The 55,210-nt window shown below is 59.3% G+C and carries 56 protein-coding genes (2 of these 56 only partly in view); 28 read left to right on the top strand and 28 right to left on the bottom strand.

The features are described 5' to 3' along the window. The 3 genes from AC13RE_RS02845 to AC13RE_RS02835 all read right to left on the bottom strand — a co-directional run. Positions 1–1,042: the 5' portion of an SEL1-like repeat protein gene (locus tag AC13RE_RS02845; RefSeq protein WP_488561876.1), read on the bottom strand. The gene continues 551 nt to the left of window position 1, outside the view; the window shows 1,042 of its 1,593 coding nt (coding positions 1–1,042); it begins with the start codon at positions 1,040–1,042; its stop codon lies off the left edge, out of view. 121 nt (positions 1,043–1,163) lie between these two features. Continuing rightward, complete coding sequence (locus AC13RE_RS02840; protein WP_132716858.1) at positions 1,164–1,754, bottom strand: hypothetical protein; 591 nt, start codon at positions 1,752–1,754, stop codon at positions 1,164–1,166. 4 nt (positions 1,755–1,758) lie between these two features. Further along, entirely contained in the window at positions 1,759–2,148 is a 390-nt protein-coding gene (locus AC13RE_RS02835; RefSeq protein WP_112334649.1) for an acyl-CoA thioesterase, read from the bottom strand. A gap of 238 nt (positions 2,149–2,386) precedes the next feature. On the opposite strand from AC13RE_RS02835, the gene AC13RE_RS02830 reads away from it, so the two are divergent. The 6 genes from AC13RE_RS02830 to AC13RE_RS02805 all read left to right on the top strand — a co-directional run bounded on the left by AC13RE_RS02830 (position 2,387) and on the right by AC13RE_RS02805 (position 7,944). After that, complete coding sequence (locus AC13RE_RS02830; RefSeq protein WP_488561875.1) at positions 2,387–3,580, top strand: extensin-like domain-containing protein; 1,194 nt, start codon at positions 2,387–2,389, stop codon at positions 3,578–3,580. Positions 3,581–3,686: 106 nt separating this feature from the next. Beyond that, positions 3,687–3,941 (top strand): hypothetical protein, encoded by a 255-nt coding sequence (locus tag AC13RE_RS02825; RefSeq protein WP_113230666.1) that lies wholly within the window; start codon positions 3,687–3,689, stop codon positions 3,939–3,941. Between the two features lie 382 nt (positions 3,942–4,323). Next, the gene (locus tag AC13RE_RS02820) at positions 4,324–5,250 is read left to right on the top strand and encodes an ABC transporter ATP-binding protein (protein ID WP_488561874.1); all 927 of its coding nucleotides are present in this window, start codon (positions 4,324–4,326) and stop codon (positions 5,248–5,250) included. Next, positions 5,247–6,008, top strand: coding sequence for an ABC transporter permease (locus tag AC13RE_RS02815; protein WP_132716854.1), 762 nt, complete (start codon positions 5,247–5,249; stop codon positions 6,006–6,008). Before AC13RE_RS02820 ends, AC13RE_RS02815 begins: the two co-directional genes overlap by 4 nt. Before the next feature lie 77 nt (positions 6,009–6,085). Continuing rightward, complete coding sequence (locus AC13RE_RS02810) at positions 6,086–7,417, top strand: bifunctional folylpolyglutamate synthase/dihydrofolate synthase (protein WP_488561873.1); 1,332 nt, start codon at positions 6,086–6,088, stop codon at positions 7,415–7,417. Next, positions 7,414–7,944: a GNAT family N-acetyltransferase gene (locus AC13RE_RS02805; RefSeq protein ID WP_488561872.1), complete on the top strand. Its 531-nt coding sequence runs from the start codon at positions 7,414–7,416 to the stop codon at positions 7,942–7,944. Before AC13RE_RS02810 ends, AC13RE_RS02805 begins: the two co-directional genes overlap by 4 nt. Before the next feature lie 34 nt (positions 7,945–7,978). Here AC13RE_RS02805 and AC13RE_RS02800 read toward each other — a convergent pair whose 3' ends face one another. From AC13RE_RS02800 to AC13RE_RS02785, 4 genes are all read right to left on the bottom strand, one after another. Next, positions 7,979–8,881: a DMT family transporter gene (locus tag AC13RE_RS02800; protein WP_488561871.1), complete on the bottom strand. Its 903-nt coding sequence runs from the start codon at positions 8,879–8,881 to the stop codon at positions 7,979–7,981. A 98-nt stretch (positions 8,882–8,979) separates the two neighbouring features. Then, positions 8,980–9,681 (bottom strand): retropepsin-like aspartic protease family protein, encoded by a 702-nt coding sequence (locus tag AC13RE_RS02795; protein WP_488561870.1) that lies wholly within the window; start codon positions 9,679–9,681, stop codon positions 8,980–8,982. Then, a complete protein-coding gene (locus AC13RE_RS02790) occupies positions 9,678–9,899 on the bottom strand; it encodes a DUF1289 domain-containing protein (protein WP_112398367.1) in 222 nt (73 codons plus the stop codon). The genes AC13RE_RS02795 and AC13RE_RS02790 overlap by 4 nt, the downstream gene beginning before the upstream one ends. Before the next feature lie 19 nt (positions 9,900–9,918). Next, positions 9,919–10,695, bottom strand: coding sequence for an adenosylcobinamide-GDP ribazoletransferase (locus AC13RE_RS02785; RefSeq protein ID WP_488561869.1), 777 nt, complete (start codon positions 10,693–10,695; stop codon positions 9,919–9,921). Positions 10,696–10,822: 127 nt separating this feature from the next. Between AC13RE_RS02785 and cobT the strand changes: the two genes are divergently transcribed. Together cobT and AC13RE_RS02775 are read left to right on the top strand one after the other, a co-directional pair. Further along, the gene (gene cobT, locus AC13RE_RS02780) at positions 10,823–11,839 is read left to right on the top strand and encodes a nicotinate-nucleotide--dimethylbenzimidazole phosphoribosyltransferase (protein WP_488561868.1); all 1,017 of its coding nucleotides are present in this window, start codon (positions 10,823–10,825) and stop codon (positions 11,837–11,839) included. Positions 11,840–12,024: 185 nt separating this feature from the next. Then, a complete protein-coding gene (locus tag AC13RE_RS02775) occupies positions 12,025–12,417 on the top strand; it encodes a diacylglycerol kinase (protein WP_015340155.1) in 393 nt (130 codons plus the stop codon). Between the two features lie 120 nt (positions 12,418–12,537). Here AC13RE_RS02775 and AC13RE_RS02770 read toward each other — a convergent pair whose 3' ends face one another. Continuing rightward, on the bottom strand, positions 12,538–14,067 hold the full coding sequence (locus AC13RE_RS02770) for a sensor histidine kinase (protein WP_132716848.1): 1,530 nt from the start codon (positions 14,065–14,067) through the stop codon (positions 12,538–12,540). 123 nt (positions 14,068–14,190) lie between these two features. Here AC13RE_RS02770 and AC13RE_RS02765 point away from each other — a divergent pair, with 123 nt between their 5' ends. The 3 genes from AC13RE_RS02765 to AC13RE_RS02755 all read left to right on the top strand — a co-directional run bounded on the left by AC13RE_RS02765 (position 14,191) and on the right by AC13RE_RS02755 (position 15,945). Continuing rightward, complete coding sequence (locus AC13RE_RS02765) at positions 14,191–14,760, top strand: thermonuclease family protein (protein ID WP_488561867.1); 570 nt, start codon at positions 14,191–14,193, stop codon at positions 14,758–14,760. After that, positions 14,757–15,389, top strand: a complete 633-nt coding sequence (locus AC13RE_RS02760; protein ID WP_488561866.1) for a uracil-DNA glycosylase family protein — start codon at positions 14,757–14,759, stop codon at positions 15,387–15,389. The genes AC13RE_RS02765 and AC13RE_RS02760 overlap by 4 nt, the downstream gene beginning before the upstream one ends. Positions 15,390–15,456: 67 nt before the next feature. Continuing rightward, complete coding sequence (locus AC13RE_RS02755) at positions 15,457–15,945, top strand: Lrp/AsnC family transcriptional regulator (protein WP_069613098.1); 489 nt, start codon at positions 15,457–15,459, stop codon at positions 15,943–15,945. 61 nt (positions 15,946–16,006) lie between these two features. Here the strand turns inward: AC13RE_RS02755 and AC13RE_RS02750 are convergent, their stop codons facing one another. After that, a complete protein-coding gene (locus tag AC13RE_RS02750) occupies positions 16,007–16,900 on the bottom strand; it encodes an NAD(P)-dependent oxidoreductase (protein ID WP_488562531.1) in 894 nt (297 codons plus the stop codon). A 245-nt stretch (positions 16,901–17,145) separates the two neighbouring features. On the opposite strand from AC13RE_RS02750, the gene AC13RE_RS02745 reads away from it, so the two are divergent. From AC13RE_RS02745 to AC13RE_RS02730, 4 genes are all read left to right on the top strand, one after another. After that, positions 17,146–18,114, top strand: a complete 969-nt coding sequence (locus AC13RE_RS02745) for an aliphatic sulfonate ABC transporter substrate-binding protein (RefSeq protein ID WP_488561865.1) — start codon at positions 17,146–17,148, stop codon at positions 18,112–18,114. A 193-nt stretch (positions 18,115–18,307) separates the two neighbouring features. After that, entirely contained in the window at positions 18,308–19,483 is a 1,176-nt protein-coding gene (gene ssuD / locus AC13RE_RS02740) for an FMNH2-dependent alkanesulfonate monooxygenase (protein WP_132716843.1), read from the top strand. 23 nt (positions 19,484–19,506) lie between these two features. Next, the gene (gene ssuC / locus AC13RE_RS02735; protein WP_488561864.1) at positions 19,507–20,343 is read left to right on the top strand and encodes an aliphatic sulfonate ABC transporter permease SsuC; all 837 of its coding nucleotides are present in this window, start codon (positions 19,507–19,509) and stop codon (positions 20,341–20,343) included. 10 nt (positions 20,344–20,353) lie between these two features. Continuing rightward, positions 20,354–21,154, top strand: coding sequence for an ABC transporter ATP-binding protein (locus tag AC13RE_RS02730; RefSeq protein WP_488561863.1), 801 nt, complete (start codon positions 20,354–20,356; stop codon positions 21,152–21,154). A gap of 98 nt (positions 21,155–21,252) precedes the next feature. Here the strand turns inward: AC13RE_RS02730 and AC13RE_RS02725 are convergent, their stop codons facing one another. The 4 genes from AC13RE_RS02725 to AC13RE_RS02710 form a co-directional block, all read right to left on the bottom strand. Then, positions 21,253–21,729 carry an SRPBCC family protein gene (locus tag AC13RE_RS02725; protein ID WP_132716840.1) on the bottom strand — a complete coding sequence of 159 codons (477 nt, stop codon included), beginning with the start codon at positions 21,727–21,729 and terminating at the stop codon, positions 21,253–21,255. After that, entirely contained in the window at positions 21,726–22,070 is a 345-nt protein-coding gene (locus tag AC13RE_RS02720) for an ArsR/SmtB family transcription factor (RefSeq protein ID WP_488561862.1), read from the bottom strand. The genes AC13RE_RS02725 and AC13RE_RS02720 overlap by 4 nt, the downstream gene beginning before the upstream one ends. After that, entirely contained in the window at positions 22,063–22,755 is a 693-nt protein-coding gene (locus AC13RE_RS02715; protein ID WP_488561861.1) for a glutathione S-transferase family protein, read from the bottom strand. Before AC13RE_RS02715 ends, AC13RE_RS02720 begins: the two co-directional genes overlap by 8 nt. A gap of 129 nt (positions 22,756–22,884) precedes the next feature. Then, on the bottom strand, positions 22,885–23,709 hold the full coding sequence (locus AC13RE_RS02710; protein ID WP_488561860.1) for a methyltransferase domain-containing protein: 825 nt from the start codon (positions 23,707–23,709) through the stop codon (positions 22,885–22,887). Positions 23,710–23,854: 145 nt separating this feature from the next. Between AC13RE_RS02710 and AC13RE_RS02705 the strand changes: the two genes are divergently transcribed. Next, positions 23,855–24,580: a DUF2270 domain-containing protein gene (locus AC13RE_RS02705; RefSeq protein ID WP_488561859.1), complete on the top strand. Its 726-nt coding sequence runs from the start codon at positions 23,855–23,857 to the stop codon at positions 24,578–24,580. 54 nt (positions 24,581–24,634) lie between these two features. Here the strand turns inward: AC13RE_RS02705 and AC13RE_RS02700 are convergent, their stop codons facing one another. From AC13RE_RS02700 to AC13RE_RS02685, 4 genes are all read right to left on the bottom strand, one after another. Continuing rightward, positions 24,635–24,901 (bottom strand): usg protein, encoded by a 267-nt coding sequence (locus tag AC13RE_RS02700; RefSeq protein WP_015340141.1) that lies wholly within the window; start codon positions 24,899–24,901, stop codon positions 24,635–24,637. Between the two features lie 186 nt (positions 24,902–25,087). Further along, positions 25,088–25,918: an ABC transporter permease gene (locus AC13RE_RS02695; RefSeq protein ID WP_488561858.1), complete on the bottom strand. Its 831-nt coding sequence runs from the start codon at positions 25,916–25,918 to the stop codon at positions 25,088–25,090. Continuing rightward, entirely contained in the window at positions 25,915–26,718 is an 804-nt protein-coding gene (locus tag AC13RE_RS02690; RefSeq protein ID WP_015340139.1) for an ABC transporter permease, read from the bottom strand. Before AC13RE_RS02690 ends, AC13RE_RS02695 begins: the two co-directional genes overlap by 4 nt. Positions 26,719–26,836: 118 nt before the next feature. Continuing rightward, complete coding sequence (locus AC13RE_RS02685; protein ID WP_015340138.1) at positions 26,837–27,619, bottom strand: lysine/arginine/ornithine ABC transporter substrate-binding protein; 783 nt, start codon at positions 27,617–27,619, stop codon at positions 26,837–26,839. Positions 27,620–27,987: 368 nt separating this feature from the next. Here AC13RE_RS02685 and AC13RE_RS02680 point away from each other — a divergent pair, with 368 nt between their 5' ends. After that, positions 27,988–30,495 (top strand): OmpA family protein, encoded by a 2,508-nt coding sequence (locus AC13RE_RS02680; protein WP_488561857.1) that lies wholly within the window; start codon positions 27,988–27,990, stop codon positions 30,493–30,495. A 51-nt stretch (positions 30,496–30,546) separates the two neighbouring features. Here AC13RE_RS02680 and mobB read toward each other — a convergent pair whose 3' ends face one another. Genes mobB through AC13RE_RS02665 form a run of 3 tightly spaced genes read right to left on the bottom strand, consistent with a single transcriptional unit; the run spans position 30,547 to position 32,646 of the window. Next, a complete protein-coding gene (gene mobB / locus AC13RE_RS02675; RefSeq protein WP_488561856.1) occupies positions 30,547–31,077 on the bottom strand; it encodes a molybdopterin-guanine dinucleotide biosynthesis protein B in 531 nt (176 codons plus the stop codon). Next, positions 31,074–31,724 carry a molybdenum cofactor guanylyltransferase MobA gene (mobA, locus tag AC13RE_RS02670; RefSeq protein ID WP_488561855.1) on the bottom strand — a complete coding sequence of 217 codons (651 nt, stop codon included), beginning with the start codon at positions 31,722–31,724 and terminating at the stop codon, positions 31,074–31,076. Before mobA ends, mobB begins: the two co-directional genes overlap by 4 nt. Before the next feature lie 10 nt (positions 31,725–31,734). Beyond that, positions 31,735–32,646 (bottom strand): DMT family transporter, encoded by a 912-nt coding sequence (locus AC13RE_RS02665; protein ID WP_132716832.1) that lies wholly within the window; start codon positions 32,644–32,646, stop codon positions 31,735–31,737. Between the two features lie 356 nt (positions 32,647–33,002). On the opposite strand from AC13RE_RS02665, the gene AC13RE_RS02660 reads away from it, so the two are divergent. After that, positions 33,003–35,552 carry a methyl-accepting chemotaxis protein gene (locus AC13RE_RS02660; protein ID WP_132716831.1) on the top strand — a complete coding sequence of 850 codons (2,550 nt, stop codon included), beginning with the start codon at positions 33,003–33,005 and terminating at the stop codon, positions 35,550–35,552. Positions 35,553–35,655: 103 nt separating this feature from the next. Here the strand turns inward: AC13RE_RS02660 and AC13RE_RS02655 are convergent, their stop codons facing one another. Next, the gene (locus AC13RE_RS02655; RefSeq protein WP_488561854.1) at positions 35,656–36,408 is read right to left on the bottom strand and encodes an MBL fold metallo-hydrolase; all 753 of its coding nucleotides are present in this window, start codon (positions 36,406–36,408) and stop codon (positions 35,656–35,658) included. A 21-nt stretch (positions 36,409–36,429) separates the two neighbouring features. Continuing rightward, the gene (moaA, locus tag AC13RE_RS02650; RefSeq protein ID WP_488561853.1) at positions 36,430–37,479 is read right to left on the bottom strand and encodes a GTP 3',8-cyclase MoaA; all 1,050 of its coding nucleotides are present in this window, start codon (positions 37,477–37,479) and stop codon (positions 36,430–36,432) included. Positions 37,480–37,612: 133 nt separating this feature from the next. Here moaA and AC13RE_RS02645 point away from each other — a divergent pair, with 133 nt between their 5' ends. Together AC13RE_RS02645 and AC13RE_RS02640 are read left to right on the top strand one after the other, a co-directional pair. Continuing rightward, positions 37,613–37,987 carry a gamma-butyrobetaine hydroxylase family protein gene (locus tag AC13RE_RS02645; RefSeq protein WP_488561852.1) on the top strand — a complete coding sequence of 125 codons (375 nt, stop codon included), beginning with the start codon at positions 37,613–37,615 and terminating at the stop codon, positions 37,985–37,987. Positions 37,988–38,019: 32 nt separating this feature from the next. Beyond that, a complete protein-coding gene (locus AC13RE_RS02640; RefSeq protein ID WP_488561851.1) occupies positions 38,020–39,219 on the top strand; it encodes a low temperature requirement protein A in 1,200 nt (399 codons plus the stop codon). Here the strand turns inward: AC13RE_RS02640 and AC13RE_RS02635 are convergent. Continuing rightward, entirely contained in the window at positions 39,213–39,698 is a 486-nt protein-coding gene (locus AC13RE_RS02635; RefSeq protein ID WP_488561850.1) for a MarR family winged helix-turn-helix transcriptional regulator, read from the bottom strand. The genes AC13RE_RS02640 and AC13RE_RS02635 overlap by 7 nt on opposite strands. A 45-nt stretch (positions 39,699–39,743) precedes the next feature. On the opposite strand from AC13RE_RS02635, the gene AC13RE_RS02630 reads away from it, so the two are divergent. Together AC13RE_RS02630 and AC13RE_RS02625 are read left to right on the top strand one after the other, a co-directional pair. Further along, the gene (locus AC13RE_RS02630; RefSeq protein ID WP_488561849.1) at positions 39,744–40,709 is read left to right on the top strand and encodes an alpha/beta hydrolase; all 966 of its coding nucleotides are present in this window, start codon (positions 39,744–39,746) and stop codon (positions 40,707–40,709) included. Positions 40,710–40,763: 54 nt separating this feature from the next. Then, entirely contained in the window at positions 40,764–41,372 is a 609-nt protein-coding gene (locus AC13RE_RS02625) for a pyridoxamine 5'-phosphate oxidase family protein (RefSeq protein ID WP_488561848.1), read from the top strand. 54 nt (positions 41,373–41,426) lie between these two features. Here the strand turns inward: AC13RE_RS02625 and AC13RE_RS02620 are convergent, their stop codons facing one another. The 3 genes from AC13RE_RS02620 to fumC all read right to left on the bottom strand — a co-directional run bounded on the left by AC13RE_RS02620 (position 41,427) and on the right by fumC (position 46,034). Continuing rightward, positions 41,427–42,494: a GGDEF domain-containing protein gene (locus AC13RE_RS02620; protein WP_488561847.1), complete on the bottom strand. Its 1,068-nt coding sequence runs from the start codon at positions 42,492–42,494 to the stop codon at positions 41,427–41,429. Positions 42,495–42,690: 196 nt separating this feature from the next. Then, positions 42,691–44,298, bottom strand: coding sequence for a fumarate hydratase (locus AC13RE_RS02615; RefSeq protein WP_488561846.1), 1,608 nt, complete (start codon positions 44,296–44,298; stop codon positions 42,691–42,693). Positions 44,299–44,642: 344 nt separating this feature from the next. Then, positions 44,643–46,034 carry a class II fumarate hydratase gene (gene fumC, locus AC13RE_RS02610; protein ID WP_488561845.1) on the bottom strand — a complete coding sequence of 464 codons (1,392 nt, stop codon included), beginning with the start codon at positions 46,032–46,034 and terminating at the stop codon, positions 44,643–44,645. 402 nt (positions 46,035–46,436) lie between these two features. On the opposite strand from fumC, the gene AC13RE_RS02605 reads away from it, so the two are divergent. After that, the gene (locus tag AC13RE_RS02605) at positions 46,437–48,335 is read left to right on the top strand and encodes a L,D-transpeptidase family protein (RefSeq protein ID WP_488561844.1); all 1,899 of its coding nucleotides are present in this window, start codon (positions 46,437–46,439) and stop codon (positions 48,333–48,335) included. 100 nt (positions 48,336–48,435) lie between these two features. On the opposite strand, the gene AC13RE_RS02600 is transcribed toward AC13RE_RS02605, so the two are convergent. Both AC13RE_RS02600 and AC13RE_RS02595 read right to left on the bottom strand, forming a co-directional pair. Further along, positions 48,436–49,353, bottom strand: coding sequence for a TIGR02281 family clan AA aspartic protease (locus tag AC13RE_RS02600; RefSeq protein WP_488561843.1), 918 nt, complete (start codon positions 49,351–49,353; stop codon positions 48,436–48,438). 430 nt (positions 49,354–49,783) lie between these two features. Continuing rightward, positions 49,784–50,458: an HAD family hydrolase gene (locus AC13RE_RS02595; protein WP_112334690.1), complete on the bottom strand. Its 675-nt coding sequence runs from the start codon at positions 50,456–50,458 to the stop codon at positions 49,784–49,786. 195 nt (positions 50,459–50,653) lie between these two features. Here AC13RE_RS02595 and rpiA point away from each other — a divergent pair, with 195 nt between their 5' ends. The 5 genes from rpiA to AC13RE_RS02570 form a co-directional block, all read left to right on the top strand. After that, positions 50,654–51,355: a ribose-5-phosphate isomerase RpiA gene (gene rpiA, locus AC13RE_RS02590; protein ID WP_488561842.1), complete on the top strand. Its 702-nt coding sequence runs from the start codon at positions 50,654–50,656 to the stop codon at positions 51,353–51,355. 13 nt (positions 51,356–51,368) lie between these two features. After that, positions 51,369–51,923: a DUF2059 domain-containing protein gene (locus tag AC13RE_RS02585; RefSeq protein ID WP_112606318.1), complete on the top strand. Its 555-nt coding sequence runs from the start codon at positions 51,369–51,371 to the stop codon at positions 51,921–51,923. A gap of 181 nt (positions 51,924–52,104) precedes the next feature. Further along, positions 52,105–53,490: a glutathione-disulfide reductase gene (gene gor, locus AC13RE_RS02580; RefSeq protein ID WP_488561841.1), complete on the top strand. Its 1,386-nt coding sequence runs from the start codon at positions 52,105–52,107 to the stop codon at positions 53,488–53,490. Positions 53,491–53,644: 154 nt separating this feature from the next. Then, positions 53,645–55,018, top strand: coding sequence for a class II 3-deoxy-7-phosphoheptulonate synthase (locus AC13RE_RS02575; protein WP_112334694.1), 1,374 nt, complete (start codon positions 53,645–53,647; stop codon positions 55,016–55,018). A 157-nt stretch (positions 55,019–55,175) separates the two neighbouring features. After that, positions 55,176–55,210: the beginning of a GFA family protein gene (locus AC13RE_RS02570; protein ID WP_488561840.1), read on the top strand. Its footprint extends 391 nt past the window's final position; the window shows 35 of its 426 coding nt (coding positions 1–35); its start codon is at positions 55,176–55,178; its stop codon lies beyond the right edge, outside the window.

Raw genomic sequence — 55,210 nt, 5'->3', positions numbered from 1 at the left:
CGGCATACATGTAGGCGAGGGCATATTGACCCTGTGCGTCGCCTTGTTCGGCGGCCTTGCGATACCATCTCACCGCGCTGTCATCGTCAGTCTTCACGCCCTGGCCGTTGGCGTAGAGGTAGCCGATAGCATATTGCGCATCGGGGCGGCCCTGATCGGCAGCTTTGCGATACCATTGCAGCGCCTGCCTGTAGTCTCGGGCGACGCCTATCCCGTTTGCAAGACTGTAACCAACGGCGTATTGGGCGTCGGCGCGGCCTTTTATCGCCGCCTTCATATACCAGGAATAGGCTTCGGCATCGTTCCGTGTGACACCCTTGCCGTTGGCATAGGCATAGCCGACTGCATACAGACCCTGCGCAACTCCTCGATTGCCGGCCTTTTTGTACCAGGCGACAGCCTGTTCCTGGTCTTCTTCGGCGCCTTGACCGTTGTCGTACATGTAGCCGATTGCGTATTCGGCGTCGGCCCGACCTTGCTCAGCCGCCTTGCGATACCAGCCGAGTGCGATCGCCTCGTCCTGATGCACGCCGAGACCATTGGCATACATGTAGCCGAGCGCATATTGCGCCTGCGCCTGTCCCTGGGCGGCGGATTTCTGATACCAGGTGACGGCGTCTTCATCACTGACGGCCATGCCGCGGCCATTGGCATAGGAATAGCCGATGGCATATTGGGCATCGGCATTGCCGGCCTGTGCCGCCTTCAAATACCAGTCGTTTGCCTGTTTCAGATCGGTGTCGACGCCGCGGCCGCTGGCATACATGTAGGCGAGTGCATATAGGGCCTGCGCATTGCCCTGCTCAGCCGATTTCCGATACCAATCGACGGCCTGAGCGTCATCCTGTTCCACGCCCTGACCGTTGGCGTAGCGATAGCCGAGACCATATTGAGCGGCCGAATTGCCCTGTTTTGCGAATTCCACCCAGTATTTCAGGTCGATCGTCGTATTGGCGGGTCCTGGGGCTGGGTCCTCGGCATGAGCAAGCCAGGGCAGCGAAAGAGCGAGCGCCAATCCCAATGCATAGCTCTTTGTCCTCAAGGCTTCAGTCTCCACCTGCGTCCCAGACCGTAATCGATCTGAACAATATGGCGATGTCTTGGTCAAGGATCGCAGAAACCCAAATGGCGGTGGATTTAATGCCCGCTGGCGGATGCGATCGCTATACCGGAAGTACGTCGTAGAGGCGGAAGATCCATGTGATCTGATAGATCAGCCCGACGATCACGAATGCCGCCTGGAAGCGCCGGTTCGCGGTGATCGAGGCGATGATGCAAAGGATGACATAGACGACATTGCGTATTGGATATTCCCAGCCGAGCGACCGGAAATAGGCTTCCCCCTTCAACAATGTGTCGATGAGGTCGACGGCGTAGGTGACGGCGAGCAGGCCGAAGAACCAATGGCGGCGGGAGATGAAATATTCCTCGAAGCCGCCATAATCCTCGACCGACGGCGGATTGAGCAATACGCAGAGGAAATAGAAGAGGCAGCAGAAGCAGATGAGAAAGAGGTAGACGCCGAAATTGATCTGCGCAACCGATTGTAGCCGGTACTCCCACCACCAGAAATGGATGATGAACAGGAACATGGACAATACCCAGCCGATATGGACGGGGTAGATCTTGTTCTTGCCCGGCGCCTGTACGAAACCGGCAAGCCGAGTCAGAAGCTGAGCCAGCGAAAGGCCGATCACCATGCTCATGACCGTCCTGATATAGACGTAGACTTCCGGTGTGTGCGCGGAATCCATCGCGTCAGCTCTCCTCCGGTACGGCCTTCGGCAAGCCGTTTTCATCGAGCGCGACCATGATGAAGGTCGCAGCCGTCACTTTCTCCAGGCTGTTATAACGGGCGCGGTGCGCCCATGCTTCGACGCTCAGGGTGATCGAGGTGCGGCCGACGCGTTCGACATCGGTGAAGACGCTCAGCGTGTCGCCGATCTTGACCGGTAGTTCGAAGGCCATCTCCTTGACCGCGGCCGTGACCACGCGCCCGCGCGCCCGCTCGGCGGCGCGGATGCCGCTTGCCAAGTCCATCTGTGCCATGACCCAGCCGCCAAAGATATCGCCGGCAGGATTGGCGTCGGCGGGCATGGCAAGCGTGCGCAATGTCAGTTCGCCTCTCGGTTTGACGCTGTCATTCATTCATCTGCTCCTGTTCACGGTCGATTCCGACAAGCAGCCTATGCAATCCGGCCGCGATGGAAAAGCCATACCCGCATTTCCATGGGGGACTCCTGTGGGTGTTTTGCCTCAAGCCACTATGCGGTGACGTGGTGCCTGTGTGAAACACCGAGATCACCCTGCGGTAAGCTTTCGTTCACCCTTCCCATTTAGGATTTGTAATCATTACCGACCGTGGCTGGGGCAGCGGATCAGGATTATGGCCATTTTACCCATTCTACGGCGGGTCGCGCTGCCATTGCTATTGTCGTCGGCGCTGGTCGCCTGTACGGCCGACAGCCTCGTGCCGCCGTCCGGCATCGACAGCTCCTCGCGTGTCGGATCCATCAAGCCGCATCGCAGTGTGCCGCAACGCCAATTTGCTTATCAAGGGGTACAAGATCCCGTCGTTTCCGCATCGAGCAGTTACAAGAGCGGCGGTCCCGTTCGTTCCAACGGCACTGGCGAGGCTGTGACCACCACGGATGTCGAAGCCGGCTTAGCACAGCAGTCGGATATCCCCTCTCAGGGCGTCAATATGGATGCCGAGCTTGGCGTCGGGCCGAGCGAAGAGGCGCAATCCGCCTCGGTGGTGGGATTGGCGCAGGAAGAGCAGCAGAACATTGCGGAAGGTCAGTCCGACCAGCCCGTGGTCGATGGCATCGGCACCGATGCGCCGGTACAGACCAACCGGTCGATTATTCAGCGACCGGCGGCGCAGGTCGAACTCAACCAGTCGCGGATACCGAGGCAGCTGCCGGGAACGCAGGTTGCGATGCTGCCGCGTGTCGAAAATCCGATACCGCGCCTCGATCAGCAGTTCGAAGCGCCGCAATCGACGCCGGGCATGATGCCGCCTTCTGAAATCGCCTGCCGTCGGGAATTGCAGCGCATGGGCGTGGTTTATACCGACAAGCCCGCGATCTCGAACGGTCCGGCATGTCAGGTTCCCTATCCGGTTTCGCTCAGCGGTCTCTCAGGCAATATCGCGGTGCGGCCCGCCGTCACGTTGAATTGCCAGGTGACGCTCGCCTTCGCAAAATGGGTGAAGAACGAACTGGCCCCGGCGGCGCGCACCCGCTACTGGACGGGTATCGGCACGATCGTACCGCTTGGCGGCTATTCCTGCCGGCGGATGAACAATAGCCGGCAACGCTATAATCCTATGTCGGAACATGCGCATGGCAACGCGATCGATGTCGGTACCTTCGTCCTGAAGAATGGCCATGTGATCGACGTGCGGAAGAAGGGCTTGTTCTCCTTCCGGGAAGGACGGTTGCTCAAGGCGGTGCGCAGCGACAGCTGCCGTTATTTCGATACAGTGCTCGGCCCGGGCAGCAATCCGGAGCACTGGAACCACTTCCATTTCGACCTCAGGGACCGTCAAGGCGGCCGGCGCTATTGCAGCCTTTGATTGGCCCTTTGCCGGAGCAGCATCCACCCTTGCCAAACGGGAAAGCTGATTTACCTTTCGGCGGAATCGCGCTCAACTGCGCGAGCTAAATGGCAGGGAGGGGTTCATGGAAGACGTACCGAGACGAAAGAGAAGCCTGGGAAGGGCGCTCCTTGCCGCACTGATTGCCATCATTATCGTCATCGGCGGCCGCTGGTATGCTTATGTCGCCTATGCCGATGATCCCTTCGATGAAGTCGGCATCGGTCTCAACTCCATGATGCCTGGACCCATTCGCGACAAGGGTTGCGCGATGCTGAAAGCCCGCTTCGAACACAAGACGCTGCCGCCGGCGGGCTGCGGCGTAAACGGCAATTGGTAAGTTCTTCCCGATCGTAAGCTGGCAAAAAAGAAAAAAGCCGGCGGAGCCGGCTTGAGCGGAGCATGGCAACGACGGGGGATCCTTGCCAGCTCCAGAAAAGAACTTCATGTTGCAATGATGCTGCACGCAATATGAATGCAAAGCAATAAATCGGCCAATACAGCAGGCGCTGACGGTGTCGCCAAGAGGCGTTGGGCGGAGTTGCGACAAACGTTGCTCACCTAAGGAGCTATATGCCCGACGAAGGTCACGATTTGATGACAGCTTATTTACCCTGGGCGAACGCTGTGTTCCGCTACCGTGGGGTGGTCAAAGGTTAGAACCGGTTATATAGCGGGCAAACGCCGCGAAATTCATCACAAAAGCCGGACTTTGCCTCGCTATGGCTCCGATCATTTCCATAAGTAATCTGACCAAAACCTACTCCAACGGGTTTCAGGCGCTGAAAGGTGTCAGTCTCGATATCGAGCGAGGGGAAATCCTGGCGCTGCTGGGGCCGAACGGTGCCGGCAAGACAACACTGATTTCCATCGTCTGCGGGATTGCCAACCCGAGCGGTGGGTCTGTGACCGTCGGCGGTTATGACGTCGTGCGCGATTTTCGCGCTACGCGCAGCCTGATCGGCCTTGTGCCGCAGGAATTGACGACCGATCAGTTCGAAACCGTCTGGAATACAGTCAGCTTTTCGCGCGGGCTTCACGGCAAAAGGCCGAACCCCGAATATATCGAGAAGATATTGCGCGATCTTTCGCTCTGGGAGAAGAAAGACAACATGCTTCGCCAGCTTTCCGGCGGCATGAAGCGACGCGTGCTCATTGCCAAGGCGCTCTCGCATGAACCGGAGATCCTGTTTCTCGACGAGCCCACGGCCGGTGTCGACGTGACGCTGCGCAAGGACATGTGGCATGTGGTCGAGCGCCTGCGCGCGTCCGGCGTCACGATCATTCTCACAACGCATTACATCGAAGAGGCCGAAGAAGCGGCCGATCGCGTTGGCGTCATCAATGGTGGCGAGCTGCTGCTGGTGGAGGAGAAGAGGGCGCTCATGGCCAAGCTCGGCCGCAAGCAGCTGATCCTCGATTTGAACGAGCCGATCGACGCCATACCGGAGTCTCTCAACGGGAACGGGCTTTCGCTAGGCCCGAGCGGACTGACGCTGATCTATGATTTCGACGCCCAGGACGAGCAGTCGAGCATTGCGGCTCTGCTGTCGAAACTCGGTGCCGAGGGAATTCATTTCAAGGACCTCTCGACGCGCCAGAGCTCGCTCGAGGATATTTTCGTATCGCTGGTGGAGGCAGGTAAATGAACTTCGAAGCGATCAAGTCCATCTATTCGTTCGAAATGGCCCGCACGCGCCGCACTCTGCTGCAGAGCGTCGTTTCGCCTGTGATTTCCACATCGCTCTATTTCATCGTCTTCGGTGCCGCGATCGGTTCGCGCATCAACCTGGTCGAGGGCGTTTCCTATGGGGCGTTCATCACGCCCGGCCTGATCATGCTGACCTTGCTCGGCCAGTGCATCAGCAACGGCTCCTTCGGTATCTATTTCCCGAAATTCACCGGTACGATCTACGAGGTGCTGTCGGCGCCTGTCGCCATGACGGAAATCGTGCTCGGCTATGTCGGTGCGGCTGCCACCAAGGGGATGCTAATCGGCCTGATCATCCTCGCGACCGCGAGTTTCTTCGTCGATATCAGGATCGAGCATCCTTTCATGATGATCCTGTTCTTCGTGCTGACGGCCGTCACCTTCAGCCTGTTCGGTTTCATGATCGGCATATGGGCCGGGAATTTCGAGCAGCTGAACCTGATCCCGATGCTGGTCGTGCCGCCGCTGACCTTCCTTGGCGGCAGCTTCTATTCGATCAACATGCTGCCGCCGTTCTGGCAGGCGGTCAGCCACCTCAATCCGGTCCTCTATCTGGTCAGCGGCTTCCGCTGGAGCTTCTATGGCATTGCCGACGTCAATCCGGTGCTGAGCCTTGCCATGATCACACTCTTCCTTGTCGTCTGTCTGATCATCCTTGGATGGATTTTCCGGACGGGATATCGCTTGAGAAATTGATGGCGATGCCAGGCTGGCGGGCTTAAGAAGGCCTGCGGCTTTTGCAGCCGCAATAAAATAGTCCAGGAAAGCATTCAATGTCGCAGGCTCATCTCAATCCTTCGCTGCCTCAGGCGCTTTCCCGGCTCGATCAACTGACCAATTGGGAGCGCAAGCCGCGTGGAGAGATGCGGGTCGGTCTCGAGCCGATGGTCGATCTCATGCAGCGCTTGGGCAACCCGCATCGGAGCTTCCGCGCCATCCACGTCGCCGGCACCAAGGGTAAGGGATCGGTATCGGCGCTCCTCGAGGCTGGATTGCTGCGGGCTGGCTGGCGGATCGGACGCTATGGGTCGCCACATGTGGACCGCGTGAACGAGCGTGTCAGCATTCTCGGCCAGGAGGTCGAGGACGATGCACTGGCAACCGCGATTATGCTGGTTCTCGACAGCTATGAGAGTGCGAAGCTGGCGGCAACCGCCGGCGAGGACGCCACCTGGTTCGACGTGATAACGGCGGCCGCTTTCGTCGCCTTCAGGGACGCCGGTTTGAACTGGGTCGTGGTCGAGGTCGGGCTGGGCGGCAGGCTGGATTCGACGAATGTTGTCTTCGGCGAAGTCGCGATCGTCACGAATATCGGCCTTGAGCACACGGAGATTCTGGGAAGCACGCGCGAGGCGATCGCGCGGGAGAAAGTCGGCATATTGAAGCCCGGTGCGACGCTTGTGACGACGCTTGCCGCCGACGATGTCGCAGGACAGGTGTTGCAGCAGCGCGCCGATGAGCTGGGCTGCAAGGTGCTTCGGACCGTTCTTCCTGAGGACGCAACGATTGCGGAGACGAATATCGCTCTGGTCGGAGTGGTGTTCGATCATCTGGGGCGGCAGGGTGAGAGTGTGCGAGAGGGAGGCGAAAAGGGTCAGCCGATCGGTGCATGGTTGCTCGAAAAAGCTGTTATCGACAAGGCGCGTCTGCCGGGGCGGATGGAGCGTTTCGACGTCTCTCTGTCGCCTGCATTGGCAAAGGGGCGGCAAAGCCTGCCGATCATCATGGATGGTGCACATGTGCCGTTCAATATCGAGGCTGTGTTGCGCGATATTACGCGCTCTTCCTCGGTCAGCGGCGAATGTGTTGCCATCGTCGCACTGGCATCCGACAAGGATGCGCCCGGCTTTCTGGACGTGTTATCGCGATACGCGGCGTATGTTGTCTTTACGGAAGCGTCCGGATCGGGGCGTACCCATCCAGCAATCGAGCTGGAAGCGTTGGGGAAGTCCATGGGTATGAATTGCGAAGCCGAGCCGGACCCGCGCAGGGCGCTGGATCGGGCGATGGTGAAAGCCGCCGAGCGCGGCGGCTGGATGCTTGTTACCGGTTCGCTCTATCTCGTCGGCGCGCTGCGTAGCACCGTCCTCAGAAATCCCCAATGACGACGGACATAGAGATCAGGCCCGCGCTCGCCGGTGATGTTGCTGACATCGCCAGGCTGCATCGCGCGATCTGGTGCGATACCTATCGCGATCTGGCGCCTGCCGAAGTCTATCGGGTCCTTGATGAAGATTACCGTCGCGCGCGATGGGCCGATATGCTGGCCACTCCGCGTCGGGATCAGCGTGTGTTCCTGGCTGAACAAGGTGCGCGACTTGTCGGCATCGGCGCGATTGCAGCTGCGTCCGAGCCAGCATTCGAGGGGCGCGGTGAGATAAAATCGCTCTATATCGATCCCTCCGTCAAGCGTCAGGGACTTGGCCGCCGGCTCATGCGGACAATGATGGAAGAGTTTGCTGCTATGGGATATTCGGGCGCCGCGCTTGGCGTTGTCGTCGGCAACGGGCCGGCAATCTCTTTCTACCGTGCGCTTGGGGGGCAATTGATCGGTCGTTACACCGATCCGGGACCTATCTGGCGCTCCGACAATCTCATTTTCGCATGGGACGATCTGTCTCTGCTAAGCTAAACGTCCCATGCAAGCGCTGAACGTGATTGCCTTTTCACGCCAGGGCCTTCCTGCGTGGTGCGATGGTCATGGCCATGACACCTGCCACGACACAGACAAGACCGATGGCTGCCGTCGGGGATAGAGGCTCGCCGAGAAAGATAACGCCGATGCCAACGCCGATCGGGACGCGAAGATAGGCCTGCGCCGTCGTGCCGACCGAGCCCAGGGTCTGGATAAGTCGGAAATAGATGCTGAAGGCGAGCGCCGTGGAGACGACCGACAGGCCGACCAGTGCCAGGATCGAGGCTGTCGATGGCGCAATCTGCCAGGGATGTTCGACAATCAGGCTCGCGGGGATCAGGAGGGCGGCACCGCAAAGCAACGAGCCGGCTGCCGGCATCATCGGGTCCAGTCCCTTGAAATTGCGGCCGAACAAGGCAGCACAGGCATAGCAGATCGATGCCGCGACAACGGAAAGCTGCGGCAGCAATTGGCGGCCCATGCCATGTAGCGCATCGAGGCCGATGATCAGGCAGATGCCCGCCATGCCGGCAATCACGCCAAATAGCTTGCGTCCCGTCAACGGCTCGCTGCGTAGCAGGAAAGCGGAAATCAGGAAGGCGAAAATCGGTGTCGTGGAATTCAATATGGTCGCCAGACCGGCATCGACGGTCTGTTCCGCCCAGGCGATCAACGTGAAGGGAATGGCGCTGTTGAGGCAGGACTGAATGAGGAAACGCTTCCATGTGGCGGCGTCTCTTGGCAGGCTCAGCCCGCGCCAGCGTATGATGGCGAGCAGGACAAGACCGGCGATCAGGGTTCGCGCAGCAATCAGCGTGATCGGCGGAATGGTTGCCACGCCAATGCGGATGAAGGTGTAAGAGGCGCCCCAGCAGGTCGCGAGTGCAAGAAGAAGCAGCAGTTCGGTCGTCAGGTTCGGTCTTGCCGGCGTCATCGTTTTTCACTCTTATAAGGTTTGGACATGCCATCTTTTAGAGTGAAGAGGTCGGCGAATGCTTCGCTCCCAACCGAACTATCACATGCGGTGGTTCATTAGTCTCGCAGCCGAAGCTCGTCCGTCTGCATCTGCATGGACCCCAGGGTTTCGAGAAAGCTCATGCCGAGCAGGCTCTGATCGAGCCTGCCCGCTTCGGCCACGCTCGCTTGGACATCCCTGCGCTTGATCGGGCCGATTGCTACGGAGCCGAGTTCTACGGGAGCCGCTCTGGCGCGGCCGTTGGCGGTCAGTACCGTCTGCGAATAGGTGAGGTTTTCCGGAATGATACCAACGCGCTCGGCGTCTTCCTGCGACAGGGCGATGGTGCTGGCGCCGGTGTCGATCAGCATGTCGATCGGTTGGCCGTTGATGATGACCTTCGCTTCGAAATGCCCGTTCGAACGCTTGTGTAGGATGACTTCCTGACCGCCTTCGCTCGTCGTGACGACGACTGCATGGCCGGGCATCAGGCCGGCGAAGAGGCGGTTGCCGACCTGTTCTGCATCGCGGCGATAGATGTAGGCGGTCGCAAGCGCCATGATGATGACGAACCAGATGAGAAGATTACGGATCGACTGGCTGACCGTATGCCGGCTAGCCCAGACCGCGGCGCTCATCATCAGGGCGATCGGCACGAGATAGACGACACGCGCGAAGTCGTCATTGCGCATGCCGAAGGTGGAGCCGGTATTATTGTTGAAGACGAGCAGTGCGAGGCCGATGCCGAGAATGACGAGAACGATGTTCAGGCGGTTCATACGGCGCTGCGCTCCCGTGCCATCCTTTGGCGGCGGGTCTCCCGGCGGGGCTTGCGCTCGACCTTGGTCAGGCGCTCCGGAAGCATTTCCATGATCTGACGGCGTTCGTCATCGCTATAGTTCATCCACGCGCCGATTTCAGCGGATGTGCGGCCGCACCCGAAGCAATAGCCGGTGTTCTGATCGATGGAGCAGACGAGGATGCAGGGTGTCAGCATGGGATCATATATCGATGCTTCAAACGCACATGGCAAGGGTGCAGAGCGACGCGATCTCGCAAATCTGCTGGGTCGCGCCGATCGTATCGCCCGTATGGCCAGTCAATTTCTGACGGATATATCGCGTGGCCAGAAATGCCGCGGCGCTTGTCGCAAGAAGGCAGCCAACCAGCGCCGGAACGCCCATGGCAGGACCGACGAGCAGTACCGCAAGGCCAAGTGTCGCAAGCAGCGCCAGCTGCATGGCGTCGCCATCCGGCTTGCCCGCTGATGCCGCGATCCCATCTGGTTTAGCTGGTGGCAGGGCGTACCAATGCCAGACCATGGCACCGCGGCTCAAGGTGGCCGCGGCGAGGATTGCGACTGCGGCGTCCTCAGGCGGGAGATGCCGGGCGATGGCGGCAAGTGCTGCCGCCCGCAATCCGAAGGACAGTATCAACGCTGCCGCCCCGTACGTTCCGATACGGCTATCCTTCATGATTTCGAGTGCGCGCTCGCGGTCCTTACCGCCACCCAATCCGTCTGTCGTGTCGCTGAGCCCATCTTCATGAAGGGCGCCGGTCAGGAGCGTGTGCACGGCAAGCGCCAGCAATACGGCCATCAACGGATCGGCGTTGAGGGCAAGCAGCACGCTGAAGGTCAGTGCAGAGGGCAGGGCGATCAGCAGGCCGGCGACAGGAAAAGCGCGTGAAACACGCGAGAGCTTGCCGTCATCGCCTTCGAAGAAGGACGACGGCACGGGAATACGGCTCAAGAAAGCGACGGAGCGCGCGATGTCACGCATATATTCCCGCATTTCTTCCTCTCCCCGCCATACGCGCGACAGCATCGGGCGCTTTTGGAGTTGTTCACGCCGATTCCCAGGACTAATAGAGTCGCACGCAAAGAACCCGATTTGAGACTAAAAGACAAGGAACGCATTCATGAGCGTCAGCGGCCTCCCATTCGACGATTTCCGCGCATTGCTGCGCGACCTTCCAGGCCCGGATGCCCGGGCGCTTGTGACCGCGCGCGAACGTGATGCACAGCTCACCAAGCCGCCGGGCGCGCTTGGAAGACTAGAGGAAATCGCTTTCTGGCTGGCGGCCTGGACCGGTCGTCCGCCGGCCGTGACCCGGCCTCTGGTGGCGATCTTTGCCGGAAATCACGGTGTCACCAAGCAGGGGATCACCCCGTTTCCGCCTTCTGTCACGCAGCAGATGGTGGAAAATTTCGCGGCCGGCGGTGCAGCCATCAACCAGATCTGCGTTGCCTACGATCTCGGCCTCAAGGTCTTCGATCTCGCGCTCGAGTTCCCGACCGGGGATATCACCGAAGAACCGGCATTGAGCGAACGCGACTGCGCGGCCACCATGGCCTTCGGCATGGAGGCGATTGCCGGCGGTACAGATCTGCTCTGCATTGGCGAGATGGGCATCGGCAATACCACGATCGCCGCGGCCATTCATTACGCGCTCTATGGCGGCAAGGCCGAAGACTGGGTTGGCCCAGGCACCGGCTCGGAAGGTGAGATGCTGAAGCGCAAGATCGCTGCCGTCGAGAAGGCGGTCGCGCTTCATCGCGATCATCTCAACGATCCGCTGGAAATCCTGCGCCGCCTTGGCGGCCGCGAGATCGCCGCCATGGCCGGCGCCATCCTCGCCGCGCGCATGGAGCGTATCCCTGTTATCATCGACGGCTATGTCGCGACGGCCGCTGCCTCTGTTCTCAAGGCTGCCAATCCCTCTGCTCTCGATCATTGCCTGATCGGGCATGTCTCGGCCGAGCCGGGTCATCTCCGTTCGATCGAAAAGCTCGGCAAGACGCCGCTTCTGGCGCTCGGCATGCGGCTTGGTGAAGGTACGGGGGCGGCATTGGCCGCGGGTATCGTCAAGGCTGCGGCAGCCTGCCATTCGGGCATGGCGACGTTCGAAAGCGCCGGGGTTACGAACAAGCACTGAAAAACCGAGCGACGAAACGTTGAAATAAACGTTTCGTCGCTCAATTTCCTGTAGATGATCGGTTTTCCGTCATAAAACTGCAATGAATTTCGAGGCGACGAGAGCTGTTGCCTTGCTTCGCCCACGGTGAGGCGGTATTCGCAAGGTATCCAGATTGCAACCGGGACAATACGGGCGGAGCGCGAATGGCTGAGTTTTCAAAATCAGCGGTCAATAAGGAGACCGGGATTCGGCACTTTTTCGCCGCTGCCGGCTATTCCTGGGGCGGATTTCAGCGGCTGTTGCAGGAATCGGCCTTTCGCCAGGAACTCCTTTTTGCCGGAGTGGGACTGATCTTATTGATTGCCGTCGGCGCGACCATCGGTGAGATCGTCATCGCGATGGTCTTGTTCCTTGCCGTCTTCGCAGTCGAAGCCATGAATACGGCGGTGGAAGAGGTGATCGACCGGATTTCGCCGGAGATTTCCAACGTCGGCAAACACGCCAAGGATCTCGGCTCCTTTGCCGTTCTCTGCATGCTGGTCGCGTCCGGTATCTACATGCTTTATGTCATCGGCAGCCATCTGCTGTTTCGCTAAAGCAATTCCAGGAAAAGTGTGGAGCGGTTTTCCGTCCGGAATTGCGAGACAAAGAGATAGAGCGATTCAGAGATTCCGTGAAAAGCTGAAGCGCTCTAACGAGCGACGTCCGCGCTTTGTTTAAGCAAAGCTCTTCTTGCGCCGTTCGGCGAGCGGGGCATCTTCGACCGCCGGCAGGCTTTGCAGCACGCGCTTGGGCGGTAGGATGGCGATGACTTCCGTGCCTTCCCGCAGCTTGGATTTCAGCATGAACTGACCGTCATGCTTGGCAAGAATGGCCTGTACGATCGGCAGGCCGAGGCCCGTGCCCTGTTCGGCGCTCTTGATGGCGATGGAGCCCTGGCCGAAGGCCGACAGCACAATCGGGATCTCCTCTTCGGGGATGCCCGGACCGTTGTCCTTGATCGCAACATATTCGCCGCCACCGGCGGTCCATCCGACCTTGACGCTGATCTCGCCGCCCTGCGGCGTGAATTTCACCGCATTCGACAGGAGGTTGAGGATCACCTGGCGCATCGATTTCTCATCGGCCCAGACGGAGGGCAGCTGCGCCTCGAATTGCGATGAGATCGAAATGTTCTTGGCGCGGGCACGCAACTGCACCATGCCGATGCAATCCTCGGCAATATCGAGGAGAGAAATCGCTTCTTCGTTCAGCTCGTATTTCCCGGCCTCGATACGAGAGAGGTCGAGGATTTCGTTGATCAGGTTGAGCAGGTGCTGGCCGGATCGATGGATATCACTGGTGTATTCGCGATAGGTCGGATTGTTGAGCGGCCCCATGACCTCGGCGGACATGACCTCGGAAAAGCCAAGGATCGCATTCAGCGGTGTTCTAAGCTCATGCGACATGGAAGCAAGAAAGCGCGATTTGGCGAGGTTTGCTTCTTCGGCACGCCTCCGGGCCTCGTCGGACATCGATTTCGCGACTTCGAGTTCCGCGATCAAATCGTCCTTCTCCGATTGGAAAGAGAGGATCTTCAGGTTCGACTGATACATGCGGTTGGTGATGAAGCTGAAGAATATCACGGCAACCGAAATGGCTGCGGCGAGGGCGATATCGGAAGGCCTTCGCGTCAGGATGGCTGCCACGGTCAGCGCTACGGTCGCCGGTGCGAAGGAAAACGGAACAGCTCGCGGCAGCATGAAGCTGGACATGGCCGCAATGCAGATTGCCGCTAGCAGGGTCGTGCCCTTGTAGAAGGCGAAGCTGTCGCCGCCGCAGGTCGCACAATTTTGCATCGCAAAGAGCGCCCAACAGAAGCCGACGAGCAATTGCCCCAGCAAAAGCAGCTGTCGCCACTTTCTGGCGCTTTCAGCTGACATTTCCTGCTTCTTGGCGCGTCGTCCGATCAGCATGTTGATGGCATGCGCCGTGAGGATCGGAATGGTCCAGAAGAGAATGCCGGCATCACGCGTCAGGTAGACGCCGAGAACGGCAACCACGATGACGAAGATCGGCACGACGGCGGCACTCTGCCGCAAGGTGTCGATATGCATCATCATCAGTTCGCGGTCGAAGTTGCGGCTGTGGCCGCTTTGCAGGCGCTCGCGCGTTTGCCGCACGGCCTTCGACACAGCCCGGTTACGGTGACTGCGCGATCGGTCGACAATGTTTTTATCTGTCGATGTGCTGACGCCGGTGCTCATGGTTACATTGAAACTTAGCCTGCCTGAGGCTACACCCTAGCGTTTAAATCTTAAGAAGATGCTGCGCCGAAATGATTTGTTTGCCATCTTCGCCAAGGATTTGTTCTTAAAGGAGGCAACAACGTGATGCGGTCGGGCCGCCTGTTTCGTGACGGCGTGGTCACTTTCGCGCTGCTTGCCATTCTTGCATTATTCGCGTTGAAGATGAACAATCGACCGGAAATCGTTCAAAATGGAAGCTTTTATGTCATTGACGGCGACACGCTTTCCACCAGTGGCGAGCGCTTGAGATTGAGAGGGATCGATGCTCCCGAATATCGGCAGCGCTGCCAACGCAATGGCGCGGATTGGGCCTGCGGCGAAGAAGCACGCAAGGCGCTTGCCACAATGATTAAGACCGGAGCGCCCGAATGTCGGGGGCGGGAGAGGGATCGCTATGGTCGCCTGTTGGTGACATGCGTCGCTGGCGATGCCGATATCAACGCAGCGATGGTGCGCAACGGCATGGCGGTTTCTTATGGCGGCTACGCAAGCGAGGAGCGGAGCGCACGGCAGGCGAAGGCTGGGCTTTGGGCCAGTGATTTCGAGAGGCCGAGCGACTATCGGCGCGAGGAGCGTATGGCCCATGACAATGATCCGATTGCCGGATGGCTCGGCTATTTGCGCCAGCTTGTCGGGTGGAGCGCCCCATGAAGCAGGAGGGCGAATTGCAAATCCTGCGTTCGGCGATTGCGGCCTGCCGTCTCTGTCGGGACGCACCGGCCAAGGGCGAGGCGGATCGCCTGCCGCATGAGCCGCGTCCGGTTGCGACACTATCATCGACTGCACGGATACTCATCGCAGGGCAGGCGCCAGGATTGCGCGTTCACGAGAGCGGTATGCCGTTCAACGATGCCTCCGGTGATCGTTTGCGTCAGTGGCTCGCCGTAGATCGCGAGAGTTTCTACAATCCGGATCATTTCGCCATAATGGGCATGGGCTTCTGCTTTCCAGGCTATGACAAGACTGGAAGCGATCTGCCGCCGCGCAAGGAGTGCGCACCATTATGGCGGCAACGGGCAATGGATGCGATGCCGCAGATCGAATTGATCCTGACGATCGGTCAATATGCGCAGGCTTGGCATCTCGGAGCGAAGCGCATGGGTTCGATGACCGAGACTGTCGCGCAGTGGCGGCGTTATCTTCTAACCAACCGGTCGCCGTCCGTCCTGCCGTTGCCGCATCCGAGCTGGCGCAACAGCGGCTGGCTGAAACGTAACCCCTGGTTCGAGGCCGAACTGCTTCCCATTTTGCAACAACGTGTGAAAAGCCTGCTTCCTTGAGAAAAAGTTTCTTTTCTGTCGCTAAAAATAAGCTATAGAGAGAATATAATTCGAAGGGATGCTTTAAATGGACCGTCTTGACCGCAAAATCCTGCGCCTGCTGCAGGAGGATTCCACTCTGGCCGTAGCCGATCTTGCCAAGAAGGTCGGTCTCTCGACGACGCCCTGCTGGCGTCGTATTCAGAAGATGGAAGAAGATGGCGTCATTCGCCGCCGCGTGGCCTTGCTCGATCCGGAAAAGGTCAACACGAAGGTCACGGTTTTCGTGTCCATCCGCACCAACAGCCACTCGATCGAATGGCTGAAGCGCTTTTCCGAAGTGATCGCCGATTTCCCGGAAGTGGTCGAATTCTATCGCATGAGCGGTGATGTGGACTATCTGCTGCGTGTCGTCGTCCCGGATATCGCCGCTTACGATGCCTTCTATAAGCGCATGATCGCCAAGATCGAAATCCGCGATGTCTCTTCGGCTTTTGCGATGGAGCAGATCAAGTATTCGACGGAGCTGCCGCTCGATTACATGCTGCTGGAAAATGCCAAGTCCAACGAGGACTGACATAGACTGAGCGCCGCTCTGATGAGGCGCTCAGGAGAAGCCATTGATTTCCCGGCAGCCTTTACTTCTTGTCCAGGCGCGCGAGCAGTGAGGAGGTATCCCAGCGATTGCCTCCCATCGCCTGGACGTCGCCGTAGAACTGGTCGACGAGGGCCGTGAGCGGCAGCTTGGCCTGGTTGCGGCGCGCTTCCTCAAGCACGATGCCGAGATCCTTGCGCATCCAGTCCACTGCAAAGCCGAAATCATATTTGCCTGAATTCATGGTTTTGTGGCGGTTTTCCATCTGCCAGGAACCGGCGGCGCCCTTGGAAATAACCTCCACGACCTTTTCGATATCGAGCCCGGCCTGCTTGCCGAAATGGATGCCTTCGGCGAGTCCCTGGACGATGCCGGCAATGCAGATCTGGTTGATCATCTTGGTCAGCTGTCCCGCGCCGACAGACCCCATCAGCCCGACCATGCGGGCATAGGCGTCGATGACGGGACGAGCCTTCTCGAAGACGGTTTCGTCACCGCCGCACATGACGGTCAGCACGCCGTTTTCCGCGCCTGCCTGTCCGCCGGAAACCGGTGCGTCGATGAAGTCGACGCCTTTTTCCTTGGCGGCTGCGTAGAGTTCGCGAGCGACTTCGGCGCTTGCGGTGGTGTTGTCGATAAGAATCGAACCGGCCTTCATGCTTGAAAGGACGCCGTTTTCACCCGTGGTCACCGAGCGCAGGTCGTCATCGTTACCGACGCAGGTGAAGACGAAATCGGCGCCTGCAGCGGCTTCAGCCGGAGTAGAGGCAAACTTGCCGTCATATTGCTTGGCCCATGCCTCGGCCTTGGCGGTGGTGCGGTTATAGACGGTGACGTCATGCCCGCCCTTGACCTTCAGATGCCCAGCCATGGGATAGCCCATGACGCCCATACCGATGAATGAGACCTTTGCCATTTCATAACTCCGTGACCGAATTTGTTTCGAAGGCTTAGCCGAAAGGCCAGGGAGACGAAAGACCGATTTGTCGGGCAACTTGTCACCATGGTATGTGATTTGAAATCTGATTTCCGTTTTATCCGTTTATTGGAATGGAATTTCGCTACTGTTGCGAATCTTCATAATTTCCTTTGTCGATATAATCTATGGATTTGCGATCTTAGGTCATCGACAACGAGCCGATGGCCGCGGAAGCGCCGAGGCCTCATAAAAAGGGATCTTCGATGATTTCGCGCAGACAGACACTCGGCCTTCTCGGTGCGACGGCGGCAGCTTTCGCTTTACCTTCCGTTCGACAGTCACGTGCGGCCGCAGCGACGACGCTTCGGATCGGCTGGCAGAAGAACAGCGTATTGGCATTGGCAAAGCGTCAAGGGGCGTTGGAAAAGCGGCTTTCCGATCGCGGCATATCCGTCGAATGGTCGGAGTTCACATCCGGCCCGCCGCTGCTGGAAGCTCTTGGCGCCGGTGCTCTCGATTTCGGTGCGACGGGCGATGTGCCGCCGCTGTTTGCGCAGGCTGCCAACGGCAATCTGCTGTACGTCGGCATTTACACCGGCAGCCCCGAAAGCTCCGCCATTCTCGTGCGCAAGGATTCCCCGATCCAGACGCTTGCTGATCTCAAGGGAAAGAAGGTTGCCTTCAAGCGCGGCTCCAGCGCCCACAACGTCGCCGTCAAGGCGCTTCGCAAAGGCGGGCTGACGATCAGCGATATCCAGCCGCTCGATCTCACGCCGCCGGATGCATCCGCTGCGTTCAAGACCGGCGCGATCGATGCCTGGTCGATCTGGGATCCCTATCTCGCCATTGCAGAGGCCGACCCGGATACCCGCATCCTTGCGACTGCGCGGGGCATCGTCGATTCCTTCAGTTATTTCCTGGGTAACGGCGATTTCACCAAAGATAACCCGCAGGTGATTATCGATGTCATCGACGAACTGGCCAAGGTGGGGGCGGCGGCGCAATCGGATTTGGACGGCACCGTTAAGGCCATGTCCGAAATCACCGGTGTGCCGGCCGAGGTGACGCGGGTGGTGCTGACGCGTCCTGGTGCAAATCTTGGCGGTGTCTCTACCATTACAGATGCGGCGATCGCCTATCAGCAGGGGCTGGCTGACGAGTTCTATAATCTTGGCATCGTTCCGAAGAAGCTCAACGTCACGGACATCGTCTGGCGACCAAAGGCGAGCTGACGCTGACAAGACCCACGGATATCGTCTCCGCCCGTAACACTACGGGTGGGGACTTTATGGGCAAAATATTTCGTCAAACGCCGACAATTAGAAAATCCATATTGTCGATGTAATCGATAGTCTATGCCATTATCCGGATCGAACATCGGGAGGTGGCTCCCGACCACGCGCATCCAGAAAGCAGGAAAGCTTCATGACCGCGACCGCAAAACCCATCGATTTTCTCTGGTTCATCCCGACCTCCGGCGACGGCACCTATCTGGGTACGGCCGATCTCAACCGCGGCCCGGAGATTGGCTATCTCCAGCAGATCGCGCAGGCAGTCGATCGGCTGGGTTATACGGGCGTGCTTTTGCCGACCGGCGTTTCCTGTGAAGAATCCTTCGTGACGGCTGCAGCGCTCTCGGCGCATACGCAGAAGCTGAAGTTTCTGGTCGCCATCCGCCCGGGTACGGCCTCGCCCGCCTATTACGCCCGTCTCGCCTCGACGCTCGATCGTGTCTCGAATGGCCGCGTGTTGCTCAACATCGTCGTTGGCGGCAGCCCGGCAGAGCTCGCCGGTGACGGTATTCATCTCGAGCATGATGAACGCTATGCCCATGCCGATGAATTCTTCCATGTCTGGGAGGAGCTGTTGGAGACGGGATCGTCCACCTTCGAAGGCAAATATATCAAGGCGACGAATGCGCGACTCGGCCTGCCGCCGGTGCAGGCGCCGCGCCCGCCGCTCTACTTCGGTGGATCTTCGGATGCGGGTATCGAATTCTCGGTTGGTCGCGTCGACAAGTATCTGACATGGGGCGAGCCGCCGGCGCAGGTGGCCGAAAAGATCAAGAAGGTGCGGGCAGCCGCTGCCAAGCGTGGGCGCGAGGTCAGCTTCGGCATTCGCCTTCACTTCATCGTTCGCGAGACGGACGAAGAGGCATGGGCTGCGGCCGACAAGCTGATTTCAAAGCTCGACGACGAGACGATCCGCGAAGCGCAGGAGCAATTCGTCAACCAGTCCGACTCCGTCGGGCAGAAGCGCATGGCGGCGCTGCATGGCGGTCGCCGGGACAAGCTGGAAGTTTCGCCGAATCTCTGGGCTGGCGTCGGCCTGGTCCGTGCTGGCGCCGGTACGGCGCTTGTGGGATCGCCGAAGACGGTGGCTGCAAGGTTGCGGGAATATCAGGAGCTCGGCATCGAAACCGTGATCGGCTCGGGCTATCCGCATCTGGAGGAAGCTTATCGTGTGGCCGAACTGCTCTTCCCCGAGCTGGGATTGAAGCGCGACGAGCAGCGTGCCGGGTTCCGCAACGAATTCGGCGCCAAGCAGATTTTCGCGGGCGGCAGTCATGGCGGCAATCTCAAGGTCGTTTCCGGCTCGTAACGCCAGATCAAAGGGAGATCCCCATGTCGGCATTCGACACGTCCTTCGTCCGCGTGGCCTCGGAACGGCGCGCACGCCAGGCCAAGGTCGCGCGGCAAGGCATTTCGTTCCAGAGGTTTCTGCCGTTCCTGCTGCCGGTTGTCGTCATCGCGGCATGGCAGCTGGGCTCGTCGCTTGGATGGATCTCCACCCGCATCATGCCGTCGCCGGCGGCCGTCGTGGTTGCCTTCTGGCAGACCACGATTTCCGGCCAACTCCCGAACAATATCTTAGTCAGCGCCGGCCGCGCGTTTGCCGGCCTGTTGGTTGGCTGCTCGATCGGCTTTCTGCTTGGCATCGCCAACGGCGTGTCGCGGCTGTCTGAACAGCTGACCGATACGACGCTGCAGATGCTGCGAACCATTCCGCATCTCGCCATGGTGCCGCTCGTCATTCTCTGGTTCGGGATCGGCGAGGAATCCAAACTGTTCCTGACGGCGCTCGGCGTGCTTTTCCCGATCTATCTCAACACCTACCACGGCGTGCGCAATGTCGATCGCGGGCTGATCGAGATGGGACGGGTCTACGGCATGAGCAACTGGACGCTGTTCCGGAAGGTCATCTTCCCCGGCGCACTTCCGTCCATCCTGGTTGGTTTGCGGTTTGCCCTCGGCATCATGTGGCTGACGCTCATCGTTGCTGAATCGATCGCGGCATCGTCGGGCATTGGCTACATGGCCAACAATGCCCGCGAGTTCGGCATGACTGATGTCGTGGTGCTGACGCTCGTCATCTACGCCATTCTCGGCAAGCTCGCCGATGTCGTCGCACGGGCGATCGAGCGCAGGGCTTTGCGCTGGAATCCGGCCTATCGGAATTGAGGAACCTCCCATGAGCGTCAACACACTCGATCGCCCGCGGGCGGAAGCCAAAAATTCCGCCGCGCAGGCGGCGGGCGCTGCGGCCATCCATATCAAGGGTCTGGAGAAGAGTTTCGGCAGCAACCGTGTCCTGCGGGGCATCGATCTCGATATTCCTGCCGGGCAGTTCGTCGCCGTCATCGGCAAGAGCGGCTGCGGCAAGAGCACGTTGCTGCGCATCCTGATGGGGCTGGAAGAGCCGAGCGCCGGCCATCTGCGCTTTGAAGCGGTCGATGGTGGTGATACACAGCCCAATACACGCATCGTCTTTCAGGAGCCTCGGCTGCTGCCCTGGCTTTCCGTCGCCGACAATGTTGCGGTGGGCCTGGGCGAGGGCGTGCCACAGGATATTTCGCGCAAGAAGACCGCGTCCGTTCTTTCGGAGGTGCAGCTTGCCGAGAAGGCCGGTGAATGGCCCTCGAGCCTTTCCGGCGGCCAGAAGCAGCGCGTGGCGCTTGCCCGTGCACTCGTCAGCAAGCCCGGGATCCTCGCGCTTGATGAGCCGCTCGGTGCGTTGGATGCTTTGACCCGCATCAGCATGCAGGAGCTGCTGAACCGCGTCTGGCGCGAGCTCGGCTTTACCGCCGTGCTCGTGACGCACGATGTCAGCGAAGCCGTGCATCTGGCCGATCGGGTCGTGGTGCTGGACGAGGGCCGGATCGTGCTCGATCTCGACATTCCCTATCCGCATCCCCGCCGTCACGGCAATCCGGCGCTCGCAGAGTTCGAAGGGCAGCTGCTGGCGGCAATCCTCGGTGACGCGCGGAATTAGAGCTTTTTCGCTTTTCTTCGAATCGCCAAAACGCTCTATCTTTTTGTTTTTACGCAATTCCGGACGGAAAACCGCTACGCACTTTTTCTGGAATTGCTCTAATTCGGCCTGCTATCGTCTCCCTCGACATAGAGCTTGAGGTTATCGAAGCCGATTTCTGTGCCCATGAGGCGAGAGCCGTTGTCGCTGTAGCCGTCGAGGAACACGACCTGTTCGACGAAGGTCATTTTCGTGCCGCCGGGTTCTGAGGCGAAGCTGACCGTTGCCAGCGATACGGAGATTCTGACGTTGTCGAGCATCATGTCGAAGGCATAAATGAAGCGCTCGTTCTGGACGACGTCGATATATCGCGCCTGATAGGCATGCACGACGCCTTCAGCTGAGGCGACGCGACTGCTTTCGCTGCCGCCGGCACGGAAATCGAGCTGGAACTCCAGCGACTTCCAATCCTCATGGCAGCCGAACCATTGCCGCTTCTGCTCCGGTATTGCCCAGGCATTGAAGACCTTTGGCAGGGAGGCTTTGAAATGACGTTCTATGGTGATCGTGGTATGGTTTATCGATCTTATGCTCATTCGTCCGTCGTCTCCGTCGATGTATCAGCAAGAAAGAGGTCGAGCCGGTCGAAGGTCCTGTTCCAGGATGCCTTGCGCTCGGCAATCCAGCGTTCGACAGCTGCCAGCGCTTCCTTGCGCAGGTGATAGGTGCGCACCCGCCCGGCCTTTTCCGACAGGACCAGCCCGCTCGTTTCCAGCACCTGCAGATGTTTCATCACGGTCGGCAGCGCCATGTCGAGCGGCTGTGCCAGTTCCGTGACGGAGGCCGGTCCACGCCCGAGCCTGTCGATCATACCGCGACGGCTTTGATCGGACAGAGCCTGGAACATACGGTCGAGCGCCTGCGGTTCTTCAAGCATTCGGCTTTTCCGGCCGGAACTGCGCCGGCAGCTTGTCACTATAAGGGTACATATGGAAATAGGGCATTGCTTCCTGCAGGACCCGGGCGAAGGATGGGCGCTCGATAAGGCGCCGATAATAGGCCTTCAGCCGGCCATGCTCCTCGCCGAAGGGGACAAGGGTTTCCGCGTAGAATAGAGCCGGCGCGGCGGCGCAATCCGCCATGGTTACATTGTCTCCGGTGATCCAGGTTTTTCCGTCCAGCTGCTTTTCGATCATGCCATAAGCGGTGCGCAGCAAGGTCTCGGCTTCGGCGACGCTTTGCGGGCGCCGCTCCCCTTCTGCGCGGCGCACGTCCGCGACGATCGCTTGCATCGGCTCCTGCACATAGAGATCGAAGAAGCGATCCCAAAGCCGCACACATAGGGCATCCGATGGATCTGTCGGCAGCAGCGCCCTTGCGCCGGGATAATGCCGGTCGAGATATTCGATGATGATACTGGTCTCTGGAACCGTGCTGTCGAGAGCTTCGTCGCGAAGCACCGGAAATTTTGCGAGCGGCCAGAGGCGCACCAGCGAGGCACGCGATTCCGCATTGCCGAGATCGATGATGCGGCTTTCGAATGGCGCCCCGTTTTCATAGAGCGCCATCAAGACCTTGTGGCAAAAGGAGGCGAGGGGATGCTGATAGAGAATAAGGGACACGCGGCGACCTTTCCGAGATCAAGGTTCGAGCTGATACTTATCTGAGTGGCTAAGTATCAGCTCGCCGGTCGCCGCGCAAGAAAATAGTTACCCAAATGGATAACTATTTGCAATGTGATATATTTTCCCTCAATCGGCGAGACGACGGGCGATGACCAGATGACCCGGGGTCGGCTGGCCATCTTCCATACGGACGTTGATGTCGGTGATTTCGACGAGTTCGAAGCCCGTCGCAGTCAGCCGCTCGCGCACATAGGCTTCCGAATGGGCGAAGCGCTGATGCGGGCCGACCATATAGGGACGTCCGGCCATGGTCGCCTCAGGCAGGGTCTCCGAAGAGAAGATGAAGAGGCCGCCCGGCGTCATGTTTTCGGCTGCGCCGAAGAACAGGGGTTCCAGCGCGCCGAGATAGGGCAGGACATCAGTCGCGGTGATCAGATCGAAGGCGTCCTCGTCATTGTCGTCTAGAAAATCCTCGACCTCGGCAACGAAGAGCGTTTCGTAGATATCCTTTTCATGAGCGACTTCGACCATGTTTTCGGAAATGTCGATGCCAGTAATATCCTCGGCGATATCGCGCAGCGTGCCGCCGGTGAGGCCAGTGCCGCAGCCAAGGTCGAGCATCCGCTTGAAGGGACCGAGGCCAAGAGCCTGCAGGCGCTGGCGCACGAGAACCGGGACGTGGTAGCCGAGCTGCTCCACCAGCACATCCTCGAAAATCTCGGCATGCTGGTCGAACAGGGTTTCGACATAGGCGTCCGGCGCTTTGGCCGGTGTCTCGCCGCGCCCCATCGAGGCGATACGCACGGCTGCGCCACCATGGTCTTCCGGATCGAGAGCCAGTACCTTTTCATAGGCTTGAACCGCAGCGTCGATATCGCCCGCCTTCTCCAGTGCCAGTGCCTGGTTATAGGCTTCCGCAAGCGCGTCTTCGTCGATCTTCTTCTTTGCCATGAGTGACAGCCCTTCCATTCGTCACGCAGGCATTAAGGCGCTTGATCGCCTTTTGCAATGCTTGGCGCGCAGGCGCAGAATATGGGCTTCAGGGAAGGCGACTTGGGGGACGCTATCCGAACAAAAGAATAAGGGAGGAAAAATCATGGATAATGAACGCACCACACCGTATCCGACAAGCAGCCCGGCAGAGCGCGGCCGTCCCTCTTTGCCGTCCACATCCGCTGAAGTCACAAACACCTTGACGCACTATTATCGGGGCGAACTGGGGAGGATGACGAGCTGGCGCGATCGCATCGACCGGACATCGAATTGGGCGATCACGGTGGTTGCAGCCCTGCTGTCCGTATCGCTTTCGACACCGACGTCGCATCATGGGGTATTGTTGTTCGGAATGATGCTGATCACACTGCTGTTGCTGATCGAGGCGCGACGATATCGCTTCTTCGATGTCTATCGCTCGCGGGTGCGGCAACTGGAGCGGCACTACTTCGCGCAGATTCTGGCGCCGCAAACGGACCTCAATCCTGATTGGGCCCTGTCGGTCGCCGCCAGCCTGCGTTCGCCCCGGCTGCTGCTCAGCTATTTCGAAGCAGCACAGCGGCGGTTGCGGCGCAATTATTGCTGGATGTATGCGATCCTGCTGCTGGCATGGATCCTGAAGATCTCGACGCCAAAGCTTCAGACCAGCGGCGTAGCGCAGGAGCAGCCGCATTCATGGAGCTATATTGCCGACAACGCGGCTCTCGGGCCTATACCCGGCTTGCTCGTCATCCTCCTCGTCGGGGTCTTCTATGCCGTCGCCCTCTATGGCACGCTCCATCGTGGGCCGGATGACGGCGATTTCGTCCATGGCGAAGCGCATGTCTGATACACGTGTCTCTGACGTGTGACGGGGAGCTGGGCAGATCGAAGCCCGGCGGTTCTAGTGGAGAATGAATTCTCCCTTTAGCGCTCGCCATTCCGTCGCTGAAATCAGCTTGCGATGGACATAACGCACGGAATGCAACGGCCCATCCAGCGTTTCCTGCCAGAATTTCAGGAAGCCGCGCATTTCCGGGAAGTTCGGGGCGAGATCATAATCCTGCCAGATATAGGTCTGCAGGAATTGCGGATGATCGGGCAGGCGGTAGAAGATCTGCGCCGTCGTCAACCCATAACCCTGCAACTGCTTTTGCATGTCGTTATGCATGAGCTTTCTCTTTCCGTTCCCATTCTTGTTCGTGACTCATGGTCACTCAAATATGGAAACAACAGATGGTAAACTCAAGCTTTACAAAAATGTCATGATGGAAATTTATTCACAGAAATCAATGTATTAGCAGCGATTGCATGGGGGTGCTGCCAAGGCTGCGCCCAGGCGCAGCCTTGGCCGGGATCAGCGCTTGAGGTGCCGTGTCAGCCCGCCTTCCATCCGCGCCCAGCCGTTTCGCATGAGTTCGACAATCACGAGATAGAAGATCGCAGCCCAAAGATAGATCTGGTAGTCGTAGGTCCGCGAGAAGGCGTAGCGTGTTTCGCCCATCAGGTCGAAGACCGTAATAATGGAGACGGTTGCCGAACTCTTGATCAGCAGGATGATCTCGTTGCCGTAGGGGCGCAGCGCCACGATGAGCGCCTGGGGAATGATGATCTTGCGGAAGGCGATCCAGGTATGGATACCAAGGGCACTGGCCGCTTCCCGCTGGCCCTTCGGCACGCTCTGAATAGCGCCCCGGACGATTTCCGTCTGATAGGCCGCCGTGTTCAGCGTCATGGCGAAGACGCCGCAATAGAAGGGGTCCTTGAAGAACCACCAGAGGCCGATATCCTCGAAGAACCAGCGAAAGCTCGGGAAACCGTAATAGACCATGAAAATCTGCGCCAGCAGCGGCGTGCCGCGGAACAGATAGACATAGCAATAGGTCAGCGTGCTCAGGATCTTGTTGCTCGACATACGGGCAAAGGCCAGCGGTATCGAGAGAATCGCGCCGAGGATAAAGGATGTGGCGACCAGCTTGACCGTGATCCAGAGACCGTGAAGCAGCCGTGGCCCATAGGTTTCGAGCTTGTCAACATCCCACCCGCTTACAATCATTGCCAGCAGCGAAATACCGAGAATGGCCCAAAGGGTCAGAAAAAAATAACCGGCGATGCGCGCCTTAGAGAGCTTCGTGACCGTCTTCGGCGGCGCCGGCTGCGCGGCGATCAGAACTTCGGCATGGCTCATCGATGGACCTCCGCACGTTTAGCCCATCGATCGAGATAGAAGAGGCCGACGGAAGAGATGACGGCCAGTGTCAGATAAAACAGGCAGGCGATGGAATAGAAGGTGAAGGGCGCCTTGGTGGCGCGGACGGCAATCCCCGTCTGTCTGATGATATCGGCAAGGCCGATGATGGACACGTAAGACGTATCCTTCAGCAGGTTCATCCAGAGGTTCCCGAGATTTGGCAGGGAAATACGCACGAGTTGCGGCACGATGATAAGCCGCATGGTTCGTGCCCGATGAAATCCAAGTGCATCGCCTGCCTCATATTGACCTTTGGGAATGGCTTTGAAGGCAGAGAGGAGGACTTCCGAACAATAGGCGGAAAAGACGATTGCCAGCGCCACCATGCCGGCCGCGAAGGCGTTGATCTCAACGGGTCCGTCATAACCGAATTTAGCGAGCACGGACTGCAAGAGGATCTGCATGCCATAGTAGATGATGAAGAGCGTCAGCAGCTCCGGCAGGCCACGGAAAATCGTCGTGAAGACACCAGCGGCGAGCCTCAGCGATTTCTCTTCCGATTGCTGCGCGAGCGCAACGAAGAAGCCGATGACGATGCCAAGCGGCAGCGTCAGGACCGAGACGGCGATGGTGATCTTCAAGCCGCCGGCAAGCTCGTCGCCCCATCCCGTGTCACCACAGGCGAGCATCGTATTTTGGCCGAACAGAGTGAACAGTCCGGCCGGACCACACAATGGGTCAAAAATCGTACTCAACCAGGTCCACAAGGAACCAAGGGCGGAAAACAATCCGCTCATGCCATATTTCCCCTAGCGGCTTTTGCCGCGTTTCTGCTTATATTCATCTCGTTGTCAAACAAAAACGGCGGAAGGGCAAGCTTCCGCCGTCGTCTTTTCCCAGGGAATCGACGGGCGATCAATCGCCGTAGACGTCGAAATCGAAATACTTATCCTGGATCTTCTTGTAGGTGCCGTCAGCGCGGATCGCAGCGATCGCGGCGTTCAGCTTATCCTTGAGGGCCGCATCGCCCTTGCGGATGGCGATGCCTGCACCGACGCCGTTGATGACCGGGTCGCTTTTCAGCGTACCGAGCATTTTGCAGCAGTTGCCTGCATCGGACTTCACCCATTCGGACAGCACGACGACGTCGTCGATGGCGGCATCGATACGGCCGTTGCTGAGGTCGAGCTTGTATTCGTCAGCCGACGGATAGAGCTTGAGCTCGGCATCCTTCAGGTGGGCGGACGCATAGTTGGCATGCGTCGTGGAGGACTGTGCGCCGATTGTCTTGCCCTTCAGGGCTTCATCGGTCGCTTCCTTGAGAGTGGAGTCCTTCGGAATGGCGATTGCCGGCGGCGTGTTGTAAATCTTGTTGGTGAAGTCGACGATCTTCTCGCGCTCGGGTGTGATCGACATGGACGAGATGATCGCGTCGAACTTCTTGGCCTGCAGGGCGGGAATGATGCCGTCGAAATCCTGGTTTACGAAGGTGCACTTGACCTTCATGTGATCGCAAAGCGCATTGGTTATATCGATGTCGAAGCCGGTGAACTTGCCGCCGGCGTCAAGCGATTCGAAAGGCGGGTAGGTCGCGTCCGTGCCGAAGACGATCGTGTCGCCGTCGGCAAGCGCCGCACCGGCGACGAGCGACATTGCGGCGAAGGACGCGGCGGCAATAAGACGAGTGGAGATGCGCATATTGACCCTCTCTGTTGGTGGCCGGCAGCCCATTATTGTTTTTGGCAGACGGCTCGAGTGGAGCGGGCCGGTGGCCCGCCTCGCGGCGATATTCGTACTTTTTTTTGGGAAAATGCAACTGGAATTACAAAGGCAATCTGCCTTTGCGCAATGCCGCCGTAATGCACGCGCTACACAGGTAAATCTGAATGTAAGCCATCCATTGCGTTCAGGCAGGGTTAATTACGGCAACCTAATAGTGCGGGAACATATAGCGGCTTGCCGCGATTCAGCCTCATGAGAACCGAAAATTGGCCGGGTTCCTGAGGCAATCGCCTTGCCGCTCAGATTCGCAATTCGGCGGACAAAGATCATAAGAGGAGACCCCTATGGGAAAGCGATCCAGACTATTTGCCAGCGCCGCGTTTCCGCTGCTTTCGCTATCGCTCGCCTTCGAGCCGGCAGCAGCCGCGGCCCTTCGTGAACAGCCCATCGCACCGCTTAGCAATGGCCTCGTCGGCGTAGCCGCGACTGCTGCAGATACAAGTTTCGAGGTGGCGCAGCAGGAGGCGCCGGCAGCTCAGCCCGATGAAGAGCAGCTCAAGCACAAGAAGCCTGCCGAAGGCGGGGAGGGCCAGAAGCATCAGGGTGGCGGCGAGCAGCAGCACCAGATGAAGCAGGCTGAGCCCGAGGGTGAGCCGCAGCAGAAGGCGCCGAAGCAGCCGCAAGCGCAACCGCCGAAGGCCGACCATCAGCAGCCCGCCGAGCAGGAGCAGCCGAAGCCGCAGAAGCAACAGCCGGCCGCAGAGGCTCCCCCCGAGCCGAAAAAGCAGCGCCAGCAACCGGCCGAAGAGCAGCCTCAGACACAGCCCGAAGCCAAACCGCAGCCTAAGGCTGTCGCTCCCCAGGCAGAGCCGGAAGCACCGCAGCCGAAGCCGAAGGTCAAGCAGCCCGAAGCCAAGCAGCCTGTGGAGCAAGAGCAACCGAAGCCGCAAAAGCAGCAGCCGGCCGAAGCGCCGCAGCCGAAGGCAGAGCAGCAGCCTGCAACGGAAGCGCAGCCGGAAGCACAGCCGCCGAAGGCCAAGCCTGGTTCGAAGGCGCAGCAGCCGGCGCCGGCCGAGAAGCAGGCTCCCGCGGCGGGCGAACAGCCGAATCAGGAGGCCCAGCCTGGAAAGCAGGCGCAGCCCGAACAGAACGCCCACCCCAAGCCGCAAGGTCAGACCGAAGCTCCGGCGAAGCAGCCTGCCGAGCAGCAGCCGGCACCGGCCGGTGAACCTGCCCAGGGACAAAAGGCACAGCCGGGAACGCAGCCTCAGACGCAGGCACAGCCCGGAACGCCTGCTACCCCCGGCGCTACGCAGGGGCAGAAGCAGGGTGGGGACAAGACCCACGGCAAACAGCCGCAGAACCAGCAGCAGGGCGAGCAGCCCGCGGCCAATCCGCAGCAGCCGGCCCAGCAGGGCACACCGCAAGGACAACCAGCACAAGCTGGCAATCCGGCAACGCCGCAGCCTGGCAAGCAGCAACCGGCCAATGGCGCTGCGACGCCCGCTCAAGCTGGTGCAACGGCTCCCGCCGCCAACGGCAATGGCCAGCAGGCTGGCGAAATTAAGCTGCCTCCGGCCGAGCAGGTCTCGCCGCAGGAACTGGAGCGCCGTAAGAAGATCGCGGAGAATCCCGCCTCTGCCAATGGTCCCGTCATCCTGCCCGTCGAAAACGGAAGCGCGGTTCTGGACAGCCAGAAGGATGCGGTTCGTCGTGGCGAGCATCTGAACAACGGGCAAAATCCCGCTGCCCCAGGCGCCCAGGGTGGTCGCGGACAGGCGGGTCAGGCTCCGCAGAGCGGGCAGGCCCAGACCGCCCCGGCCCAGCAGCCGCCACCGGCTTACACCAAGCCGCCGACCTCCGACGCTGAGGCGCAGCGCGCGACAGCCGGCGCTCAGCAGCAACCTCCGGTCAAGATGGAAGCCGTAACCAGCGAGCAGGGTCGTCGCATCGATCGCCGGCCGGACTTCGCCCCGCCACAGGGAACGACGGTGCAGACCATCATCAATCAGGACAACCGAACCATCGTCAACGTCGACAACACCTATGTCGTTCGTCACGATGACAGCGAGCGCTTCATTCGAGGCGGCGAGCGCCCGGTCTACGAACAGCTGCCGCGTGACCGCTACCGCGAGACGATCGATCAGCCCGATGGTGATCGCGTCATCACGATCCGCAACCGCTACGGCGACATCATCCAGCGCTCGCGCATTGACTCCAGCGGTCGCGAATATGTGCTGTTCTACTCGCCGGAACTGGAAAATCGTCCCGACAATGACGACTACTACCGCGATCCGGGTGAAGATCTGCCGCCGATGCGACTGCTCATTCCGCTGAGCCAGTACATCATCGATACGGCATCGAACCGCAATGCCGACTATTACGACTTCCTGCGTGAGCCGCCGGTCGAGCCGGTCGAACGTATCTATTCGGTCAACGAAGTCCGCTATTCGGCTCGTATCCGCGACAAGATCCGCCGTATCGACCTCGACACGATCACCTTCGCGACGGGCAGCGCCGAGATTCCGATGTCGCAAGCGAGCAGCCTTCGCGGTGTCGCCGATGGCATGTTGAAGATCATCAAGCGTGATCCGACGGAAACCTTCCTGATCGAGGGCCATACGGATGCGGTGGGTTCGGCCCAGAGCAATCTGATCCTGTCGGACCAACGCGCGGAATCGGTCGCCAACGTGCTGACGGATGTCTACGGCATTCCTGCCGAAAACCTGGTCACCCAGGGCTATGGCGAGCAGTATCTCAAGGTGAATACGCTCGGTCCGTCGCAAGAAAACCGCCGCGTCACGATCCGCCGCATCACGCCGCTGGTGCGCCCGGTCGCATCGAACCAGTAAGAAATGGCTTACAGCTTGATAGCAGGGGCCGCCGGGAAACCGGCGGCCTTTCTATTTCGTCGGTTTGCCAAGGCCGACTTTCGCGGCGATGAAGTCGGCGATGGCGAGAGTGTCGTTGAGGTCGAAAACAGCGAGCGGAGCGGCATCTTCCACCGGATGGTCGGCGGCGATAGCGACGATGTGAGGGTCCTGTGGGGCGAGCGGTTCGCGCTTAGCCGCTTCCAGCCGGCGCGCCTCGATTTTCGGGATGGGTTCGCGCTTGTAACCCTCGATCAAGACAAGGTCGCAGGGGGCGAGACGCGCCAGTATTTCTTCGAAGCTCGGTTCGGCGGCGCCGCGCAATTCGTGCATGATGGCATAGCGCGTGCCGGAGACGATGGTGACTTCATGCGCGCCCGCCTCGCGATGGCGAAAGCTGTCGGCGCCGACCTTGTCTATATCGAAATCATGATGCGCATGCTTGATGGTCGAGATGCGATAGCCGCGCTGGGTGAACTCCGTCACCAGCCTCACGGCAAGCCCCGTCTTGCCGGAATTCTTCCAGCCGGCAATGCCGAAGATTTTGGGCCGAGATTTCGTCATGACATGTCTTCCAAAGCTGCCAGCCATGTCTCCGCTTCGGCGAGATCGGCTGGCGTATTGATGTTGAAGAAGGGATCGAGAGGCCCGATTGCCGTTTCGACCGCCGGGAATTCCACCCGCCGCACCTTATGTCGAGCGAGGAAATCCCTGACGCGCCGTTTGTCGTCGGAGGAGATCCATAGTTTCAGATCGGCGGTGGCTGAGACGGGCCAGAGACCGAAAACAGGATGATCCCGGCCGAGTGATGCGGCAATGGCAATCTCATCGGGGCCATGAATGACATGGGCAAGGCGCGCGACAAGATCGGAAGGAAAGAACGGGGTGTCGATGGGGATGGTGGCGATGTGCGAGACCTCAGGGTGACGCAATTGCGCATCCTGCAGCGCGGCAAGCACACCTGCAAGCGGCCCCAATTTACCGGGAGTTCTATCCGGAATGAGCCGCATCCCCATGGCGTCAGGCCAATCGGCATCCGCATTCAGTGCGATCGGTTTGAGCTGCCGTTGCCCGATCTTCGACGCGATACGAGCGATCAAGCTTTCGCCGGCGAGCAGCGCAAAGGCCTTGTTTGCGCCCATGCGGCTGGAACGGCCGCCGGCGAGCAAAACGACGGGAATATCTTCCGGGTTGGGGACGAAGTCGGACATGATTGCGACCTCAGGCGGGAACGCGGGGTTCTGATTCCTGCGCGACAGGCTCGGCCGCCCGCCGTCTGCTTTCGCGATAGAAAGTATAGATACCGGAGGCAATGACAACGGCTGCACCGAAGACAGACCATCCGTCCGGCAATTCGCCGAAGGCGATCAATCCGAGCAGAGCCGACCAGATGAGACTGAGATAACGGAACGGCGCGACGAAAGAGATTTCGCCCGTGCGCATGGCCAATATGACGCCCTGGTAGCCGATCAGCACCAGAACGGAGGCCAGCAGGATCTGCAGGAGCGACGTCGTGCTCGCCGGCTGCCAGCCGCCGAAGGGGATGATGCACAATGCTCCGAATATGGATATGGAAATTGCGGTGCAGAGCGTGACCATCAGCGACGGCACGTCCTTGTCTATACAGCGTGTCGCCAGATCGCGGGCGGCGGTCGCAAACATGCAGGCGATAGCAAGGAGGGCCGCCGTCGTGAACCCGTCACGGCCGGGTCTGATGATGATCAGCACGCCGACGAAGCCGACGGCAATGGCCGTCCATCGCCTCCATCCCACAGGCTCCTTCAAGAAAATCATCGCGCCAAGTGTCACGGCAAGCGGAACAGCTTGCTGGATAGCGGAGGCATTGGCGATGGGCATCATTCCAAGAGCAGTGATGTAGGTTGCTGCCGCCAGAGCTTCGCAGGCGATGCGCAGCGCAATCATCGGCTGCAGGATGACGCGCCAATTGCGCAGAGCGCCCATTCGACGGGCAAGCAGATACACAAAAAAACTCGTGAACAAGCCGCGGATGAAGATGATCTCGCCTGCGTTCATCGTAGCGATAACAGTCTTGGATAACGCATCGCTGCAGGAGAAGCCGGCCATGGAGGCCGCCATGAAGAGTGCGCCCTGCGTATTCTTGGTCAGTCGCATGAGAAAGATGAGTCCCCCGATATACCCGTCTGGATTAGCGCCGTTTTCAGCAAATTGGAATCGGCTGTGTTTCGGCCGAAGTTGAATTCGTTTGAGCGGCGGTCAAATTCGATTGTGCATTGCGGGATATTTGTCATTCAGTGACGTAATTTTTCGCGCTGTGGTCGCGGAATGATACAGTGGTTGCAGTTTTTTTGACGTTGCAGAGGCTTTTAGGCAGGCGATTAATGCTTATTCAATCTTATTTCCCGAGGCTCTCAGCGGTTTTGCATGAGGCAGAAGCCCTTACCGCAGCGCAGCAGGAATGACGATCCCGCCTTCGCTGGAGATTTTTAATAATCCAGTTGAGGCGCCGTATGTTTTTCATTGATCGTCTTTTGCAAGGCCGCAGGATTGTCACCAAAGTCCTTATTTTCGTGGTGCCTCTGGTGGTTCTGATCGCCGGCGTCGGCCTGGTGGGCTATCACACGGCCAATATTCTGAACGGTCATATGACCGTGACGCGCGCCACGATCGAGAATATCAGCGATTTCGAGAACCTTCAGGCCGCCCTGCAGGAATTCACGGGTTCACCTTCTGATGACACGCGCCAGACATTGGCCGCCAAGATCGACGCGCAGGAACAGGGCGTCCGTCGCTTAAGTGGGCTGCTCAGTGACGATCAGCGCGCCAAGATCATTCCGGTCACCGAGCTTGCCGCCAAGATGCGCACGCAGGAAGCGACGCTCTGGTCTATCAGACAGAAGCAGGACAGCGATGTCGAAGCCATCCGGAAGGCGGTGCAGAATATTGAGGCGACCGCCAAGGCCGCCGGTAAGCAGATCGACATCATCCGCAAGGATTTCAGCGACAAGGAAACCTTCGCCAAGGAACTGCTCTACGATGCTGCGGCCTATAAGGGCCTGTCGGAGAAGATGAGCAATCTGCGCATCCAGGTGCAGATGGCTGCCGATTCCACCGAGGAGATTTCAGACGCGCGCACCTATGCGGACGCTATCCTGAAGCAGGTGACGGTTTCCAAGGCACTAGTTTCCAAGCGCGGCGCCAGCCTCGTCGCCAATGCCTCCGATGCGGCCGACAAGCTCGATGCGGTATTGAAGGGATCCGGCACGCCGGACCAGAAGGTCGAGGCGATGGGGCCGATCCTGCAGAGCTTCGTGAAGATCGAGGGCGAGATGACCCTGCAGTCTGCCAAGAACAGCGATACCGCCGCCGATCGTTTCGTCAGCCTCGACAAGATCATCGACGGCCAGAAGGAGCTTCTGGATCATGTAGATCAGGCGCTTAGTCTGGTCGATCGCCTGATATTGCATGCCTCGCGCATGGAAAACGTTCGCGATGCCGCCTCACGCGAACCGGTGCTTGCGGATCTCAAGGATCTGCAGAGCATAGCTGCAAGGATTTCGGAGCTCGGCCCGACCAACGCCACCATGCGTGATTTTGCGGCTCACATGAAGCCGCTGATCGAGGGCTTGACCAATGGATCGGCCGACCTGCTGCAGACGGCAGCCGACTGGAAGACGACGCGTGTTCAGTCCAACACCTTGCTCGCCGATGCGATGACCTCGCTGCGTGGCTTCGTTGCTCAGGCACAGGAACTTGGCAAGGAAGACAGCGAGCGTTCGGCCAACGTCTCGGTCATCGCCATGATCGTTGGTACGCTGCTTGCCATCATCGGCGGCCTCATGCTCGTAGAAACCCTGCGCGGTCCGCTGAAGCGCGTCGCCGACGTGATGACGCGCCTTGCGAGCGGCGACCTGGAAGTCGCGATCGACGGCCGCAATCGCGGCGATGAGATCGGCGACATGGTACGCTCCGTCAGCGTCTTCCGCGATGCCGCGCTTGAAAATGTCCGGCTGGAGCGGGAAGCCGAAAGCGCCCGTGCGCTCTCTGCGGAAGAGGCTGCCCGTCGCGCCGCCGAGCGTGCCCGCATCGAAGCCGAGCAGAAGCAGGCACTCAATGCGCTGGCCGACGTTCTCGCCAAGCTTGCCGACGGCAATCTGGAAGAGGGAATGCGCGAGGACCTTTCGGCTGACTTCGTGGAAATGGCCTTCACCTACAATCACGCGGTCGAGGCGCTGCGTGAGACCCTGACGGACGTGCGCTACACGGCCGAGGAGATCAAGGGCGGCACCGGCAATCTTGCCATGTCGGCCGACGACCTCGCTCGGCGCACCGAGCAGCAGGCTGCCGCCCTCGAGGAAAGCTCGCGGGCACTGCATCGTCTCAGCGACGTTGTGCGCTCGACCGCCGATCGTGCACGGCAAACGGCGACCTCCGTCAACGAGACGCAGGCCTATGCGACCCAATCGGGCGAAGTCGTCGCCAAGGCTGTGGGCGCCATGAGCGAGATCAACCGTTCGTCGGAGAAGATCGCCACTATCATCGGGGTCATCGACGAGATCGCCTTCCAGACCAACCTCCTTGCTCTGAATGCCGGTGTCGAGGCAGCCCGTGCCGGTGAGGCCGGCCGCGGCTTTGCTGTTGTCGCTCAGGAGGTGCGTGAACTTGCGCAGCGCTGCGCCAATGCGGCAAAGGAGATCAAGGGCTTGATTTCCGCAAGCTCCACCCAGGTGCGGAACGGCGTTCATCTGGTCGAGCAGACCGGCGCAGCTCTGACCGAGATCATCAACCACGTCACCGGCGTTCAGAGGCTCGTTGCCGACATTTCGTCGGCGACCACCGAGCAATCGACCGGTATCGAGGAAGTCACCCGCGCGGTTTCCGAAGTCGAGCTAATTACGCAGCGGAACGCGGCGATGGTCGAGGAGAACAATGCGGAGATCCACGGCCTGCGTCAGCGCGTGGACATGCTTTCGGAAAAGATCGATCGCTTCCGCACCGGCGATGGCGAGGCGGAGCATGCGAGCTATGGCAATGCGGATGCACGTTACCGCGCCGCGTAAGGCTGCATCGATGGAAAGACTATCATGAATCGAAAAGCGCCGGGCCAACGGTCCGGCGCTTTTCCATTGAAGTCTGTTTTCCAATTACTGAATTGCGAGCGAATTACTGTCCGAGATGGAGCGTCTCGCCATCGGCGGGAATGAGCAGCCGCGAGGGATCGAGACCGCCTGCCTCTGCGGTTTGGCGAAGATCCTGGCGCGTGATGGTCGCGTGATCGAGTGCTTCCATGTGAGTTGCGACGATGGTTGCTTGCGGGGCGAGGCGGCTGACTTCGAGTGTCTGTTTGTCGTCCATGACGATCAGGTCGCCATCCCAACGGGCGCCGCAGGAATGGGTGACGATGATATCGGGGGAGAATTCACGGATCGTTTCGGCGACCGGAGGGTAAAGCACGGTATCGCCAGCCCAATAGACGGTGGGTTCGCTGACAGCTTCCAGCGTGAGGCCGATGACCGGCCCCATTTTTTCCACCACTGACCCAACGCCGTGGCTGCCTTGCCGCGGCGTGATTGTTACGCCTTGCCAAACGACCGATTGCGTGAGGGGCGTGACGTTTGCGAATCCCGCGTCGCGGATACGTCCTTCGTCACCGGGTTGGCAAAGGATCGGCAGTGTTTTCGGCACGCGCTCCTTCGCCACGGCATCGAAATGATCGGTATGGAGATGCGATACGATCACCAGCTCGACGCCCTGGAGAATGTCGTCGATCGAACGCGGCAGTTCCGTCATCGGATTGGGAGAGCGGCCGGTGAAGGACGGGAGACTGTGGCGCGGTGCAAAGTAAGGGTCGATCAGCAGAATATGGCCGCCATAGGTGACCTTCAGCGTCGCATTGCGAATAAGCTCAAGCTGCATATTTGATGTTCTCGGTGGGATTTAGCCGCCGGTGACGCTCATGTGGCGACCGACTGCCGGACGGTTGTGCGTGCGGTCGATGATGAAATCATGACCCTTCGGCTTGCGGGTGATGGCTTCGTCTATCGCTGCATGGAGCAGGGCGTCATCCTCGCTTGCGCGCAACGCCGTGCGCAGGTCGGCCGCGTCGTTTTGCCCGAGGCACATATAGAGCGTGCCCGTGCAGGTGAGCCTTACGCGATTGCAGCTCTCGCAGAAATTATGGGTCATGGGCGTGATGAAGCCGAGGCGACCGCCGGTTTCGGCGACTTCGACGTAACGGGCAGGGCCGCCCGTCTGGTAGGGAATGTCCACCAGCGTGAACTCACGCTCGAGATCGGTGCGCAACTGGGAGAGCGGGAGATACTGGTCGGTGCGGTCTTCGTCGATCTCGCCCATGGGCATGGTCTCGATGACGGTCAGGTCCATGCCGCGACCATGCGCGAACCGTAGCAGGTCGGGAATTTCGGTATCGTTGAAGCCTTTGAGCGCGACGGCGTTGAGCTTGATCTTCAGACCGGCTTTCTGCGCTGCGTCGATGCCTTCCATCACCTTGGAGAAATCTCCCCAGCGGGTGATCGTGCGGAATTTATCAGGATCCAGTGTATCGAGCGACACGTTGATGCGCCGGACGCCGCTATCGTAAAGCTCTTCGGCATGGCGGGCGAGCTGCGAGCCGTTTGTCGTCAGGGTCAATTCGTCAAGCGCGCCATTTTTCACGCTCTCACCGAGCTTGCGGACCAGAAACATGATGTTCTTGCGCACCAGAGGTTCGCCGCCGGTGAGCCTGATCTTGCGCACGCCCTTGGCGATGAAGGCGGAACAGAGCCGGTCGAGCTCCTCGAGCGTCAGCAGATCCTTCTTCGGCAGGAAGGTCATGTGCTCGGCCATGCAGTAGGTGCAGCGGAAATCACAGCGGTCGGTGACGGAAACGCGGAGATAGGTGACCGCACGCCCAAAGGGGTCGATCATCGGGCCAGTATCTGCTGCCAGCGGCGATGCGCCGCCTATCGTGCCAATTATGCTATTCACTCGAACCTCCGTCAGGTCACTAATGTGTGCATAGGCGATTGTTGCGTCAAGGAAAATGACTTTCAATTATACTTGCGTGTAGACCTGTCGCGGCATAATTCTCGAAAAGACGCTGAAGGACATGGGAAAATCGATGAGTGACGTTTGGCCGACCGAATTGCGGGTCTCTAAGGATCGCCATCACCTGTTGGTGACGTTCGACAACGGCGCGAGCTTCGACTTACCGGCGGAGATGCTGCGGGTGCTGTCTCCCTCCGCGGAGGTCCAGGGACATGGACCGGGACAGAAGGTTACCGTACCGGGCAAGCGCAACGTCGGCATCATGTCGATGACGCCAACCGGCAACTATGCCGTTCGCATCGGCTTCGACGACATGCACGATACCGGCATTTTCACATGGTCCTATCTGCGCGAGCTTGGAGAAAAGGGCCAGGAGCTTTTCGCGGCCTACGAGGCTGAGCTGAAGGAAAAGGGTCTCAGCCGCGACCCGGTTGGAAAGCCGCGCTAGCAAATTCCAGTGACGGACAGGGGACGCAAAGTATGATCCTTGGTGGTAGGGAAAACTGGCTTCGCGCCAAGGGCAGCAAGAACGAGAGCAAGGTTTCCTTCGTCGAGCTGTTTTTCGATCTGGTTTTCGTTTTCTCGATCTCGCAGCTTGCGCATGCGCTGGCCGAGCATTTCACCCCATTAGGGGCGCTCGAGGCCATCATGCTGATCTTCGCGGTATGGTGGGTTTGGGTTTTCACCGCCTGGGTGACGAACTGGCTCGATCCGGACCGCATGCCTGTGCGCATCATGCTGTTTACGCTGATGTTTGCGGGACTTATCCTTTCCGCTGCTATCCCCGAGGCCTTCGGCGAGAAGGCGATTTTCTTTGCCGGCGCCTACGTCTTCATGCAGGTGGGCCGTTCGCTGTTCACCGTCTACGCCCTCAAGAATGCCAGCGCTGCCAACCATCGCAATTTCCTGCGCATCACCAGCTGGCTGATCCTGTCCGGCATCTTCTGGATATCAGGCGCCCTGATGGAAGGGGAAATGCGCATCATATTCTGGCTGATCGCGCTCCTCATCGAATATGCGGCTCCAGCGCTTGGCTTCCGGGTACCCGGGCTCGGCAAGTCGACGACGGCGGACTGGAATGTGTCAGGCGCGCATCTGGCCGAACGTTGCGCACTCTTCATTATCATCTGCCTCGGCGAAGCGGTCCTGCAGGCCGGCAAGACCTTTGCCGAACAGCCGGTGACGCCCTTGATCGTCGCGGTGTTCATCACCGCCTTCGTCGGCACGGTTGCTCTGTGGTGGATTTACTTTCAGTTTGGTCATGAAAGGGCGGCCCATCGTATCGAACATGACGACACGCCCGGCAGCCTTGCTAGGCAGGCGTTCACCTACGCGCATATTCCGATCTTGGCCGGTATTATCCTGAGCGTCGTGGGAGATGAATTTCTCTTTGCTCATCCGCATGATGCAGCGGATATGCATGCCGCGGCCGCCATTCTGGGTGGACCGGCGGTCTTCCTGCTTGGAAATCTCTGGTTCAAAGGGGTAACCACCGGCCGGCCGCCGCTATCGCATATGGCGGGGCTCGTCGGGCTGGCGCTATTGCTTCTTACCTTGCCGATGGTCGTGGTCTATCAGCTCGGCATTCTGGCGACGGCCGTGCTCGTCGTCGTTGCGATCTGGGAATTCGCCTCGTTGAACCGGGTCGTTCCTTCGGCACGCTCAGCCGGCGATCACTGATCGCCGACGGGCTCCAGTGGTTCACGCTCTTCGTGCATCAGGAGGCTGACGACGCGCTCCATATGCACGGTGATCGCGTCGCACTCTTCGATTGGCGCATCCGAGAGCATCCGGTCGATGAGCGTGGTCTGGATGGTCATGGCCTCTTCCGTCACGCGCCGGCCTTCCTCGGTCAGGTGGAGGCGGAGCACCCGCTTGTCGAGACGATCGCCGCGGCGTTCGATCAGCCCCCGCTTTTCCATCTGCGGCAACAGCATGCTCATGTTGGAGCGGCCGACCAATAGCTTGCGGGCGAGCTCCTGCTGGGAAATGCCTTCAAAGCGAAACAGGTTGACGAGAATGTCGAGGTGTGGAGGCTTGATGTCGAGATGGGCCAATGCCCGTCCGAGCGATTGTTGCATCAGCTGGCAGGCGCGCGCCACGGCGATCCAGCTTCGAAAACGCGGATGGTCCCAGGGAAGGGATTGATTTTTGTTCATCGTTGTACTTTATTGTTCATAGTTGAACATTATCGGATTCCCACTATGCCATCCTTTGCGCTCAAGGTCACCCGGTCGGGTCTCGCCGGTCTCGAAAGGCTGTCTCCGAGGCTCGCCGGCAAGGCAGCTTTCCGGCTTTTCTGTCTGACGCCATCGCGTCGGCCGCGCGGCTCGAAGGCCAAGGCGGCATATATGGAGGGCAGGCAGCGTCTCCTTGCAGCGGAGCAGGTGATGCTGCCGTTTCCCGGCGGCCGCGCCATGGCTTACCGTTTCAATGGCGGCGCCAAGGGGCCGCGCAGACGCTATCTTGTAGTCCATGGCTGGGGCTCCAGCAGTGAATACATGTCTGAGCTGGCTGCATTCGTTGCCGATAGTGGGGCAGAAGTGATCTCGCTCGATCTGCCCGGCCATGGTCGCTCGGCCGGTCGGTTCCTGAATGTGCGTTTGGCCGTTTCCGCTATCGCGGCGGCGTCGGCGCGCTTCGGAGCCTTCGACGCAGCGATCGGACACTCCTTTGGTGGGGCATCCCTGGCACTGGCATCCGCGGGCTTTCTGCCTGATATCGAGCCGCTTCGTCCAGGCAAGCTTGTGTTGATCGGTGCGCCGAGCGCCATGGGCTGGCTATTCAAGGATTTCGGTCGACTGATGCGGCTCGGACCTGCGACCCAGGCGGCCCTGGAAGACGAGGTTCGCCTGATAACGGGCAGGACGCTTGTTTCCTATGACCAGAAACATGGACGGCTGGATCCGAGCCGGCCTGTTCTCGTCATCCATGCCGAGGATGACAAGGAGGTGAGCGCCGATCATGCGCGCGGCTATGCGGCCGAGGGGCCGCATGTCCGTCTCTTCTGGGCCAATGGTTTCGGGCACCGGCGAATCGTCAGCGCCGCACCCGTGTTCGACGCCATCCAGGGCTTCCTTACCGAAGATACCCAGAAGGAAAATCCGCTCGAAAATCATGACGGGACGGTGCTATCGTTCTACCGAACTCCGCTGCGTCGCTCGTCATAATAGTCTGCGCCGCCCCGGATCCGAGTGGAATGCCACAGAGAAGCGTGAGGCCGCATGCACATCGTCACATCCGTCGAGGAACTGAAGCAGCTCTATGGCGACGCCGGCGAGGCGTCGATCACTAAGGTGACGAGCGTTCTGACACCGCTCTATCGCCGAATGATCGAAGCATCGCCCTTCATGGCACTGGCAACGGTCGGGCCTGAGGGGCTTGATTGCTCACCGCGTGGCGACTTGGATGGAGTCGTTCGCGTAGAGGACGAGAAGACCCTGCATCTGCCGGATTGGCGCGGCAACAACCGCGTCGACTCTCTTGCGAATATCGTTCGCGATCCGCGCATAGCGCTGATGTTTCTCATCCCGGGATCGAATACGACGATGCGGCTCAATGGTCGAGCAGTCGTCTCGATCGACCCGGCCTTGCTCAACAGTTTCGAGATGGATGGCAAGCATCCGCGCTGCGTTGTCGTGATTACGATCGAGGAAGTCTATTTCCAGTGCGCGCGGGCGATTATGCGGGCCGAGCTGTGGAATGCGGAACGGTTCGTCGATCCGGCAAGCCTGCCATCGCCGGGTATGATGCTGAAGGCGGCGAAGGCCGATTTCGATCAGGAGACTTATGATCGCGAGGCGCCCGTACGGGCGGCCAAGACACTCTGGTAAGCAAGCCGCCGGCATGCCTGGGAAAGCAGCGCCGGCGGTTGGTTGGCTTCGCTTCTAATTCTTGTAGATGAGCCAACTTTTGGTGAAATCCTTCTGCATGCCATCCTGATAGACGCTGCTGCAATTGCGGCCGGCATTCTTGGCGCAGTAAAGCGCCAGATCGGCCTTGTTATACAGTTCCCCGGAATCGGCCGCTTCCGAGGCCATGCAGATGCCGAGGGAGAGGGTGATCGGACCATAGTCGACCCTGGTGCGCGAATTCTTGAACGGCGTCGCCTCCAGGGTGCGACGGATCCGTTCGCAAACCGTCGTAACTTCCTCGATGCTGGTGGCTTCCAGAATGAGAGCGAATTCCTCGCCTCCGACGCGGGCGACGAAAACGTCGCGACGTACATTGGCGCGGATGATGGAGGCGACGGTGGCGAGAATCTTGTCACCTACCGGGTGGCCGAACGTGTCGTTGACCCGCTTGAAGTGATCGATATCGGCAAGAACCAGAGCGGTCGTCGGCCGGGTAAGCTGGTTGTCGAAGATGGAGATCAGCCGGTCCTCGAAGGCGCGGCGGTTGGAAAGCCGGGTTAGCGAATCGGTGTTGGCGATGCGCTTGTATTCGTCCAACTCCTTGCGGACCAGATCCATTTCCTGGTTGCGCTCCACGACATGCTCGACGGTCTTTTCACCGTGAGCCATCGTATCGCCGGTCGCTGTGGCGAGCATGTCAATGGCGCTGCGCAGCAGTTCGGCGCTATTGTGGCTTCTGGAGCTTATGCTTTCACTGGTTTCGCCGAGCAGGCGGTTATAGCTTTCGAGTGTTGTCTGTTCCTGACGCAGGGCGCGCAGGACGGCATCGAGTTCGGAGGCGAGGCGGGTATGCGCTTCATCGAAGACACGAGCCGCATGATGCGGAAAATACTTGGCGCCGATCGCGTCCAGCTCCTCCTGGGTGGCGTTTTTGCCCAGAGCTGCCAGTTCACGCGTAAGAGTGGGATTGGAGCCGATATAAGCTTCGTAGAAAAGTTCGTAATTGCGCGGAATAGGTGCGACCCCCATGGATCGCATGGCGTAGGTAATTTGCCCTGCCACGTCGGGAATTTGCGCCTTCGGCGTAATCGCCGTACTCATCGATGAGCTCCGTAACATGTATTTTTTAAATCTCTTCTTTATCTACGCAAAGATTATTTGAGAAAATATTAAGAATGTGATTATGAAAAATCCTCTGACACTATGGTTTTATTCAAAAATAATACAATTGAAGAGGGTTTTACAGAAAGGGGCGCCGATGCGCCCCTTTTGATATGCTCAATTCAAAACAGCTATTCTATCCAAGGTTAAGTTCCTGAAAGAAATCATTGCCCTTATCGTCAATGACGATAAAGGCGGGAAAATCTTCGACCTCGATCTTCCAGACCGCTTCCATGCCAAGTTCCGGATATTCGAGTACCTCCACCTTCTTGATGCAATCCTGGGCAAGGCGGGCAGCCGGCCCGCCGATCGAACCGAGGTAGAAGCCGCCATATGTCTTGCAGGCTTCCCGTACGGCACGCGAGCGGTTGCCCTTGGCGAGCATGACCATGGAGCCGCCGAAGGATTGGAACTGGTCGACGTAACTGTCCATCCGGCCTGCGGTCGTCGGGCCGAACGAACCGGAGGCATAGCCGGCTGGCGTCTTTGCCGGGCCGGCATAATAGACCGGATGGTTCTTCAGGTATTCCGGCATGTCTTCGCCCTTTTCCAGGCGTTCGCGGATCTTGGCATGGGCAAGGTCGCGCGCGACGATGATGGTGCCGGTCAAAGAGAGGCGCGTCTTGACTGGGTGCGCCGATAGCTCTGCCAGGATATCCGCCATCGGCCGGTTGAGATCGATGCGGACCATGGATTCCGAGAGCTTGGCTTCGTCGATCTCCGGCATGTACTTGGACGGGTCGGTCTCCAGCTGTTCGATGAAGATGCCGTCGCGCGTGATTTTGCCTTTCGCCTGGCGGTCGGCGGAACAGGAGACGCCGAGGCCGATCGGCAACGATGCGCCATGACGGGGCAGGCGGATGACGCGGACATCATGGCAGAAATATTTGCCGCCGAACTGTGCGCCGACGCCGAGGCTCTGCGTGAGCTTATGGATTTCCTTCTCCATTTCGATATCCCGGAAGGCATGTCCGCTTTCGGAACCTTCCGTGGGGAGACAGTCGAGATACCGCGTCGAGGCCAGCTTGACCGTCTTCAGGTTCATCTCGGCCGAGGTGCCGCCGATGACGATCGCGAGATGGTAGGGCGGACATGCCGCCGTGCCGAGCGTCAGGATCTTCTCTTTCAGGAAATCCAGCATGCGATCGTGGGTCAGAAGCGACGGCGTGCCCTGATAGAGGAACGTCTTGTTGGCCGAGCCGCCGCCCTTCGCGACGAAGAGGAACTCGTAGGCGTCGGTGCCTTCCTCGTAGATATCGATCTGTGCGGGCAAGTTGTTCTTGGTATTCCTTTCCTCGAACATCTTGATCGGTGCGAGTTGCGAATAGCGCAGATTCTTCTTCTCGTAGGCGTCGAGTACGCCCTTGGCGAGCGCGCCGCTGTCGCCGCCTTCGGTCCAGACGCGGCGGCCCTTCTTGCCCATGATGATGGCGGTGCCGGTATCCTGGCACATGGGCAGCACGCCGCCGGCGGCGATATTGGCATTCTTCAGCAGATCGTAGGCGACGAAGCGGTCGTTATCGGTCGCTTCAGGGTCTTCCAGGATCGATGCCAGCTGCTTCAGGTGGCCGGGGCGCAGCAGATGGTTGATGTCGGCAAAAGCCGTTTCGGCAAGGAGACGGATGCCCTCTGGATCGACGGTCAGGATTTCCTGGCCCTTGAAGGTGTCGACGGATACATAGTCGCCCGAAATCTTGCGGTAAGGGGTCGTGTCGTCGCCGAGGGGAAATAGATCGTCAGCCATATGGAAACCTTTCAAGCCGGATGGCGGGGAAGATGTTTGGAAACGATCTAAATCCGGCTTGAGGCAAAAGCAATTGTTTGGCTGACAAGTTGAAATCTCAAAATGGGAGATGCGCAGGTCGGGTGGGTCTTTTGACGTTGAGATCTTGTGCCCGGCCCCTCACCCTAGCCCTCTCCCCGCTCATGCGGAGAGAGGGGATGACCGTGCAAAGACAATGTTGTTCCGCCAGGGGAGATTCACTGTTTAACGAGGTAAACTCCCTTTTCCCGCCTGCGGGGAGAGGGCTGGGGTGAGGGGCCAGGCAGATCGTTGCATCAGACGCGAACGTGCCTGATGATCACCGTTCACTTCGGGCCGATCATCGTTTCTGGGCGGACGATGGCGTCATATTCTTCCGAAGACACCAATCCGCTTGCCAGCGCCTCTTCTTTTAGGGTCGTGCCGTTCTTATGGGCCGTCTTGGCAATCTTGGCGGCATTGTCGTAGCCGATTTTCGGCGCGAGTGCCGTCACAAGCATCAGGGAGCGCTCCAGGCCAGCCTTGATGTTGTCCTCGCGCGCCTCGATACCGACGACGCAATTATCCGTAAAGGAGACTGCGGCGTCGCCGAGCAACTGCACAGACTGCAGGAAATTATAAGCCATCATCGGATTATAGACGTTGAGCTCGAAGTGCCCCTGGCTGCCCGCAAAGGTCAGCGCGGCGTTGTTGCCGAAGATGTGAATGCAGACCTGCGTCAGCGCTTCGCACTGTGTCGGATTGACCTTGCCCGGCATGATCGACGAGCCTGGCTCGTTTTCCGGCAGTGAGAGTTCCCCAAGGCCCGAGCGCGGACCGGAGCCGAGCAAGCGGATGTCGTTGGCGATCTTGAACAGCGCGGCGGCGGCGGCATTGATGGCTCCGTGGCTGAAGACCATCGAGTCATGGGCAGCCAGCGCTTCGAACTTGTTCGGGGCGGTAACGAAGGGCAGGCCAGTGATCTTGGCGATCTCGTCGGCGACCTTCTCGGCAAAGCCGATCGGTGCATTGAGCCCGGTTCCAACCGCAGTGCCGCCCTGGGCGAGTTCGCAAAGGCCCGGCAATGTCAGCTCGATGCGCTTGATCGAGGAGGCGACCTGCGCGGCATAGCCGGAGAATTCCTGGCCGAGCGTCAGCGGCGTTGCATCCTGCGTATGAGTGCGCCCGATCTTGATGATATGGGCGAAATCGGCCACCTTCTTTTCCAGAGCAGCATGCAAATGCCGCAGGGCCGGCAGCAGGTGATGGACGATCTGCTCGGCGCAGGCGATGTGCATGGCCGTCGGATAGGTGTCGTTCGACGACTGGCTCATGTTGACGTGATCGTTCGGATGCACCGGCTTTTTCGAGCCCATGACGCCGCCGAGCATTTCGATCGCGCGATTGGAGATCACTTCATTCGCGTTCATGTTCGATTGCGTGCCCGAGCCGGTCTGCCAGACCACAAGCGGAAAATGCTCATCGAGTTTTCCGTCGATGACTTCCTGCGCCGCCGCAACTATCGCTTTGCCGAGGGTCGGATCCAACTGGCCGAGCTCCATGTTGGCACGTGCGGCCGCCTGCTTGACGATGCCGAGGGCGCGCACGACCGATAGCGGCTGCTTCTCCCAGCCGATCTTGAAATTGCCCAGCGAGCGTTGCGCCTGCGCGCCCCAATAGCGGTCGCTAGCAACTTCGATCGGGCCAAATGTGTCGGTTTCGGTGCGGGTGGAGGTCATCTTCCTGGTCCTGCTTTCCATTGAGACGGATAGCAGCTCATATAGGTCCGAAAGGGCCTCATGAAAATATCAAAGCGCCATTTGATGACTATTATAGTCATGTTTTGCTTGGTGCGGCGTGCTCTTTTTAACACGCTGCCCATATATTAACGGACACGCATTTTCGGGCGCTTAAAAAGTCTCCAAAAATTCAATAAAGCATTAACCAATAATTTCATATTTTTGTGTGGACTGAGCCGCGAAAGACGCCACCGCTTCGTCACATGAAGTTGAGGCATTGAACGAAAGGCGGGCCTCGCCGTTTTCATAGTGTGAGTATACGATGTCGAAGACATCGCGGCCGAGTTGAAAACAGCACCGCCAAGCTCGAAGTCATCGCACGATACAGGGACTGATTACAGAATGAAACTTGCTTCCAAAGCCACCGCATCCGTCCTGGCTCTCTCCTGTTGCCTTTCCTCGATAGGCGCAACCTCCGCAAGTGCCATGACCCTCATGGATTTCATCCGTGGCGGCCAAGGCCGTCAGCAGAGCACGCAGGTTTCGGCTCCCGTTCCTGTCAATCCGGTGCAGACGCTGGATCCTGATCAGCCTCCGCGAGTAAGGCAGCCGCTGCCGACCGTCGATGCGCCAAAATATTATACCTATAAGGCCGACCAGATGCGTTTGGTGTCGACGGCGCATTTCGCTGACCCGGTCGTGACCGGTGCCGTTGCAGATGCTTCTCCCTCGCCAGTTGCGATCGACTCCGAGATTTCGCAGCGCCGCTATCTGGCAGATGCGCGCGTCATGGCGACCAATGATATCGCCAAGGCGATCGAAGCCTATTACGCCGATCAGAGCAAGCCGCTTCTCTGGGTTGCCGATCATGCCGTCAGCGACAAGGCGAAGGCTGCCATGGCGGCTCTTGCCGATGCGGGTTCCGTCGGCCTCGATCCCGCCGATTATGCGGTAACTTTGCCCAGTGCCGATGCGGAAAACGCCGATCCGGTCATGCGCGATCGCGCGCTCATGCAATTCGAGCTCGCGCTGTCCAGCAAGATATTGATGTTTGTTCAGGATACGGTTCGGGGTCGCCTCGACCCGAACAAGATTTCCGGCTATCACGACTTCAAGCGCAAGGACGTCAATCTGACGGCGATGCTCGATGTATTGCGCGCCAGCCCGGATGTTCCAGCTTATCTGAACAGCCGAAACCCATCCAATCAGCAATTCCTGGCCTTGAAGGCGGAACTCGCGAAACTTCGTGCGGAATCCGGGTCGGACGGCAGCCATATCTCCATTTCGCTGAGCGGAATTCTGAAGCCGGGCGGCAGCTCCCCGGAAATGGCCAACATCGTCAAGGCGATCCAGCACCGCGGATCGGATGCGCTGAAGGCCGCCCATGCCGATCTTTTCGATGCCTATCTGGGCACGCCGGACTATACGCCCGAACTCGTGTCGCTGGTTGAAGACTTCCAGCGCGAGAAGGGTCTGACGGCCGATGGCGTGATCGGCTCGTCCTCCGTTCGCGCAATGGTCGGCGAGAACAATGACGTGAAGATCCAGAAGCTGGTCGTCGCCATGGAGCAGTTGCGCTGGCTGCCGCCTGAGCTTGGCCCGCGCTATGTCTTCATCAACCAGCCGGCTTTCATGGTCTATTACTACAATAACAACCAGGAGCAGCTGTCGATGCGCGTCGTCGTCGGCAGCAAGCAGCACCAGACCTTCTTCTTCGAGAATCAGGTGCAGACGGTCGAATTCAATCCGTTCTGGGGCGTTCCACAGTCGATCATCATCAACGAGATGCTGCCGAAGCTGCGTTCCGATCCGAACTATCTCGATCGGATGGGCTATCAGGTCGAAGTCGGCGGTCGTGCTGTCGCGTCCTCCAGCGTCGACTGGTACGGCTCGACGAAGAGCATCTCGGTTCGCCAGCCGCCGAGCAGCGACAACGCACTCGGTGAATTGAAGATCCTCTTCCCGAACTCGCACGCGATCTATATGCACGATACGCCGCAGAAGAGCTTCTTCAAGAAGGATATGCGCGCACTCAGCCACGGCTGCGTCCGTCTTGCCGATCCGCGCGCTATGGCCGCCGCCGTGCTGAACACGACGGTCGATGACGTCGCCAAGCAGATCGCCACTGGCCAGAACAAGGCTGTGGCCGTGCCGCAGAAATTCCCGATCTACATCGCCTATTTCACGGCTTGGCCGAACAAGGACGGCGTCATCCAGTATTTCAACGACGTCTACGATCGCGATGCCGCCACGCTGAAGGCGCTGGATGCGACCTCAAAGGCACGCACCGCCCAGATCTAAAGTCTGTTCAGCGGAGAAAACGAATAAGGGCGGCCCATCGGTCGCCCTTTTTGTTGCCTGTCGCACGGGAATGTCACGCGGCTCTAGCGGGCGATTCAGTTCAATTCTTCGCCTCGATTCGCCACTCCCGGCCGCCGAAGGTGACGTCGAAGCGCGAGAGGAAGGAGCGACCGAGCAGCCCGTCGACCTCCGTGCCAAGCGCTGCGTTGTCGTCGAGAACCACGGCCGTGATATCGCTGGCCTGGACATGCCCAACCTTCACGGTAGTCGCCGTTGTGCGTGTGGCTTGAGAAACGCCGTTTGCCGTTTGAAGAGATATTCCATTGTTGCCGTCGACCGGCAGCTTGGCTCGTGCGGCGAAGGCTTTGCTCACCGCCACGAAGCTTGCACCGGTGTCGACGATGAAAACGCCCTCTGTGCCATTGACCGAGACCTTAGCAAGGATGACGTTCTTGCCCTGCGTCGGAAATCGGTCGCTGCCGGTGGCGTAGGTCGAGGCGCATTTGCCCATGGTTTCATAGAGTTTAATGATCCCACGCACGACCGCTGTGTCATTGCGGTCGGGATTGGTGGAAACCCAAAGCTGAAGCGGCCCGATCGCCTCGCAATATTCACCAAGCTCGCGGTAGCTGGCGGAGATTCCCTCAAATACCGCGCTGTTCAGTATCGCGATATTGTCGGTAAGGCCGATGACCGAATAGTAGTCATCGATCGCGTCCCGATATTTCTTGGCATTTTGGCGAATTCGCGCACGCTGGAAATAGAAATCAGGCATTCCCGGTGACATTGCTATCACTTGGTTCGAGACTTTCAGCGCTTCGTCGAAGTCGCTGAGATCGTCCAGAATTTGGGCGGCTGAGCTTAAGGCGATATTCGACGGTTTGCACTTGTCGGAGAAGGCAATGAAGACTTTGGCCGCTTCTCGGCGATAGCCCTGCTTCGCTAGCTCATCTGCGAATTTGTAAACTGCATTCCAATCACAATGCTCTCGCCGTAACATATCGAGATCGGCTGCCATCGCAGGTCTGCCTGCAACAATGTTCGGCAAAGGTGCGATGTCAAAATGCTCATAGACCGCGGTAAGAGCGGGATCGGGTTTGGCACCAACTCCGGTTTCCGTCTCGACGTAACCGATAATGCGGTCTCCGAAGATGTAGAACCATATACCTCCGCATAGTGCACCGCAGATGATCAGCGTTCGGACAATAGGAGCAAACCAGCCTCTGCGGCTTGGCAATCTACCGGCATTACGGTCTTCGGGATCTGCTACGAGCAAGGGAAGCGCTCCGCTATCGAGTTATTGTCCCACCTCGGTCGCGCAGGGGGGGCTTTCCCTCTAGCGGTCCAAATACTGAAGGCAGAACCTCGATAAGTTGTGGCTGAAGCGCGTGAATCGCGCAAGGCCCACCACAACCTAGGTCGCTGAACCAACAGAGATCTTAGCTATGTCAGGCGGCTAGCAATCCCTCGACCAGCTCGGGCGTCAGTTCGTCGTAGTGGTAGATGATGCGGTTCGGTCCGAGCGTTTCGATGCCGACATCGGAGTAGCCGAAAGGGACGGCGATCGAGGGGACGCCGGCATTGCGGGCGACGAGGATGTCGTTGATGCTGTCGCCGATCATGATCGTACGGGCGATGTCGCCGCCGGCGCGCTCCACTGTGCCGATCAGGTGCTCGGCATTCGGCTTGCGGACGGTGAAGGTGTCGCCGCCGGTAATGGCCTCGAAGTAATGCGTCAGCTTCAGCCGGTCGAGCAAGGTGCGCGCCAGCGATTCCATCTTGTTGGTGCAGACGGCGAGCTTATAGCCTTGGCTCTTCAGCGTATCGAGAGCTGCAAGCAGCCCCGGGTAAGGCTGCGTCACACCTGGCATGGTTTCCGAATAATGAGTGATGAAGCGCTGCAGAAGCGCGGGCAATTCTTCCGATGTCAGCATATAGCCGTGCAGCTTACAGGCTCGCTCGATCATGACCTGCGCGCCGTTGCCGACGAGATGCGTCACGTCATCGTAACTGACCGGGGGAAGCTCGAGCGCCGCGATCGTATGGTTCAGGCTGACGATCAGGTCCGCATGCGTGTCCAGCAGCGTGCCGTCGAGATCGAATACGACAAGGGGGGATTTCACCAGGAATCGGCCTTTGCAGAGAAAAGAGTGCGTCTTTTGGAGTTAAAAGATCGCGTAGGCAATTGCAACTGAAGTGCCGGAATGCCTTGGCGGGAAGGGGCCGGGGATTTCTATATCACGCCGTTATTTTGGCTTTCGTTTGGCTGGAGAGCCGTGTAAACAGCAGACCAACGTAACAATGGGAGCAGGTGGCGCATGGACGCCCGCCAGATGAAGATTGAGGCTGCGAGAGCCGCGCTCGCTCATGTCGAGAGCGGCATGCGGCTCGGGATCGGCACCGGCACCACGGCGGAGGAATTCGTTCGCCTGCTCGCCGAAAAGGTTGCTGCCGGCCTCTCGATCCAAGGCGTTCCGACGTCCGAAAGGACGGCCAAGCTTTGCAATGAGCTCGGCGTCCCGTTGAAATCCCTGGACGAGCTTCCCGAACTTGACCTTACCATCGATGGTGCCGATGAGTTGGATGGCGCGCTGACGCTGATCAAGGGCGGCGGCGGTGCGCTGTTGCGCGAGAAGATCGTTGCGGCATCGTCAGCCCGCATGATCGTCATTGCGGATCAAAGCAAGGTCGTCGAGACGCTCGGCGCATATCCATTGCCTATCGAGGTCAATCCGTTCGGGCTCGTTTCCACCCGCATCCTCATCGAGAAGGCGGCCTCGCGTCTTGGGCTCTCGGGCACCCTCAACATGCGCCGCTCCGGTGACAGCCTCTTTGTCACCGACGGGGGGCATTACATCGTCGATGCATCTTTCGGCCGCATTCCTGATGCAGAGGCGCTGTCGAACGAGCTCTATTCGATTCCCGGCGTTGTCGAACACGGGCTCTTTATCCATATGGCGACATTAGCGATCATTGCCGGCCCTGCCGGTGCGCGCACGTTGCAGGCCAACAATACATAGGAGCACTCATCTCATGATCAAATTTGCGGGTCTTGGCCGTCTTGCCGCTGCAACCATTCTTCTTTCCGGCATTGCCTTCGGTTCGGTCAACGCTCAGGAAGTTTCCGAGGATCAGATCAAGGCTGCCCGCGCCGCGATCAATGCTCTCGGCATTACCAACCAGTTCGACAATATTCTGCCTAATCTCGCCGAGCAGCTGAAGAGCACGATGATCCAGGCAAACCCGAATTTCGGCGATGCGATCAATTCGACTGTCGATGCCACCGCGCTCGCGCTCGCACCACGTCGTGCCGATCTGGAGCGTGAAGCTGCCATCACCTATGCCAAGGCTTTCTCGGCCGACGAACTCAAGGCGATCGCCGATTTCTACGGTTCGCCGGCAGGCAAGAAGCTTCTCAAGGATGGTCCGCTCGCCACCCGCGAACTCTACAAGGCCGCCGATATCTGGAGCCAGGGCATTTCGCGCGATCTCGCAAAGCAGAGCAACAATGCTCTGCAGAAGGTCGTCAAGCAGCCGGTCGTTACGCCGGATGCCGGTGCGGCCGCTCAGCCGGCGCCGAAGCAGTAAGCGACGCGTCTTTGCTGCATTCGTTCCGAAAGAGATGTTTCGTCTTTTTGGTGCGTACGGCAGGCAGCTGAAATTGGAAGCCCGGATCGATTCCGGGCTTTTCTTTTTATGTTCCGGCTCCCTATATGAGTGCGACCCCCATTGGCGCTTCGCGCGCATCTGACGTCTACAGGAGCGATCCATGCCTTCGTTTGATTTCGACCTTTTCGTGATTGGCGGCGGCTCCGGCGGCGTGCGCACCGCGCGTATGGCCGCATCGCTCGGCAAGAAGGTCGGCATCGCCGAGGAGTATCGCTATGGCGGCACCTGCGTCATTCGCGGATGCGTGCCTAAGAAGCTCTTCGTCTATGCCTCGCAATATAGCGAGCATTTCGAGGACGCGGCCGGTTTCGGCTGGACGGTCGGTGAGAGCAGCTTCGACTGGAAGAAGTTGATCGAGGCGAAGGACAAGGAAATCGCCCGGCTGGAAGGCCTCTATCGCAAGGGGCTCGACAATGCCAAGGCGGAGATCTTCGATACACGCGCAGAGCTGGTGGATGCTCACACGGCCAAGCTGTTGAAGACCGGCCAGACCATCACGGCCGAAACCATCGTGATTGCAACGGGCGGTCGGCCGAATCTGCATACGGCGCTGCCGGGTCACGAGCTTTGCATCTCCTCGAACGAGGCCTTCCACCTGAAGGAACTGCCGAAGTCGATCCTGATCGCCGGCGGCGGATATATTGCCGTCGAGTTCGCCAATATCTTCCACGGGCTCGGAGTCGAGACGACGCTGATCTATCGTGGTGCGGAGATCCTGTCACGCTTCGATCACGACCTGCGCAAAGGCCTGCATGAGGCCATGGAGGAGAAGGGCATCCGCATTCTCTGCCACGACATCATCGAGCACGTCGAGAAGGCAGAGGGCAGGCTCAGCGTTCGGACGAAGAACGACAAGGCGCTGACGGTCGATACCGTGATGCTGGCACTTGGCCGCACGCCGAACACAGAAAATCTCGGGCTTCAGGCTGCCGGCGTGGCGATCAACGAGCAGGGCGCTATTATCGTCGACGAATATTCGCGCACTTCCGTTCCGAATATCTTCGCTCTCGGCGACGTCACCGACCGAGTACAGCTGACGCCCGTCGCGATCCACGAGGCTATGTGCTTCATCGAGACCGTCTACAAGGACAATCCGACGCGGCCGGACCACGAACTGATCCCGACGGCCGTCTTCTCGCAGCCGGAAATCGGTACCGTCGGCCTGACCGAGGAGGATGCTGCCAAGCGCTATCCTGAACTCGAGGTCTATCGTGCGCAGTTCCGGCCGATGAAGGCGACGCTTTCGGGCCGAGCCGAGAAGATGATCATGAAGCTGATCGTCAATACTGCGGACCGCAAGGTCATCGGCGCCCATATTCTTGGCCACGATGCTGGCGAGATGGCGCAGCTTCTCGGCATTACGCTGAAGGCGGGCTGCACCAAGGACGATTTCGACCGCACCATGGCGGTACATCCGACGGCGGCGGAAGAATTGGTGACGATGTATTCGCCAAGCTACCGCATCCGCAATGGCGAGCGCGTGTAACGGCCCCGTTTTCACGCAAATATCGGCTGCACCATAAAAGATTCGCACAGTAGTTTGCCCGCCTTTGCAAGCGGGCGGCAAAGGTTTATAAGCGCGCGTTATTTACGACGATGGGCCGCCCGAGAAAGATCGGGCGCACAAGCAGGTGAGTGAGATGGCACAGAATTGGACACCGAGCAGTTGGCGGCAGAAACCGATCCAGCAGGTGCCGGATTTTCCGGACAAGGCAGCGCTGGCAGAGACCGAAGCGCAGCTTGCAAGCTATCCGCCGCTTGTTTTTGCCGGTGAAGCCCGTCGTCTGAAGGCGCATCTTGCTAATGTCGCCGAAGGCAATGGCTTCCTGCTTCAGGGCGGCGATTGCGCCGAAAGCTTCGCCGAGCATGGTGCCGATACGATCCGCGACTTCTTCCGCGCCTTCCTGCAGATGGCCGTCGTGCTGACCTTCGGTGCGCAGCTGCCGGTCGTCAAGGTTGGCCGTATTGCCGGTCAGTTCGCCAAGCCGCGCTCTTCGAACATCGAAACGCAGAACGGCATCTCGCTGCCGAGCTATCGTGGCGACATCATCAACGGCATCGATTTCACCGAAGACGCACGCATCCCCAATCCGGAACGTCAGCTGATGGCTTACCGCCAGTCCGCTGCGACGCTCAATCTGCTGCGCGCCTTTGCCATGGGCGGCTACGCGAACCTTGAAAACGTGCAGAAGTGGATGCTCGGCTTCGTCAAGGATAGCCCGCAGGGCGAACGCTACCGTAAGCTTGCCGACCGCATCGGCGAGACGATGGATTTCATGCGCGCGATCGGCATCACCGCCGAAAGCAATGCGAGCCTGCGTGAAACCGATTTCTTCACCAGCCACGAAGCGCTGTTGCTTGGCTATGAAGAAGCCTTCACCCGCGTCGATTCCACGACCGGCGACTGGTACGCGACCTCGGGCCACATGCTCTGGATCGGCGACCGCACGCGCCAGGCCGATCATGCCCATGTCGAGTATTTCCGCGGCATCAAGAACCCGATCGGTCTGAAGTGCGGGCCTTCGCTGCAGGCGGACGATCTGCTTAATCTGATCGATATTCTGAACCCGCAGAACGAAGCCGGTCGCCTGACGCTGATCTGCCGTTTCGGGCACGACAAGGTTGCCGACAATCTGCCGCGCCTCATCCGAGCTGTCGAGAAGGAAGGCCGAAAAGTCGTCTGGTCCTGCGACCCGATGCATGGCAACACGATCACGCTCAACAACTACAAGACGCGTCCGTTCGAGCGCATCCTGTCGGAAGTCGAGAGCTTCTTCCAGATCCACCGTGCCGAAGGCACGCATCCGGGCGGCATCCACATCGAGATGACCGGCAAGGATGTGACCGAATGCACGGGCGGTGCCCGCGCCGTCGGCGCCGAGGACCTTCAGGATCGCTATCACACGCATTGCGACCCGCGCCTCAATGCCGACCAGGCGCTCGAGCTCGCCTTCTTGCTCGCCGAGCGTATGAAGGGTGGCCGTGACGAGAAGCGTATGCGCGCACATGGCTGAGTGAAGCCGCATCCATGACCTATCGAACGGGCCGGCGAAAACCGGCCCGTTTGCTTTTGGGCCGGAGCGATCAGCGCGGTTGAAAGATGCTTCATTTCTTTGAAATTGACCCGGGTGCCGTTCTCGGAAAGGCTGCCTCAAAACAAGGGGAGCGATGATGAACGACGAACACACGGGAACCTGCCTTTGCGG

The sequence above is a fragment of the Martinezella sp. CNPSo 3959 genome, from assembly GCF_057784355.1.
This window is presented reverse-complemented; position numbering and strand designations above follow the sequence as displayed.

Bases quoted from the DNA above. Each gene is read 5' to 3' on its own strand.
- AC13RE_RS02840 (WP_132716858.1), bottom strand. From the start codon at position 1,754: ATGGATTCCGCGCACACACCGGAAGTCTACGTCTATATCAGGACGGTC.
- AC13RE_RS02835 (WP_112334649.1), bottom strand. From the start codon at position 2,148: ATGAATGACAGCGTCAAACCGAGAGGCGAACTGACATTGCGCACGCTT.
- AC13RE_RS02830 (WP_488561875.1), top strand. From the start codon at position 2,387: ATGGCCATTTTACCCATTCTACGGCGGGTCGCGCTGCCATTGCTATTG.
- AC13RE_RS02825 (WP_113230666.1), top strand. From the start codon at position 3,687: ATGGAAGACGTACCGAGACGAAAGAGAAGCCTGGGAAGGGCGCTCCTT.
- AC13RE_RS02820 (WP_488561874.1), top strand. From the start codon at position 4,324: ATGGCTCCGATCATTTCCATAAGTAATCTGACCAAAACCTACTCCAAC.
- AC13RE_RS02815 (WP_132716854.1), top strand. From the start codon at position 5,247: ATGAACTTCGAAGCGATCAAGTCCATCTATTCGTTCGAAATGGCCCGC.
- AC13RE_RS02810 (WP_488561873.1), top strand. From the start codon at position 6,086: ATGTCGCAGGCTCATCTCAATCCTTCGCTGCCTCAGGCGCTTTCCCGG.
- AC13RE_RS02805 (WP_488561872.1), top strand. From the start codon at position 7,414: ATGACGACGGACATAGAGATCAGGCCCGCGCTCGCCGGTGATGTTGCT.
- AC13RE_RS02800 (WP_488561871.1), bottom strand. From the start codon at position 8,881: ATGACGCCGGCAAGACCGAACCTGACGACCGAACTGCTGCTTCTTCTT.
- AC13RE_RS02795 (WP_488561870.1), bottom strand. From the start codon at position 9,681: ATGAACCGCCTGAACATCGTTCTCGTCATTCTCGGCATCGGCCTCGCA.
- AC13RE_RS02790 (WP_112398367.1), bottom strand. From the start codon at position 9,899: ATGCTGACACCCTGCATCCTCGTCTGCTCCATCGATCAGAACACCGGC.
- AC13RE_RS02785 (WP_488561869.1), bottom strand. From the start codon at position 10,695: ATGCGGGAATATATGCGTGACATCGCGCGCTCCGTCGCTTTCTTGAGC.
- cobT (WP_488561868.1), top strand. From the start codon at position 10,823: ATGAGCGTCAGCGGCCTCCCATTCGACGATTTCCGCGCATTGCTGCGC.
- AC13RE_RS02775 (WP_015340155.1), top strand. From the start codon at position 12,025: ATGGCTGAGTTTTCAAAATCAGCGGTCAATAAGGAGACCGGGATTCGG.
- AC13RE_RS02770 (WP_132716848.1), bottom strand. From the start codon at position 14,067: ATGAGCACCGGCGTCAGCACATCGACAGATAAAAACATTGTCGACCGA.
- AC13RE_RS02760 (WP_488561866.1), top strand. From the start codon at position 14,757: ATGAAGCAGGAGGGCGAATTGCAAATCCTGCGTTCGGCGATTGCGGCC.
- AC13RE_RS02755 (WP_069613098.1), top strand. From the start codon at position 15,457: ATGGACCGTCTTGACCGCAAAATCCTGCGCCTGCTGCAGGAGGATTCC.
- AC13RE_RS02745 (WP_488561865.1), top strand. From the start codon at position 17,146: ATGATTTCGCGCAGACAGACACTCGGCCTTCTCGGTGCGACGGCGGCA.
- ssuD (WP_132716843.1), top strand. From the start codon at position 18,308: ATGACCGCGACCGCAAAACCCATCGATTTTCTCTGGTTCATCCCGACC.
- ssuC (WP_488561864.1), top strand. From the start codon at position 19,507: ATGTCGGCATTCGACACGTCCTTCGTCCGCGTGGCCTCGGAACGGCGC.
- AC13RE_RS02730 (WP_488561863.1), top strand. From the start codon at position 20,354: ATGAGCGTCAACACACTCGATCGCCCGCGGGCGGAAGCCAAAAATTCC.
- AC13RE_RS02725 (WP_132716840.1), bottom strand. From the start codon at position 21,729: ATGAGCATAAGATCGATAAACCATACCACGATCACCATAGAACGTCAT.
- AC13RE_RS02720 (WP_488561862.1), bottom strand. From the start codon at position 22,070: ATGCTTGAAGAACCGCAGGCGCTCGACCGTATGTTCCAGGCTCTGTCC.
- AC13RE_RS02710 (WP_488561860.1), bottom strand. From the start codon at position 23,709: ATGGCAAAGAAGAAGATCGACGAAGACGCGCTTGCGGAAGCCTATAAC.
- AC13RE_RS02705 (WP_488561859.1), top strand. From the start codon at position 23,855: ATGGATAATGAACGCACCACACCGTATCCGACAAGCAGCCCGGCAGAG.
- AC13RE_RS02700 (WP_015340141.1), bottom strand. From the start codon at position 24,901: ATGCATAACGACATGCAAAAGCAGTTGCAGGGTTATGGGTTGACGACG.
- AC13RE_RS02695 (WP_488561858.1), bottom strand. From the start codon at position 25,918: ATGAGCCATGCCGAAGTTCTGATCGCCGCGCAGCCGGCGCCGCCGAAG.
- AC13RE_RS02690 (WP_015340139.1), bottom strand. From the start codon at position 26,718: ATGAGCGGATTGTTTTCCGCCCTTGGTTCCTTGTGGACCTGGTTGAGT.
- AC13RE_RS02685 (WP_015340138.1), bottom strand. From the start codon at position 27,619: ATGCGCATCTCCACTCGTCTTATTGCCGCCGCGTCCTTCGCCGCAATG.
- AC13RE_RS02680 (WP_488561857.1), top strand. From the start codon at position 27,988: ATGGGAAAGCGATCCAGACTATTTGCCAGCGCCGCGTTTCCGCTGCTT.
- mobB (WP_488561856.1), bottom strand. From the start codon at position 31,077: ATGACGAAATCTCGGCCCAAAATCTTCGGCATTGCCGGCTGGAAGAAT.
- mobA (WP_488561855.1), bottom strand. From the start codon at position 31,724: ATGTCCGACTTCGTCCCCAACCCGGAAGATATTCCCGTCGTTTTGCTC.
- AC13RE_RS02665 (WP_132716832.1), bottom strand. From the start codon at position 32,646: ATGCGACTGACCAAGAATACGCAGGGCGCACTCTTCATGGCGGCCTCC.
- AC13RE_RS02660 (WP_132716831.1), top strand. From the start codon at position 33,003: ATGTTTTTCATTGATCGTCTTTTGCAAGGCCGCAGGATTGTCACCAAA.
- AC13RE_RS02655 (WP_488561854.1), bottom strand. From the start codon at position 36,408: ATGCAGCTTGAGCTTATTCGCAATGCGACGCTGAAGGTCACCTATGGC.
- AC13RE_RS02645 (WP_488561852.1), top strand. From the start codon at position 37,613: ATGAGTGACGTTTGGCCGACCGAATTGCGGGTCTCTAAGGATCGCCAT.
- AC13RE_RS02640 (WP_488561851.1), top strand. From the start codon at position 38,020: ATGATCCTTGGTGGTAGGGAAAACTGGCTTCGCGCCAAGGGCAGCAAG.
- AC13RE_RS02635 (WP_488561850.1), bottom strand. From the start codon at position 39,698: ATGAACAAAAATCAATCCCTTCCCTGGGACCATCCGCGTTTTCGAAGC.
- AC13RE_RS02630 (WP_488561849.1), top strand. From the start codon at position 39,744: ATGCCATCCTTTGCGCTCAAGGTCACCCGGTCGGGTCTCGCCGGTCTC.
- AC13RE_RS02625 (WP_488561848.1), top strand. From the start codon at position 40,764: ATGCACATCGTCACATCCGTCGAGGAACTGAAGCAGCTCTATGGCGAC.
- AC13RE_RS02620 (WP_488561847.1), bottom strand. From the start codon at position 42,494: ATGAGTACGGCGATTACGCCGAAGGCGCAAATTCCCGACGTGGCAGGG.
- AC13RE_RS02615 (WP_488561846.1), bottom strand. From the start codon at position 44,298: ATGGCTGACGATCTATTTCCCCTCGGCGACGACACGACCCCTTACCGC.
- fumC (WP_488561845.1), bottom strand. From the start codon at position 46,034: ATGACCTCCACCCGCACCGAAACCGACACATTTGGCCCGATCGAAGTT.
- AC13RE_RS02605 (WP_488561844.1), top strand. From the start codon at position 46,437: ATGAAACTTGCTTCCAAAGCCACCGCATCCGTCCTGGCTCTCTCCTGT.
- AC13RE_RS02600 (WP_488561843.1), bottom strand. From the start codon at position 49,353: ATGGCAGCCGATCTCGATATGTTACGGCGAGAGCATTGTGATTGGAAT.
- rpiA (WP_488561842.1), top strand. From the start codon at position 50,654: ATGGACGCCCGCCAGATGAAGATTGAGGCTGCGAGAGCCGCGCTCGCT.
- AC13RE_RS02585 (WP_112606318.1), top strand. From the start codon at position 51,369: ATGATCAAATTTGCGGGTCTTGGCCGTCTTGCCGCTGCAACCATTCTT.
- gor (WP_488561841.1), top strand. From the start codon at position 52,105: ATGCCTTCGTTTGATTTCGACCTTTTCGTGATTGGCGGCGGCTCCGGC.
- AC13RE_RS02575 (WP_112334694.1), top strand. From the start codon at position 53,645: ATGGCACAGAATTGGACACCGAGCAGTTGGCGGCAGAAACCGATCCAG.